Below are 57,671 nucleotides of genomic sequence, written 5' to 3'. Positions count from 1 at the left end.
AGGAGCTTCTTTTCTGTTTTGAACAATAGTATCTACAGCATTTGCTCCAACGCCTTTAACAGCGCCCATTCCGAAACGAACAGCATAATTTTCATTTACTGTAAACTTATAATACGATTCATTAACATCTGGACCCAAAACTTGTAACCCCATTCGTTTACATTCTTCCATAAAGAACGAAACTTGTTTGATATCGTTCATATTATTAGAAAGAACTGCTGCCATATATTCTGCAGGATAATGCGCTTTTAAATAAGCCGTTTGATAGGCAATCCATGCATAACAAGTAGAATGCGATTTATTAAAAGCATAACTTGCAAATGCTTCCCAGTCTTTCCAAATTTTCTCTAAAACTACTGGGTCATGACCTTTTTCTGCTGCTTGGTTAATAAATTGAGGTTTCATTTTGTTCAAAACTTCAATCTGTTTTTTACCCATTGCCTTACGCAAAACATCGGCATCACCTTTTGAAAAACCTGCTAGTTTTTGAGACAAAAGCATTACTTGCTCTTGATATACCGTAATTCCGTACGTTTCTCCAAGATATTCTTCACAAGCCTCTAAGTCGTATTTAATTTCTTCTTCTCCGTTTTTTCTTCGAACGAAAGAAGGAATATATTCCAATGGTCCTGGACGATATAATGCATTCATGGCAATTAAATCGGCAAAAACAGTTGGTTTTAAATCCTTCATGTATTTTTGCATTCCGGGCGACTCGTATTGAAAAACGCCTACCGTTTCACCTCTTTGGAACAATTCATATGTTTTTTCGTCATCAATTGGAAAATTATCAGGATCTAAATCAATTCCTAAACGATATTTTACCAATTTAACGGTATCTTTAATTAAGGTCAGCGTTTTTAACCCTAAGAAGTCCATCTTTAACAAACCTGCGCTTTCCGCTACCGAGTTGTCAAATTGCGTTACATACAAATCGGAATCTTTCGCCGTAGTGACTGGAACGAAATTGGTAATATCGCTTGGTGTGATAATTACACCACAAGCATGAATTCCGGTGTTTCGCATAGAACCTTCTAACACTTTTGCTTGCTGAATAGTTTCTCCTGCTAAATCTTCTGAGTTGGCGATTTCGATTAACTCTTTTACTTTATCAAATTCTTCCGAACGCAATGCTTTTTTAACTTCACTTTCGTCTTCGGCTAAAAATCGGGCTAAATTCCATTTTGAAGGCATCATGCCTGGAATCAATTTCGCAATTCTATCGGCTTCAAAAAGTGGTAAATCCAATACACGAGCAGTATCTCGGATAGCAGACTTCGTGGCCATTTTACCATAAGTAATAATTTGCGCCACCTGATTGGAACCATATTTATTAATTACATAATCCATAACACGACCTCGACCTTCATCATCAAAGTCGATGTCGATATCGGGCATGGAAACCCTATCTGGATTAAGGAAACGCTCAAAAAGCAAATCGTACTTAATAGGATCGATATTTGTAATTCCTAAACAATACGCAACCGCAGAACCCGCAGCAGATCCACGACCTGGCCCAACGGAAACATCCATTTTTCGTGCTTCGGCAATGAAATCTTGTACAATTAAGAAATAACCTGGATAACCTGAATTGGAAATTGTAAGTAATTCAAAATCCAAACGCTCTTTGATGTCATCTGTTAACTCAGGATAACGTTTTTCTGCTCCTAAATAGGTTAAATGTCTTAAATAATTATTTTCACCTCTAACTCCACCATCTTCTGCATCTTCAGGAACTTCAAATTCATCAGGAATTTTAAATTTTGGAAGTAATACATCTCTATATAAAGAATAAGCTTCCACTTTATCGATTATTTCCTGAATATTAATAATGGCTTCGGGTAAATCAGCAAAAAGTTGCTTCATTTCGTCGCCAGACTTAAAGTAATACTCCTGATTAGGTAATCCGTATCGATAACCGCGACCGCGACCAATTGGAGTTGCTTGTTTTTCACCATCTTTTACACACAATAAAATATCGTGCGCATTGGCATCTTCTTTATTAACGTAATAGGTATTATTGGTCGCAACCAACTTCACGTTGTGCTTTTTTGCAAAAGCTATTAATGTTTGATTGACGCGATTTTCGTCTTCTTGCTTGTGACGCATTAATTCCAGATAGAAATCAGAACCAAATTGCTCCTTCCACCAAATTAAAGCTTCTTCTGCTTGCGATTCTCCTACATTTAATATTTTACTCGGAATTTCACCATATAAATTCCCAGACAACACCATGATATCTTCCTTATACTGCTCAACAATTTTTCTATCGATACGAGGAACGTAATAAAAACCATCGGTATAAGCAATTGAAGACATTTTGGCTAAATTATGATAGCCTTTTTTATTTTTTGCTAATAAAACTACTTGATAACCGTTATCTTTTTTGGTTTTATCTTTATGATCGTCACAGATATTGAATTCGCAACCTACAATAGGTTTGATTTCGGTTTCTGTTGGTTCTTCTCCAGCTTCAATTGCGGCTTCAATTTTTGCTTTTGCGGCTTTATTATGATTCATTACAGCACTTACAAAATGAAAAGCGCCCATCATGTTTCCAGTATCAGTCATAGCAACTGCAGGCATTTTAAATTTTGCCGAAGCTTTTACTAAATCATTAATCGCAATTGTCGATTGTAAAACCGAAAACTGAGTATGATTGTGCAGATGTGCATAGGCAGCATCTTTTAAATCTGATTTTACTTCCTCTGAAATTGTGGTTTGAACTTCCTCTTGTTCGATTTTTTTCAAACGAGCTCTAATTTCTTCAGAGGCTTTTTTTAGATTGATATGTTTTAATCCGATTAATTGGATTTCGCCCAAATTTTTTTCTCGGAAACTTCTAAAATAGTCAGGTGTTACATCTAATTCTTCTTTGGTAAAAATTTCTCTTTTAATTAACTCTAAAAAACAACGCGTAGTTGCCTCTACATCGGCAGTTGCATTGTGTGCTTCTGCAAAAGGTTGATTAAATAAATATTGATGTAATTCAGTTAATGTTGGCAATTTGAATCTTCCGCCTCTACCGCCTGGTAATTTTAATAAATTAGCCGTAACTTCTGTACAGGTATCTAAAACCGGCATTTTAGATAAATCAGATCCAAAGTTTAATCGATGGAACTCGCATCCCATAATATTAACATCGAATCCTACATTTTGACCTACAATAAATTTCGTTTTAGAAAGTGCAATATTGAATTTTTCTAAAACTTCTGATAATAAAATTCCTTGCTCTAAAGCTAATTCTGTTGAAATACCATGAATTCTTTCTGCATCATACGGAATATTGAAACCTTCTGGCTTTACCAAATAATCTTGGTGCTCGATAAGATTCCCCATTTCATCGTGTAATTGCCATGCAATTTGTATACAACGAGGCCAGTTGTCGGTATCAGTTATTGGTGCCGACCAACTGCGAGGTAATCCTGTGGTTTCTGTATCGAAAATTAAGTACATTATATCTAGAAATTAGCAACTAAGCAACAGGCAATAGTCATAAAAACAAAAATACATTTTATGTTTTTGAATGCCAATTTTAGTTATCAACAAAACAAAAAAACCACCTGAATTACTCCAGATGGTTTGTTTAAAAAACTTTAAAAAATATTATCCGATAGGAATTTTATAAAACACACCTTCAGAGAAAGTAATTACCTCACCTTGCTCATTTACAGCATTAAATTTATATTTTCCCGTAAACAATCCGTTTTCAATTTCTTCAATTTCGATTTCTCCGTTACTTTGTTGAATATTTAATACTCTAAAAGTTGCATTGTTATTTCCTCCAACAATTGTAACAACATCACCAGGTCTGTATCCAATACCTCTTGCTACTACAGTAATTGCTGTAACAGTTCCGTTTGTTGTTTGAGTAGCAACTCTTAACCCAGAACCAGAACCTCCTGTTGTTTGAGCTCCTGATGCATTTGGCTGATATGCAGACCCTCTAGTAATCATTGAAGAAACTTTAAAAGCTGGTCCAGAATACAATCCGGTATCATAAAAATCTGAAAAACCATCAACATCATTAGAATACGTTGCAAAATTATTTTGATTAGTAGTTCCTAAAACATAAACTCCAGGATCAGTACTTGATGTTTCTAAAGTAAGTGTTTCATATTGATTGTAAGCCGAAATGGTCATTTTACCATCGGTATCGATTGAAACTCTAGCATCATTTGCTCTCCAAAAAACATCATTTTGTTTTGCTTGAAAAGCAGGTGTATTTGTTTGAATATCTTGTTGACAAGAAGTAAATAAAACGGTAACAGCTATTAAAGAAATTATTTTTTTCATTTGTATTTTTCCTAATAAATTAATGTAGGTAACAAAAATAAGTTTTTTATTGAAACAAACGTATTTTACAAGAAAAAATATTTTACATTAACTTATACATTTGTATTGCAAAGTTTTATATATTTGCACCCTTAAATAACCGAGGTCGAGAACCTCAAATTAATCACAAGATTATGTCAGTAAAAATTAGATTACAAAGACACGGAAAAAAAGGGAAACCTTTTTATTGGGTTGTTGCAGCAGATGCAAGATCAAAAAGAGATGGTAAATTCTTAGAAAAAATCGGAACTTACAATCCAAACACTAACCCAGCTACTATCGATTTAAACATCGAAAAAGCAGCAGAATGGTTATTCAATGGTGCTCAGCCAACTGACACTGCAAGAGCAATTTTATCTTACACAGGTGCTTTATTAAAACACCATTTAGATGGAGGAGTTCGTAAAGGTGCTTTAACTCAAGAACAAGCTGATGCTAAATTAGCTGCTTGGTTAGACGAAAAAGCTGGTAAAGTTGATGCAAAAAAATCTGGTTTATCTAAATCAGAAGCTGATGCAAAAGCAAAAGCATTTAAAGCTGAACAAGAAGCAAACGCAAAACGTATTGCTGCACAAGCTGAAGCTTTAAAAGCTGCTGAAGTAACTGAAGAAGTTGCTGAAGAGGCTACAGAAGAAGTAGTTGAAGCTGCTACAGAAGAAGCTCCAGCTGTTGAAGAAAACAACGAAGAAACTCAAGCATAATTTTATAGCGATTGTATGCGTAAAGAAGATTGTTTCTATTTAGGTAAAATCGCGAAAAAATTTAGTTTCAAAGGGGAAGTATTGGCGTATTTAGACACCGACGAACCCGAATTGTATCAAAATTTGGAATCAGTTTTTGTTGAAATCAACAAAAGTCTGGTTCCATTTTTTATTGAAAGTAGTTCGCTTCACAAAGAAAAATTCTTACGTGTTCGATTTGAAGACATTCAAACCGAAGAAGAAGCAGACGAAATCATGGGAAGCGAAATCTATCTTCCTCTTTCTATGTTACCCAAATTAGAAGGAACACAATTTTATTACCACGAAGTAATTGGATTTGATGTTATTGATCTAATGAGAGGAAACATCGGAAAAATTACTGCCATTAATGATAGTGGCGCTCAACCACTTTTTGAAATCGATAAAAACGGAACTGAAATTTTAATTCCGCTTATAGATGATTTTATTATTGCACTTGACAGAGCAAACAAAACCATTACTTTAGAAACTCCTGAAGGCTTGGTTGACCTTTATTTACAGTAGTTGACAGTCGCAGTCACAGTTTACAGTTTTTTTTAAATTGTTTAAATTCATTCCTTATTCATTTTGTTCAAATTCAAACAATTTTCCGTTAATCAAGATCGTTGTGCTATGAAAATTGGCACGGATGGTGTTTTACTTGGTGCTTGGACTCCGTTAATCAATAATCCGTACAACGTTTTAGATATTGGTGCTGGAACCGGGATTTTGTCTTTGATGTTAGCACAAAGAAGCAATGCCGAACAAATTGATGCCATTGAAATTGACGAAGATGCTTATGAACAATGTGTAGAAAATTTTGAATCTTCGCCTTGGGATGATAAATTATTTTGTTTTCATGCGGGTTTGGATGAATTTGTTGACGAACCTGAAGATGAGTACGATTTAATTATTTCCAATCCGCCTTTTTACACCGAAGATTATAAAACCGAAAATACTTCGAGAGATTTAGCACGTTTTGAAGACGCTTTACCTTTTGAAGAATTAATTGAAGCGGCTGACTTATTACTTTCGGATAACGGAATTTTCTCAGTAATTATTCCTTATAAAGAAGAAGAACGTTTTGTTGCTATGTGTAAAGAATTGGATTTATTTCCATTAAAAATTACTCGTGTAAAAGGCACGCCAACAGCTGAAATTAAAAGAAGTTTGTTAGCTTTTTGTAGAATGGAACAAAGTCCATTAATTGATGAATTAGTTATTGAAATTTCGAGACACAATTATACTCCTGAATATATTGAGTTAACGAAAGAGTTCTATTTGAAGATGTAAATTAATTATAAGGCCAATTTTTAGATAACCATATAGAAAAATGTCTTGTAAATGCTTCCAACTCCATTTTTCTTTTATTTGCTTCCTCACTGTTATAATTAGCAAGCTGATTAATCATTTGCTCATACATTTCTTTTAATTTAGAAGCTTTTTTCACATTCAGAATTGGGTTCCCCGGGTTATCAACTGATGTTATCCACTGTAATTCTTCCCAAACATTATCCATAGCTTTTAAGCAAACCTCCTCCCCTTTTTGACTATCACCAATTCTATAATACAATTTACCTAAAGCAAAGGCAAATTGCTTATAAGCTATCGTCTTACTCGGAAATGACAATAAACATTTATCCAAAACTAATTTTGCTTTATCATTCTCTCCGTCTTCAATTAATGCTTGGGCTAAAAAATAATAATTTCGCCTAACAATAGACTGTATATATTCTCTATTTTCAAAACGAATGAATTCTGTTTCATTATTAAATTTACCAAAAGGCATTGTTTCCATTAACAATGAATACACTCTTTTTGTATCTACTATTTTAGGATTCAATTCTTTATTTCTTCTTATCATTGGCGACAAAACTTCTACAAAACCTTCGTGAATCATAAAATCTTGTAAGCCTAAATAATGATCAAATTGTCCATTTACCGCAAAGCAAATTGGCTTCTCGTGAATGTTATTTTGAATTATATCCATCAACATTAATTCATTTAGCGCGTAAAAATCTTTACTATATTTCCATGCTATTGCACTAACATAATTTGCTTTTAATGCTTTCGAATCAAATAAATTATATTCAAATTTTGAAGAATCAATAGCTACTTTAAAAACATCTGCTGGGATATAATGTTGCTGCTTTCCGTTCCAATTTATTTTCGTTTTTTCATTATTTAAAAATTCTAAAACTAATTTTACATCTGCAGGTTGGCCCGTTTCTTTTTTTAGTGGAAATAATTTTGGATTTCCTTCTATATAATTTACTTTCGAAAAAGTGAAATTAATTGGTTCCGAGTCTAGACTTTTATATTTTAGTTTATCTATATAAGACTCTAAGTTAAGTTGATCAAAATTAATAACTCTCACATCTGTTCTGTAGCTTTCAACTTCTTGCAAATACCATAATGGAAACGTAAAATTATCTCCATTTGTAATCAAAATAGCATTTTTAGGACAGGAATCTAAATATGCTTTTCCTAAATCATAAGCAAAATTATCCTTCTTTCTTTGATGATTATCCCAATTTTTAGCTAATAACTGAAATGGCGCACAACTAAAAACAACTACTGAAACTATTCCAATTTTTACCTTTTCAGAAGTTATTTTACTTAACCAAGTGTAAATTATTATAATTGAAAGTCCTACCCAAAGTGAAAAAACTATAAATGAACCTAAAAAGATATAATCTCTTTCTCTGACTAAAACACTTTCCGGAACTGGATTTAAGTAAACAATTATTCCTAATCCAAAAGTTAAGAAAAAAATAAGCGTAGTAAAAAAATAAGCCTTATTTTTCCTTAAAGCAAATAAGCCTAATATTCCCAGAATAAAGGGTAAAAAGTAATATCCGTCATTACTTTTATCGTTTTGATACGTATCTGGAATTACTGATTTATCTCCTATTTTATATTTATCAAAAGCATTGACTCCACTAATCCAATTTCCGTTTAAAACATCACCAGTTCCTTTATTCTCATTTTGCCTTCCAATAAAATTCCAAAACAAATAGCGCGAATACATCCAATCTATTTGGTAATTTTTAAAAAAAGTTAAATTTTCGGTAAACGTTGGTTTTAATAAATCTGTTGCTTTTCCTTTAACAGGATATGTAATTTTTTCACCCTTAATATTTACCCAATTAGAATATCCTGTTGCACTAATTGGTTTTTGACTAAACATTCTTGGAAAAAACATATCAAATTCATTGGCATAATTTATTTTACTATACTTTCCGTCATCAGTAGTAACATATCTATTACTTTCTGCGTCATACGAGACAATTGGTTCAGAATTCAGAAATGGAAAATCTTTATCTAAAGGCGCATTAAAAATAGCACCTTTTAGTAACGGAATATTATCTACACCAAATTGTTTTGCCTGAATATATTTTAGCAAATCATTACTTGTTGCAATTTGATTGGAAAAAGGAGTAATAACAGCATTTTTCAAAAAAGGCATTATATAAGAACTTGTTCCTAATGCAAAAAAAAGAATCGCTAAAAGCACGTTAAAAGTTATTCTTTTTCTTTTCTTTTTAGCATTTTTTAAACCAAAAAAAAGTACAACAGAAAACATCCCTATTAAAACAAATAATCCTGAATTTACTGGCCAATTATAATTATTAACTAATTGTATATCTATAAAAGATGCTACTTTTAAGAAACCTTGTATTCCAATAGTATAAATTACTAAAAACAATATTATACTTGAAAACAATGTTATAATTACATTTTTCCAATCTAGACCCTTTTTTTTATGGAGGCACAAAATAGACAAAGGAATTATAATAGATAAGTTAATTAAATGTACCCCTATGGAAAGGCCAAGTAAGAAAGCAATTCCTAGTAATATTTTTCTTGACTTAATTACTTCTTCACTTGCATTCCACAATAACATTAAGTAAAACACCAGTAACAATAAAAAAGAAGACATGGTATATACTTCTGCTTCAGTAGAAACAGTCCAAAAAGTAGTTGAAAAAGATAAAGTTAGTGCACTTCCTAATCCAGCAAAAATAGCAATTACGCTATTGTTTTTGGACGGACTACCTTCAAGAATTTTATAGGCTATAAAACGTGTTATTTTATACAATAAAACAATTGTTAAAGCACCAAAGAAAACAGAAATGAGATTGCTTATTATAGCAGCCCAACTTGCTGGAAAAAACAATAAAATAAAATTTGAAAATAAAGTGTAGAACGGAGCTCCTGGCGGGTGTGATGCTTGTAGATTGTGGCTGCTTGTTATAAACTCAGCACTATCCCAAAAAGTAATAGTATTAGATACCGAAAAAGCATAAACCAAGAAAATAAAAATGAAGAGTGTAAGCTCTATTACTTTTTCCTTTTTTTTCATGATAGCAAAAATAAAAACGCAATATAATAGATTTAAGTATAAAACTAGGTTAAAAAGAGAATTTAAAATAAAAAAATAGGTGCTTTACTAAGAATTACTTATTTTAGCAAAAACTATTCAATCGTTATCATGAGAAAAAAACTACTTTTATTCTTAGGAATCAGCTTGTTTTTATCAACAAATACACAAGCACAAACTTTAAATGAAGTACAAGGAACAGGCTCTGGAGTATCTATTACTTCAGGAGACTACAACACCATGTATGGTGACAGCACTGGTTCCAATCTTACTTCAGGAAGCTATACCGTATTTCTTGGCTTTGCTGCAGGAAAAAATAATACATCCAGCGAAAATGTAGCTATTGGTTATAGGGCTGGCTACACAAACACTACGGGTTTCGACAATACTTTTGTAGGAATGGAATCTGGAAGATTAAATTTAACAGGTGGAGACAATACATTCTTTGGTACAGAATCAGGAGAAAATAACACTACTGGTTATGACAATACTTTTATAGGAGAAGAATCAGGCACATATGTTACAACAGGTTATGAAAATGCATTTTTAGGAGAAGATTCTGGAAGTTCTATTGTAACGGGATATAAAAATGTATTTATTGGAAATGAAGCAGGAGGATTTGGCTTAGCTGCAACAAACGGAACTGCTTATCGAAATGTTGGAGTAGGAAGTGAATCTTTGACTGACATAGATACTGGTCACCATAATACTGCACTTGGCGATTCTTCTGGAATAGATGTTGGAGATGGTATTTACAACACTTTTATAGGGGCGGCATCTGGAGTTGCAACCGAATATGCCGATTACAATACTTTCGTAGGAGCTATGTCTGGTTGGGACAACAACAGAACAAATAGTACAACAAATGCCAATCACAACACCTATTTAGGGTATTATTGTGGGTTTACCAATAGAGAAGGACAATACAATGTAGGAATGGGTTCATTAGCTAATTTTGATAATAACGTGCGTTCAAACGATATTTTTATTGGATATAATGCAACACCAAGTCAAAATGATGTGCTAATGATAGGTAACAGAGCCTTTGCAGATGGTCAATATTCAATTTCATTAGGTCACGATCATGATGTTAGAGGAAATAACTCTGTTATTCTAGGTAATGCCGCAAACACTACAGCTACAGCTGACCATGCCGTAGGTATTGGTAACAATGTAGACATTGATAATTTACAAGCTATAGCAATTGGTTCAAATTCTGTAGCGCAAGCAAATGGTACTATTGTATTAGGATATGGAGCAACTTCTACAGACCCGGGAGCATTACTTCCAACCAATAATATTGCTATAGGACATTCTGCAAATGTACAAGGAAATAATTCAGTAGCAATAGGAAATGCTGCAACAGCAGTAAATGATAATACAATGGTTCTTGGTGGTGTTACTAATCCATTAAGCGTAGGTATTGGAACAGATACTCCAAACCCTAATGCTTCTTTAGATTTGGCAGACACCAACAAAGGTTTACAAATAAATAGACTAACAAATGCATTAAGAACAACTTTAGAAGGAAGTTTAACAACAACTGACGAAGGCTTAATGGTTTATGACACAGAAGACAAAGTACTTTATGCTTGGGACGGAGCAGCTTGGTCAAGCGCCACTAATACAGATGCTCAGGAATTAGCAATTGACGGTAGTAATATTTTAAGTATTTCTGGCGGAACTAATACAATAGATTTAACAAACTATTTAGATAATACAGATGCACAAGATTTAACGTTATCAAGTAATACGTTAAGCTTAACTAACGACGGAACAACAGTAGATTTATCGGGCTATTTAGACAATACAGACGCACAAGAATTAGCACTATCAGGATCTACTTTAAGCATTTCTGGCGGAACAAACACTATTGATTTATCAACTTTTGCAGGAACAGACGCACAAGATTTGAGCTTATCAGGAAATACATTAAGCTTAACTAACGACGGTACAACAGTAGATTTATCTGCTTATGTAAACACAGATTCTCAGAATTTAACGTCGGCAACATTATCTGGAAACACCTTGACTATTGCAATTGAAAATGGTACTTCTGTAAATATTGATTTATCTCCAATATTATCTGCATTACAAACAGAAAATGCTAACCAACAAACACAAATAGATGCAATTTTAAGTAGATTAGACATAATTGAAGATTGTGCGTGTGGAGGAACTCTAGCAACACCTTCTCACAACCAAGGTCGAGAAAGAGGACCTATCCTGTATCAAAATATTCCAAATCCTTTTAATAATACTTCAACAATAAAATACTATTTACCTGTTGATAGCGCAAACGCAAAAATTATTTTTAGCGATATGAGTGGAAAAATTATTGATTCTGTTGATTTAAATGAAACAGGAGAAAAAGAACTAAATATAAGCACTAGAGGCCTTGCTTCTGGAATGTACAATTACACAATGTTTATTGGCGGAAAAATGTTTGACAGCAAAAAAATGATTATTAAATAATAATTGTTTTATTTATTTAAAAAAGCTTCGATTTATTCGAAGCTTTTTTATTTTTACAAAATGAACAATATAAAAATAGAACCTTTAAATACTTTTTTAATTATACTTTCTTTTGCATTAGCATATGTTTTTCCATTTGAACTTTTTGTGCTTTCTTATGCAATATTAGGCCCTTTACACTATTTAACAGAAATAAACTGGGTAAGAGACCAAGAATATTTTGTTGCCAACAAATTGTGGATTTATTTAGCTCTTGGCTTAGCATTCTTAATTTCTATTAGAATTACCCCAAAAATATCTTTTTTAAAACCTATTTTAGAGCATCCCATAACAAAAAACTTAACGCAATATATTATAAACTACTCCAATAATTTTTTTTTAATAGCACTCCTTTTTGCATTTGCTTTTTTGTTTTACAAATCAATAAAAAAACAAGTACTATTCCTTACAATTGGAATATTGTTAATGTTCTTTTTAAAAAAATTTTCTATCTATAATATATTGATCGGTGTGTTTTTACCAACACTAATTCATGTGTACATTTTTACTTTAATCTTTATGTGGTATGGAAATACTAAATCTAAATCTACAAATGGATATTTAAACATTTTACTATTAACAATAATCCCACTTATAGTAACATTTATTTCTATTGACAATTCATCCTATCATTTTTCCGATACCATTAAAAAAATAATTATAGATAACAACTTTTATATTCTAAACACATCAATATCAAAACTATTCAACATTAACGACGGCACTACATTTTTCTTTTATGAAATTATTGATTTAAAGATTCAAATATTTATTGCCTTTGCTTACACATATCATTATCTGAATTGGTTTTCAAAAACATCAATTATAGGTTGGCACAGAAAAATTTCAAAAAGAAAATCAATTGTTATTCTAACACTTTGGCTTCTTTCAATAAGCATCTATTTATATGACTACACGCTTGGTCTTTCTGTATTATTGTTTTTAAGTGTTTTACATGTGTTGGTCGAATTTCCCTTAAACATCATTACAATTTCTTCTTTAATTAAAAGCACACCCTTAAAATCGTAGCAAAATTATAACACTTGTTCATTGATTTGTTAAAAATCTTTACTTACTTTTGTGACTTTCAAATCAAAAACTATGAGACCAGACTTATTTCAATCTCCAGATTATTATTTATTAGACGAATTATTATCTGACGAACATAAAATGGTGCGTGATGCTGCACGTGCTTGGGTAAAAAAAGAAGTATCTCCTATTATTGAGGAATACGCTCAAAAAGCAGAATTTCCACATCAAATCGTAAAAGGTTTAGGAGAAATTGGCGGATTTGGTCCGTATATTCCAGTGGAATATGGTGGTGCCGGATTAGATCAAATTTCTTACGGATTAATCATGCAAGAAATTGAAAGAGGAGATTCGGGTGTACGTTCGACTTCATCTGTTCAGTCTTCATTAGTAATGTATCCTATTTGGAAATATGGAAACGAAGAACAAAGAATGAAATATTTACCAAAATTAGCCACTGGAGAATTCATTGGTTGTTTTGGTTTAACAGAGCCAGATTACGGTTCAAATCCAGGTGGAATGGTAACTAATTTTAAAGATATGGGCGATCATTATCTTTTAAATGGTGCTAAAATGTGGATTTCGAATGCGCCTTTTGCTGATATTGCAGTAGTTTGGGCAAAAAACGAAGAAGGAAGAATTCACGGTTTAATCGTGGAAAGAGGAATGGAAGGTTTCTCAACTCCTGAAACACACAACAAATGGTCGTTAAGAGCTTCAGCTACTGGAGAACTTATTTTTGACAACGTAAAAGTTCCAAAAGAAAACTTATTACCAAACAAATCTGGATTAGGAGCGCCACTTGGATGTTTAGATTCGGCACGTTATGGAATTGCTTGGGGAGCTATTGGAGCAGCAATGGATTGTTATGATACTGCTTTGAGATATTCAAAAGAACGTATTCAGTTTGACAAACCAATTGGAGCAACTCAACTACAACAAAAGAAATTAGCTGAAATGATTACCGAAATCACGAAAGCACAATTATTAACTTGGAGATTGGGTGTTTTAAGAAACGAAGGAAAAGCTACTACAGCTCAAATTTCGATGGCAAAAAGAAACAATGTTGATATGGCGTTAACGATTGCTCGTGATGCACGTCAAATGCTTGGCGGAATGGGAATTACAGGCGAATATTCTATCATGAGACACATGATGAATTTAGAATCTGTGGTAACTTACGAAGGAACTCACGACATTCACTTGTTAATTACAGGAATGGATGTTACAGGTTTCCCTGCTTTCAAGTAATTAAACAATAGATAAAATTGATACAAAATGCTTCTCTTTTCAGGGAAGCATTTTTACATTTGTACAACATGAAATAATAACCAAACGGGAATAAAATTTCGTATAGTAATAAAACAATTGTTATGAAAATTCAAACCATAAACCAATCGATCCAAAGTCAAAAAGAACAATTATTAAACCATTCGTTATACAACAAAGTAAAAACGATTGACGATTTACATTGTTTTTTAGAAAACCACATTTATGCGGTGTGGGATTTTATGTCGTTATTAAAAGCCTTGCAAAACAAATTGACTTGTACTACTACTCCGTGGTTACCCATTGGAAATCCGGAAATTCGTTATTTAATTAACGAGATAGTTGTAGCAGAAGAAACCGATTTAACATTGGACGGAACTCGTCAAAGTCATTTTGAGATGTATTTAGATGCAATGATGCAATGTGGCGCTTCTACAACTCAAATTAATGTATTTTTGAAGAATGTGGAAGAAACAAAAAACATTTTTGTATCCATAAAGCAAAGTGATTTACCTCCGAATGTGAAAGCGTTTTTAGATTTCACTTTCCGTGTAATTGAACAAGGAAAACCACACGAAATTGCGGCAGCATTTACTTTTGGAAGAGAAGATTTAATTCCGAATATGTTTACTGAAATCTTGAAAAACTTTCAGCAAAATTTTCCTGAAACTGATTTATCAAAACTAATTTATTATTTTGAAAGACATATTGAATTAGATGCTGACGAACACGGACCAATGGCGATGCAAATGATTGCTGAATTATGTGGTGATTCTGAACAAAAATGGAAAGAAGTTCAAGAAATTTCAGTTTTAGCCTTAGAAAAAAGAATTGGACTTTGGAATGCTATTGAAGAGCAAGTGGAATTGAAACATGAATTAGTATAAAAGCAAAAGCGAGAATTACTTCTCGCTTTTTTTATTGTTCTGGTGCTATTTCAATTTCTAAACCTTCTAAATCTTCGGTGATTGGAATTTGACAACCTAATCGTGAATTATCCTTTACGTGATAGGCTTCCCAAAGCATTGCTTCTTCATCTGGATTGCGCTCTAACGAGATTACATCGTTTAACACATAACATTGACAAGAAGCGCACATGGCCATTCCGCCACAAACACCAACGGTTCCCTCTTCGGCTAATTCATAAGAACGAATTAACTCCATGATGTTCATATTCATGTCGGTGGGCGCTAACACTTCGTGTTTAACTCCGTTTCTGTCGGTTATGAAAATGGTTACGTCTTGTGGCATTTTTAGTTTCAAGTTTCAGGTTTCAAGTTTAAGGTTTGCTTAACATGAAACCTGAAACTTAAAACAAAATTTTTATTTAATCAATCGATTTTACAACGGCTTTTTCAGCTTCTTTTCGTGTTCCGTCAAAACCATCTACTCCAGAAACGGTAGTATATTTTAACACATAACGTTTTCCTGGATTGATTCTATTGTACACACTTTGGCACATTAAAGTCGCTTCGTGAAAACCACATAAAATCAATTTCAATTTCCCTGGATAAATATTAACATCACCAATAGCGTAAATTCCATCGATATTGGTTTGATAATCTAACGCATTATTTACTTTGATAGCATTTTTTTCAATTTCTAATCCCCAGTTGGCTATTGCACCTAATTTTGGAGTTAAACCAAAAAGCGGAATGAAATAATCACATTCTACTTTCATTCTAGCTCCGTTAACTTCAATATCAACAGCGGTTATTCTTTCACTTCCATTAAATCCAACAACTTCTGCAGGAGTGACTAATTTAATTTTGCCAGCGTTTTTTAATTCTTGTACTTTTTCAACCGAATCTAAAGCACCTCTAAATTCGTTTCTTCTGTGAACTAAAGTCACGGAATTCGCAACATTCGACAAGAAAATACTCCAATCTAAAGCGGAGTCACCTCCACCTGCGATTACAATATTTTTTCCTCGGTATTTTTCTGGATCTTTTACGAAGTAATCTACTCCACGATCTTCTTTTTCGTAGAATTCGATATCTTTAAGGACAGGTTTTCTTGGTTCAAAAGTACCTAAACCACCTGCAATTGCAATAGCTTTTGCTTGGTGTTTTGTTCCTTCATTAGTGGTTACAATGAATGTTCCGTCTTCTAATTTTTCAATGGTCTCAGCAGTTTCTCCTAACGTAAATCCAGGTTGAAACTGTTTAATTTGCTCCATTAAATTAGTAACCAAATCTCCGGCTAGAATAGAAGGATAACCTGGAATATCAAAAATAGGTTTCTTTGGATATAACTCAGCTAACTGCCCGCCTGGCTGAGGCAAGGCATCAATAATATGGCATTTTAATTGTAATAATCCGGCTTCGAAAACGGTAAAAAGTCCCGTAGGACCTGCACCGATTATAAGAATATCTGTTTGAATCATTTTTTTAATTTTGAGTTAGCAAAGTAACAAACTAGTAAAAAGTATAAATATGATTTATATCATACTATCCATTTACTATGCAATATTTTCTACTGTTTCAATTTGAGGCGCATACTTTTTTATGGTAGTTTCAACACCTGCTTTCATAGTACTGATGCTTAAACTACAATTGGTACAAGCGCCCTCTAGACGTACTTTTACATGTTTATCATCTATAATTTCTACTAATGAAATATCTCCTCCATCAGAATTCAAAAACGGACGAATTTCTTCTAACGCTTTTTCAACGTTATTTTTTATTTCTATTGTAGTCATATTATTTTCCTTTAACAGCAGAACATCCTGCCATTGTTGTTATTTTAATAGCTTCTGTAGGAGGCAAAGTTTCATTACGATTTACCGTTTCTTGCACTAGGTTTCTTGTAATCGTTTCAAAAACACCTTCTAAAACTGAAGCCGTTTGTAACGCTGCTGGGCGACCGTAATCTCCAGCTTCACGAATACTTTGTACTAATGGTACTTCACCTAACAAAGGAACTTGTAAATCTTCTGCTAAATTTTTAGCCCCTTCTTTTCCAAAGATATAATATTTATTTTGTGGTAATTCTTCAGGAGTAAAATAAGCCATATTTTCTATAATTCCTAAAACCGGAACGTTTATAGATTCTGACATAAACATCGAAACTCCTTTTTTAGCATCGGCTAATGCAACAGCTTGAGGTGTACTTACCACAACTGCACCAGTTATTGGTAACGACTGCATAATTGATAAGTGAATATCGCCTGTTCCTGGAGGTAAATCGATAAGCATGAAATCTAACTCACCCCAATTGGCATCAAAAATCATTTGATTTAAAGCCTTCGCAGCCATAGGTCCTCTCCAAATAACAGCTTGATCTGGTTTTGTAAAAAATCCAATAGAAAGAATTTCTACACCATAACTAGAAACAGGTTGCATTTTAGATTTACCATCTACTTCAACTGAAATTGGTTTTGAGTTTTCAACATCAAACATTATTGGCATTGAAGGTCCGTAAATATCAGCGTCTAAAACTCCTACTTTGAATCCCATTTTCGCAAGGGAAACCGCTAAATTGGCAGTAATAGTAGATTTACCAACACCACCTTTTCCAGAAGCGACTGCAATTATATTTGAAATTCCAGGAATTTGTTTTCCTCTAATCAAATTAGGGTTTTCTGGTTTTTCTGGCGCTTCTACTTTAATATTTACTTTAACTTTTGCTTTCTCGTAAACTTTTTCGTGAATTACTTTTATAATATCTACTTCTGCACGCTTTTTTATATGTAAAGCAGGTGTTGATAAAAGTAAATCAACCACAACTTCGTCTCCGAAAGTAATTACATTTTGAACCGCACCGCTTTCTACCATGTTTTTTCCTTCTCCTGCAACCGAAATGGTTTCTAGAGCAGTTAAAATTTCTTTTCTATCTAGTTTCATTTGTTTGAATTTTATATCCGTCTTATAAAACAAATTTACATTTTTATTCAGACTGAATTTAGATTGCAAAGATAATAAGAAGTTTAGGAGTTTAAAAGTTTAGATGTTTAAAGTTTTTATAATTTGATAGTTAGAATCTATTGTATTAAAAAAAGCAACCTTTTAAATAAAGATTGCTTTTTAAACTAACCGAAAAAGGGATTATTAATATTGTAAAAATAAATTGAAAAAGATTTCAACATTGTCATTAACTACCACCATGCCTAATAATTTTTTAGGAGATTTTAATTTAAAATCTTTGATATTCAATTTCAAAAGTCCTTTTACATTCCCTTTGCTTTGATTGTATGTTGCTGGAACTATGTATTCTTTTTCTGTTCCGGCAATTTTTACATGTAATTTAGTTGTAATATTCTCTTTTGCAGTGTTTATTTCTATCACATTTATTTCAATATGAGGATAATCATCTGCTTTAAGTATAGATTTAAAATCTTTTGTAATCATTTTATGAGCACAATCGAAACCGGTACTTTTTATTTCAAGTTTAGCACCTTCTAATACAATTTTAGAATTGTTTCTTGTAATTGAAACATGTAAATCTTTTTCAATAAATTCTGAATTATACTTACATTCAAAACTATTTACATTTGATTTTCCTTTAATGATAACCTCACTTTTATTCGTGATTTTAACTTTTGTTTGATTTTTAGAAAAACCAAAACTTAAAAGAATACAAACTACTATTACATGAATTGCTCTCATAACTTTAAAATAAAAGCGAAAAGCAGAATAGCTTTTCGCTTTTGAATTTATTAATTTTTATTAGAAAGTGATTACTGCTTCAAACATTAATCCGTTGAATTTACCACCGTATAAATCATTTAAACTATTTCCACTAAATTGAGAATAATCATTATATGATTGAGAAGTGTAAGCTAATTTTGCTAAAATGTTTTTAGTCATAAACCATCCTACTGTAGATTCAAATCTATTAACACTTACTTTATCTGTAGCATTAGATAATTTTCCAGAAACTACATTATATCTTGCTCCTACATAGAATTTTTCGTTTGTACCAAATCTGTATACAACATCTCCTGCGTATTGATTTACTTTACGAGCTTCATCTACACCTTTTTTATCACCACCTTGAGCTAATTCGATAGTTCCAAAGAATTCAAATCCTTTAAATTTAACAAATGGATTGAACATTACAGTTGTAAACCAGTTACCAAATCCAGGATTAAATCTACCAGTTGTTGGATTAGCAGCTAAATCTGTTGTAGCATTATTTGTAACACTTGTTGCATTGTAATTATAAGCAGCATGAGACATTACATAGTAATAACGGCTACCTGCTCTATCTGAACTCCATGGATTACCACTCATGTTTGAGTTGTGAGATAATGACCCTGTTAATCTTACTCTTAAATCTGTATTAATTTGTTTATCAAATCCTAATTTAGCTAAAATTGTTGGACTAACTGTTGTGTTTTGATCTGGTGTTGCAACAGTTGTTGCACCAGGAACAAACTCTGTAACATTCTGATTTAATTTACCATTTGTCATACCAAACATTGAAACAAACCCGTTTCTGTTGTAGTATACCTCTGCACCCATTTCAGTTGTAAATGAATCCATAATATTACTTTCGATAAACGGATTTACTAAAGCACTACCGTTATCTGATCTTCTAAAATGGGCATCACCGTAGTTGTTTTCCATTTGTCCAATTTTAATAGTAGCATATTTCATAAATCCAGCTAAGAAATCTTTTTTAATGAAATCTAATTTGTCGATTTGTAAATATCCACCTTTAACCCAAGTTTCGTTATGGTGTCTTGCTGCTAAATATAAATCTAAATTTACACGAACACCGTCATATAACTGAGCCCCAATTGTCATGTTTGCAGTTGGCAAATTAAATTGATTTTCTAAATTATTTAATCTGTAATTTGTAATTGTTGCTCCATTTGAAGCCGTATAAGTCCCGTTTGGTTGATCATTAAAAGAATTCATTGCTTGAAATTGCAATGCAAAAGCACCACCTAAATCAATGCTAATCCCTTTAAATTCAACAGTGTCTTTTTTAACATCAAATTGATTAATTGCTCTTTGATCTCTTGGGATCATATTTTGCATTTGCCCAAAAGTAGGGGCTTGAGCCTGTGTTGTACCTGTAAAACTTAAGGCTGCTATCAGTACTGATAATTTAATTAATGTTTTCATGATTTGAAATTTTTATTATTTGTTTTAGTTATAAGTTCGTTTTGAATTAATTGTATGTTACTTTAAAATCGATGGTTACGTCTTTACCGGTTTTAATCGTTCCCATAAGTGCTGTTGGAGGCTTAACTCCGTAAAGCGTCATGTCGATTTTTGTTTTTCCAGAAAAAACTGCTTTTTTACCTAAAACCTTAACAGAGAAAGTTTGATTAATTCTTTTAGTAACACCAGCAATTGATAAATCGCCTTGAGTTTCTACTGTGAAATTACCATCTGTTGTTTTTGTGATTTTTGAAACACTTACTAATTTGAAGTTTATGGTTTTGTAAGTTTTACTATTTAAAGCTTTGAATGTATTGTTATCCATTCCGTTTTTACCACTTTTTAGTTGCTCAACCTCTACTGAAAAGTCTAAACTTTTAATTGCTTTTAAATCGGCTTCTTCAATAGACATTGTTGATTTTCCACTCATTGCTTTAGCTTGAATTTCCCAATCATGTAAATTTGAAGTTCCAAACACTTCTAATTTACTTTCTGCTAAAACCACTTTAGATTCTTGTGCAACAATAGTGTTAAAACTACACATTACTATTAATACTGTAAGTAATGTTTTAAACTGTGTTTTTAATTTGCTCATAATACCTAAATTTTATCGAATTATTATTTGTTCTAATTTTATAGTACAAATTTCAGTCGAAAAAAAAAGGTAGAACATGACAATTGTCACATTTGTTAAAAAAAGTTACAATTATTTTAAGAATTGTTTAACAAGACTTTAATATATAAATAATTAATAAGGTATTTTTACTTATTTGGATTAGGTTCCCAAAAATGTTTTTCGAAATCCAATATTTGGTTCTCGTTAATTTTTATACCTTCATTTTCAAGAAGTTGTTGCATAAGATTAGTCCCTTCAAAATGATGTTTACCAGAAAGTAATCCAAATCTATTTACTACTCTATGAGCCGGTACATCTTCTATATTATGAGAAGCATTCATTGCCCAACCTACCATTCTGGCAGAACGAGCCGTTCCTAAAGCTTTTGCAATGGCACCATAAGAAGTAACCTTACCTTCTGGAATTTGGCGAACGATTTCATAAACTCGTTCAAAAAAGTTGTCGTTATTTGAAGTTGACTTCGACAAATATTAAAAATACATTTTATATAGAGAGGAAATGGCAACAAAACCCGTTAATGCTGCAATTAAAAAATTAATATTTTTTACAATAAAAGTAAGTTTGTGTTCTATTAATTTGAAAAAACGAGCATACAAGTAAAAAACAAAATAAGTTCCAACTGCTGCTGCTAATGAAAATAAAACAATAGAAATCATATCATATTGGAACAAATCTTTTGAAGCCATCATTAAACTAGTAATAGCATACCAAGGAATAGCAAACATATTAAAAGAGGATAATGCCATACCATAAAAGAAACGATTCCTTTTAGCTTCAATTTTAACTTCGATTTCTTTTTGCTTCTTAGCTTTTATTCCCATAATAACAAAAGCTATTGTTAAAGCAATAAAAATAAAAGTTCCTACTTTTTTTAATCCATCACTAAAAACAGGATTAGCATCTAAAAACTTTGCGAAATAAGTACCTAAAAAACTTTGAACAAAAACGATAACAACAGCACCTAATGCAAAATTTATTGCTTGTTTTTGATTTTCATTGACACTTATTTTGGCAATGGTCATGTTTAACATACCCGGAATAATTATTCCAACAATAGAAATAATTAATCCTAAAAAAATAGCTAATACAAAAGTCATAAATAGATTTTTATCAAAAGTATAAAAGTTTAAACTGAAAAAAGTAACATTTATTACTTAATTTTAAACTGTATATAAGTAATAGGTTTGTTCACTTCTAAATATTGACTTTCGTAAAAAGTTTGAATACCCGTAACTTCAGACGGCGCTCCTTCATTTTTATATATATTATGATTGGCGTAAATTACCTCATGTCCTTCACCATGTAATAATCCTAATGTATAGCCATGCATAAATTCTGAATCTGTTTTTAAATGCATTAAACCACTAGGTTTCAATATTTTTTTATAATTATTTAAAAACTCAGAATTTGTCATTCTGTGTTTTGTTCTTTTGTATTTAATTTGAGGATCTGGAAATGTTATCCAAATTTCAGAAACTTCATTTTCTGTAAAAATATGATTAATTAATTCTATTTGGGTTCTAACAAAAGCAACATTGTTCATGCCAGAATCAACAGCTGTTTTAGCGCCACGCCAAAATCTTGCTCCTTTAATATCAATTCCAATGAAGTTCTTCTCAGGGAATCTTTCTGCTAAACCAACTGAATATTCTCCTTTTCCACAACCTAATTCTAACACAATAGGATTGTCGTTCTTAAAGAACTCTTTATTCCACTTTCCTTTTAATGGAAATTGATCCCCTACAACTTCTTCTCTCGTTGGCTGAAAAACATTTTCAAACGTTTCGTTTTCGCTAAATCTTTTTAATTTATTTTTACTTCCCACAACTTCTTTTATTTATTCGACAAAATTAAGGAAATAATTAGCACTACAAATAAACTTTTAATAATGTTTCAATAACCTTAACATTAGATTAAATATCGTTTTTTGCATAAAACTTTTATTTTGAAGAAGCGTAAAGTTGAAGTGGCAGTTATTTCGGATGTTCACCTTGGAACGTATGGTTGTCATGCTAAAGAATTACTAGAGTATTTATCTTCTATAAAACCAAAAACACTAATTTTAAATGGCGATATTATAGATATATGGCAATTTAGAAAGTCGTATTTCCCGTCTCAACACCTAGAAGTAATTAAGAAAATTATTTCGCTAAGTACAAAAGGGACAAAAATCTATTACATTACAGGAAATCATGATGAGTTTTTAAGAAAATTTACAGATTTACACATGGGAAATATTAGTTTAATAGATAAATTAGTGTTAGAGTTAGATGATAAAAAAGCTTGGATTTTTCATGGAGACGTTTTTGACACATCAATTACTCATGCAAAATGGCTAGCAAAATTAGGTGGTTGGGGTTATGATATTTTAATTCTTATAAATCGTTTTGTAAATTGGGTTTTATCAAAATTCAACAAAGAACCTTATTCGCTTTCGAAAAAAATAAAAAACAATGTAAAATCTGCTGTTAAATTTATTACTAACTTTGAAAATGTTTGTGTTGATATAGCAATTGAAAATAAATTTGATTATGTAATTTGTGGACATATTCATGAGCCAAAAATTGAATTTATGGAAAATGAAAAAGGCGATACAATGTATTTAAATTCAGGCGATTGGATTGAAAATTTAACAGCTTTAGAATACAACAATAAAAAATGGAAACTTTATAAGCACGACCGTAATTTACGTATAACGGAAAATGAGTATAATTTTGAAGATGAGAACAAGTTAGCCGAGCAATTTATTGCCATTTTAAAAAAATAATGAAAAAAAAGATACTCATAGCACCTTTAAATTGGGGTTTAGGTCACGCTACAAGATGTATTCCTATAATAAAAGCTCTAGAAGAAAATGGTTTTGAACCTATTATTGCTTCAGACGGAGCAGCATTACACTTACTCAAAAAAGAATTTCCAAAATTAATTAGTATTGAATTACCTGCATATAACATTAAATATGCAGAAAAAGGAAAAAATTTTAAATGGAAATTACTGTTTCAAATGCCAAAAATGTTGGCAGCTGTTAAAAAAGAAAAGAGAAAAATAAATAGAATTGTTGAAAATTATGAAATTGACGGCATTATAAGTGATAATCGTTTGGGAGCTTTTTCCAGTAAAGTGCCATCTGTTTTTATTACCCATCAATTAAATGTACTTTCAGGAAAAACTTCTTGGATAACTACAAAACTTCATTTTCGATATGTAAAACGATTTACAGCTTGTTGGGTTCCTGATGTTGCCGGAGTAGAAAATTTATCTGGAAAACTTGGTCATACTAAAAAGTATGAAAATAAAATAACTTATATAGGACCCTTAAGTAGAATTGAAAAAAAAGCATTACCTATTAAGTACGATATAATGGTTTTATTATCGGGCCCGGAACCTCAAAGAACGATGCTTGAAAATAAATTAAATAAGGAATTAAAAAAGACCGATAAAGAAATATTGTTTGTAAAAGGCGTTATTGAGCCATCACAACAAGTTGAAAAAGTAAATACAATTACGTATTATAACTTTATGAATTCTGAAGAATTGGCTACCGCTTTTAACGAAAGTGACGTTATTTTATGTCGTTCAGGCTATACAACAATAATGGATTTAGCTAAATTAGAGAAAAAAGCCTTTTTTATACCCACTCCTGGTCAATATGAACAAGAATATTTAGCTCAAAAATTAAAGTCGGAAATCATAGCGCCTAGTTGTAAACAAGAAAAATTTAAAGTCTCTAAACTAGAAAAAATTCCTTTTTACAAAGGATTTAAAGATGTATCTGTAGCGCAAAACTGGAACGAATTATTTAAATTATTTAATAGTTAGATTAGGTTAAACAACGATTCTAAATCTATGTTTTCTGGAAGTTTTCCTACACTTTGTAACTTTAAAGACGCCAATTTTTGAGCAATAGATATACTGTTTTTAATATTTTTATTTTTTATTTGAGCATATAAAAAACCTGTCCAAAAAGCATCTCCTGCACCAGTTGTATCTTTAACTTCTTGAATAAATTCGGCTTCTTGAAAAAACAAACCTTCATGAATATCTGAAACCACAACACCATTTTTCCCTTTTGTTAAACAAATAGTTGTAACTCCTAAATTATGAAAATAATCAAAAATGAAATCCTCTGATTTTACTTCTTCAAAAAAACGAAAACAATCATCTTCGCTAATTTTTAGCAATGGATCATTTTTTAAATAATCTTTAATCACTTTTTTGGCCTCTTCTCTATTTGGCCATATTCGTTCTGAATAATTCAGATCTATACTTAATTTTAATCCGAAATCTTTTGCTCTTTTTGCTCTATTTAAAATTGTATTCCTTGCAGGATCTTTGCTTAAAGCAAAACACGTAGTGTGAAAAATTTTAGCATTTTGTATCATTTCGTCAGGTAACTGATCGATAGTAATATCACAATCGGCTTGTCTATACGGAATAAAATCTGGAGTTTCTGTTGACTTAGAAACTAAAATAATTGAAGTTGGTAAATTACTTATTCTTTTTATGTAAGAAACATCTAAATTGTTAGATTTAAGTTTTCTTACTATATAATCTCCTAAACCATCTTGGCCACATGAAGCAACCAATATTGGTTTTAATCCAATTCGGGAAGCATTAACCGCCACATTTGTAGGTGAACCACCCAAAAAACGATGGTAATCTTTTGTTTTATTGATTGAAGTATTGATTTCATGACCAATAAAATCGATTACAACTTCTCCAACACATATTATATCTATAGTTTTCACTTTAAAGTACTATTTTAAAATTATTATTTATTGCTTGATGAAGTAAAACTGCTGCAGCTGCACTCCAAGCGCAATTCGAAACACCATTTGGCGCCATAGTATCTGTATTGAAATTTTCATAAAACGAATACTCATTTATAGCATTTGCATTATTAATATTTTCGAGAATAATACTAGATTTTTCATGTTCAGAATGGTTTAATAATCCTAAAGCAAAAAAACCATTCACCATTGACCAACTCCCTCCATTATGAAATTCATAAGGAAAATTTCTAAACTCATATTTACAATTATCTTTTAGCAAATCCCAATGTATATCTGATTCTAAAATAGGAGGCCAAAATGCAGGAACTAATCCTAATTTTGTGCTTTGGGCTAAAGTAAAAGAAAAATTTATTATTTCTTTTTGCACAAAATCTGAGCCAATATTTAACATTAAAACTAAAGAATTAGCAAATGCATCAAATTGATTTTTATAACCTGATGGTGAAAAGGAACAAGGCAAATAAGCATTAAATTTTATTTCATTATAAGCTCTTTCATGAAATTTATCTTTATTTGAATTTGGCAAAAAATTAGTTTCAACTTGATTTACTATAAGCTCAATTTTATTTGCTAATTTTTTACTTTTCTTAAAATAATTATAGTTTTTTAAAGCCCAAATTCGCAACAATTGATCGTATAAAACATAACCATCTGTAATGTATTCGTCTGCCCAATTTCCAGACAATGGAACATAAATTAAATGCTTATTGTTAAACTCCCAAGCTTCTAATAAAAATAAAGCTTTTTCAATTTCAACTTCATATTTAACAATTAATGAATTATCATTTGTATGGAATGCATATTGACAAATTCCAATAATAAACCAAGTTACCGCATCTACTCTTCCTGCCAAACCACCATAACTTACTTCGGTAGTTTTTTCATTAATCATCACATTGGAAGGAATTGTTCCTATTTCGTGTTGGTTATTTGCTAATGTTTCTAGGGTAATTCGGAACGTTTCAATCAGTTTCTTATCTCCAGATGCTAAAGCCGCTAGACCACAAATTACTCCATCTCGAGCCCAAACTCTGTTATAATTGGACGTGTTCTCTGCACTTGCTACAAATCCATTAGTAGAAGACACATTGTATAACAATTCTATACTTTTATTATAAGAAATAGTACTCATTTTATACGTCTGACTTTATTATATTTTTTGTTTTAATATTTAAGGTAAAAAGTGCAGCAAAAATTAATAATGTTCCTGCAAAAGTGATTGCGTTTCTTGGATCATTATTTAAAAAATGCTTTAAAACATAACCAAATGAAAGGTTTTGAATAATCATTGGAATAACAATCATCATATTTATAATTCCCATATATACACCATAACGTTCTTTAGGAATATCGGCAACAACCATTAAATATGGAATTCCCATCATACTTGCCCAACCAATACCAAAACCAGTTATAGCAAAAAATAGTAAGTTTTTATTTTCTATTTGAGGAAAAACTAAAAACCCAATCGCAGCAAGTAATAAGCATACTGCGTGCACATATTTTGCTGAATATTTTTTAGCAAAACCAACTAATGCAAAAGCAATTAAAAAAGTCACAATATTATACCAACCGTTTACTAAACCTGTCCAACTAACAGCTTTCTCATACGCTTCTGGATTTGATTTTGGAGTAGCATTCCAAACAGATAAAGCAATACTTTTTGAGGAGTTTTGCCAATAACAAAACAGTGCATACCATTGAAACATGTAAACTAAAGCAAGTTGCCACATTACTTTTGGCATATCTTTAATAGCTGAAAATATCTCTAATAAAGGCGCTACAAAACCTCCTTTTTTGCTTTTTATTCTAGCTAATTCTTCTTCTGATGGTGGAATTTCATTTGTAGTTTTCATACTCCACCAAATAGACCCAATTGAACAAATAGCCCCTAAGAAAAATGATGCGTAAACCCAAGTTGGCAAAGAACCTGTTTTTCCAATTATAATTAACGGAAATATAAACAGAGAAAGATTGGCTAAAGTTTGTCCAAAACCAGTAAAAAAACTTTGCATCTGAAAACCTATAGGTTGTTGCTCTTCTATTAATTTATCTGCAACAAAAGCACGATATGGCTCCATTGCCATATTATTACCAGCATCTAAAATCCATAATAATCCAGCGGCCATCCACAAAGAACTACTAAATGGAAAGGCTAATAAGGCCAAACTACAAAGTATTGCTCCCAATAAGAAATAAGGCTTACGTCGTCCAAATTTTGGATGCCATGTTTTATCGCTTAATGCTCCAATAATAGGCTGAACTAACAAACCTGTTACTGGACCAGCAAGATTTAATAATGGGATTTCATCTGGAGCTGCTCCTAAAAAATCATAAATTGGATTGATAGCACTTTGTTGCAATCCGAAACTGTATTGAATTCCGAAAAAACCAACATTCATATTTAAAATTTGCCAAAAACTGAGCTTAATTTTTCTCATAATTTATTTAGTTTGTCTAAAAAATCCTGAAAATTAGCTGTATTTGTAAAAACGACTCCGTTATTATCTATTACAGGTATTTCAATATTTGAAAGACTAATATTAGCCTTCTTTAATTTATCTAACATTTCTTTTAATGCTTCAATATCTTTATCGATATCTAAAAATTTATATTCTACCTTTTTTTTATCTAAAAACTCTTTTGTTGCAATACAATGAGGACAGCTATCGCTACCATATACTATTAAAGATTTTTCTGATTTAGCTGTGTTATTTTTTTCTTGAGCTAAAACCAAACTAAAACTAGTTAAGAATAAAACAATTAAAAATAATATTGATTTTTTTGACATTGTAAATGATTTAAAAACAATTCCTATACCATAAAGATAATGATATAGGAATTGATAACTAAACATGATTTTTTTTTATTAGAACTTATAAACCAATGTTAATGAAGTTGTTCTTCCATTAATTGAACGAGCTCTTACAATATTGTTTGTATTTTCAGTAATACTTCCTTCTTCTACTTCGGTAATTCCAATTGAATTAAAAATATTATTTGCATTTAATGAAGCCGATAATCCTTTTGTTAACTGAAATTTAATAAACGGATTTACATAAGCATAACCAGGCATAACCAAATCATTATTATCTTGTGCATAAGATTTAGTTGTTCCAATTACGCTGAATCCAAATAAATGTTTATTTTCTTTACCAAATTTATATGAAGCATTTGCATTAAAAATAAAATCTGCTTGACGTCTTGGTGTATTTCCTTCATATTGAGGATTAAAGAAATCTTCTTTTATTCTAGCATGAGTCCAAGTAACACTTCCTCCAAAATCAAACTTTTTAATGTTATAGTATGATTCTAATTCAATACCATAAGCTTCGTATTTACGTTGAATTTCTCTTGGAGATCCACCAGCAAAATCCCAGTTTTGTTCAGAAGTTTGCGCAAGGAATCCAGTAACAAATAAAGACAATTTATCTTTTCTATGTTTAAAACCTAATTCTGTTTGAGTAACATTATCTGCACTTAACCCAGACAATGCTTGTCCAGAAGGTAAAACTGCCGAACCAAATAAAAGTCTATCCGCATTTGCTCTACCACCTTTACTATGACGACCAAAAACCGATTGAAAATCATTTAACAAGTAATTTGCTCCAAACGAATAAGAAACATAGCTAAAATCATAATTTATTGGCAATCTATTTGCATTATCTACAACTGAAACACTAGCTTCATTAGGCTCAATTATTCCATTATTATTTACATCTAAACCAGTTGCTTGAGTTGCACCTGCATAAGTACCTCTAGCAGTACCTGAATCAAAACGTAAACTTAAATCAACATTAAATTTTTCATTAATTTTATATTCTGCACCTACATATGGCGCTTGTATATCATAAATAGCATCGTAGTTTCTTGTACAACAATTTCCCCATGAAGGAACTCCATATGCATACAATCCATTAGTTGAAGCAGAACCAGCATTAAGAAGTGATGCATTATTTCCATTAACTTCCATTAAGTATGAATTCCACAACCATGACATTGAAATATTCTGAATTGCTCTATAATAACCAGCTGAAAAATTTAAATCTCCAATTTTTTTAGAAATTTTAAAATCATTTGTAAAATTATTAAAGTTATTAATTTCTACATCAAACAAATGAATTCGCATTGCCAAAGCATTGTTGTCAAAATTTTGACCTACTCTAGGACCATTTGCATATGTTAAATTTGCAACTCCAAATTCTGTTGCATAAGCACTTGCATTTTGAACATCAGCAGGAAAAGGGGAAACAAAACGACCATTATGGAAATTTTGTCTAAAACGATTTTCAATTTTCCAATCTTCTCCTAAATCAAAAGAAAACTCTCCTCCAAAAGAAGTTGCAACCGGGCGCATACCATCTCCAATATTGCTTCTTCTAGGCTGACCATCAGCACCTACTGACAAATTATCTAAGAAATAAGCACTGTGTTGTGTATCGTGTAAAATATCAAAATTTGGTAATGAAGACCAATTTGGATTTGCATTTGTTCCAGAAACCTGAACTGGCATTGGTAAATATCCAATTGCCTTATCATTCAAATATTTAAAATACAATCTTGCATAACCTTTTTCAAATTTTTTAGTAAGATTTGCTTTAAACTGCCCTCCAATATTTGCAGTATAACCAGCATTTCTAGGTCCTTCACCTTGTCTGTAAAAACCACCAACATGTACACTTACAGATTCATTTAATGGTGTTCCATATTCAAAATCTGTTCTTGTATTATTAAAATCAACTCCCATAGATTGTGTTACAGAACCTCCTTCAACACTTCCATTTTTACTGATAAAATTGATAATTCCAGCAGGAGAATTACTTGCTAAAGTAGATGCAGAACCTCCTCTAATTGCTTCAACTCTAGATACAGTTTGGTCATATCTTAAAAATATGTCAGCATTTCCAAAAGCAACATCACCAAATTGCATTACTGGCAAACCATCTTCTTGCATTTGCAAGAATTTACCACCACCAGAAGCAACAGGAATACCACGAACTGTTACATTTGCGTTACCTTCACCACCAGTAGATTCAGATTTTATTCCAGGAATAGAACGAAAAACTTCTGCAGTTACCCTTGGAGCTGCTTCTTCTATTTGTTTTGAATTAACAGAACTTACAGAAACACTAGATTCTAGTTTAGATTTAGGATTCAAAACCCCAGTAACAATAACATCTTGAAGTTGTGTAGAATCTTCTTCTAATACTATTTCTAATTTTGTATTTCCATTTACTACGACTTCAATTTTTTGTGTTTTAAAGCCAAGATATGATGCAACAACTACTACTTTTCCAGAAGGAATATCTGAAATTGTATAGACACCATCAAAATCTGAAGAAGTCCCAATTTTGCTTCCTTCAATGGATAAATTAGCTCCACCAATTGGAACTCCCATGTTATCTTTAATTGTTCCTGATAAGCTTCCTTTTTGCGCAAACGAAAAAAAGCTTGAAAAAATCAAAAACAAAAAGGCAAATTTGAAAATTGTAAAGTTTACTTTCATTGTGTAATAATTTTAATTAATTGTTAGATTTTTGTGTTTAATATTTCGAAATTATTATTTTTAAATATAAAAAATATAAAATTAGTATCGAAAACGTTTTCGAAAAACCGAAAACGTTTTCGATTTTTTTAAATAGAAAAAAAATTGTACTTTAGAACTATGAAATCAAAAGAACCAACCTTAAAATATATTGCCGAAGAACTTAATATTTCAACTACAACTGTATCTAAAGCTTTAAAAGGTTATAAAGATGTAAATGCAAAAACTAGAGAAAAGGTTATTGAATTAGCCAAATCATTAAATTATACTCCAAATTCATTTGCGGTAAACTTCAGAACAAATGAATCTAAGATTATAGGATTAATTATACCTGAAGTTGTTCATTATTTTTTTTCAAGTGTTATTAATGGTATAATTGCCGAAGCTGAAAAGCAAGACTATTTAGTTATCATTCTTCAGTCTAATGAATCTAAAGAAATGGAGAAAAAACAAGTAGAATTACTAATGAGTAAAAGGGTTGACGGAATTATTATCTCACTGTCTAATGAATCAAATAATGACGAACATTTAGAAACAATATTGCAAAAAGACATTCCATTTGTTTTAATTGACAAAATTTCAAAATTAATTAATTGTTCAAAGGTAATTATTGATGATAGAAAAGCAGGATTTGATGCTGTTAATCATTTAATTTCAGTAGGATGTAAAAAAATTGCACACATAAGAGGTCCTGAAAACCCTCAAAATGCAATTGATCGGTTTATGGGTTATAAAACAGCTTTAGAAAAAAACAATATAGCTTTTGATAAATCATTAGTTTATACATGTGAAAATGTAACATTTAAAGAAGGATATGATTTTGCAAAAAAAATCGTTGAAGATCATCCAGATGTTGATGGTATATTTGCAATTACTGATCTAGTAGCTTTTGGTATTTTAACTTATTTGAATGAAAAAAATATAAAAATTCCCGAGCAGATTGCTGTTATTGGTTTTAGCAATTGGTTTATGTCTGAAGTTATTTCGCCAAAACTTAGTACTATTGAACAACCTGGTTTTAAAATGGGTGCAGAATCATTTTTATTGTTAAAAGAAGAAATTGAATCTATGAAAAAAGAAAATAAACGTTTATCTAAAATTGTAACATTAGATACAAAATTGATTATTAGAGAGTCTACGCAGAAATAATTATTTAGCCTTTTCTAAAGTAAATGAAAATTCTGAACCAATTCCTAATTGACTTTCAACGTAGATTTTTTCATTATGTCCTTCTATAATGTGCTTTACGATAGCTAAACCTAATCCTGAGCCACCTTCACTTCTAGCACCACTTTTATCTACTCTATAAAAACGTTCAAAAAGACGAGGAATGTTTTGTTTTTCAATTCCTTCCCCGTTATCTGTTATACGAACAATAACTTTATTGTTAATTAAATCTTCGATACTAACTTCGGTTGTGCCGCCTTTTTTTCCGTATTTTATTGAATTTACAACTAAATTGGTTACTATTTGCTGAATTTTCTCTTGATCAGCCAATACCCAAATAGGTTTAGAATACCTTGTGTCAAAAGTTAACGTAATGTTTTTATTAGAAGCTTTCATTTCAAATAAATCAAATACATTCTGAACTACCTCTACAATATTAAAATTAGTAACATCTAAATTAAGTTCACCTACCTCTAATTTGGTAATCATATCTAAATCTTTAACGATATAAATTAATCGTTCTACCCCTTTTTCGGCACGTTCTAAATATTTTTTTCGAATGTTTTTATCGTCCATTGCGCCATCTAACAATGTTAGTAAGTAGCCTTGAATGGTAAAAAGAGGCGTTTTTAATTCGTGAGAAACATTTCCAAGAAATTCTTTTCGGTATTCTTCTCTAATTTTTAATGTTTCAATTTCTAGTTTTTTATCTCGGGCAAACTTTTTAACTTCTTTAGTTAAAGTTGCCATATCTGTAGTAACTGGCTGATTAATATAAGAAGTTGTTTCTAAGAGCGAAACATCGTCATATATTTTTTTTACTCTTTTGTAAATAAAATGCTCTACTCTAAATTGAATTAAAAAAAAAGTAGCACAATAAAAAACAAAAGAAAAAGCCAAAACGATTAATAAATCTAATGACTGAACAAAATAATGATACAATAAAATAGTTGCTAAAAAAAACAACGTTACATAAACGGATGACTTTAAAGCAAACTTATAAGATTTTTTAAATTTTAATTGCATTAAAATTCAATTTTATATCCCACACCTTTAATAGTTTTAAAAAAATCGTCTCCAATTTTTTCTCTAAGCTTTCTAATGTGAACATCTATTGTTCTTCCGCCTACAACCACTTCATTACCCCAAACTTTATCTAATATTTCTTCTCTAGTAAAAACCTTTCCTGGTTTAGTCGCTAACAAATAAAACAATTCAAATTCTTTACGAGGCAAAATAATTTCTACACCTTCTTTAACAATTTTATATTCTTCTCTATTAATTTCTATGTTACCAACATTTAATGTAGTACTCGATGAAGATCCTTCGGAGTCTTTAAATCTTCTTAATAAAGCTTGAACTTTACTAACTAAAACTTTAGGCTTAATAGGTTTAGCAATATAATCGTCTGCACCTGCATCAAAACCAGCTACTTGTGAATAATCTTCAGAACGAGCGGTTAAAAAAGTAATAACCGTATCTTGAAGTTCTGGAGTTTTTCTTATAATTTCACAAGCTTCCATTCCGTCCATTTCTGGCATCATAACATCCATAATAATTAACTGTGGAAGTTCTTTTTTTGCCATTGCCACTGCTTCTTTACCATTTGAAGCGGTTATAATTTGATAGCCTTCTTGAGAGAGATTATATCCTACTATTTCTAATATATCTTGCTCATCATCAACCAATAAGATCTTAATGTCTTTTTTTTTCATTACAACAAATGTTATGTTTTGCTTTGTAAAGGTAAATATAAAATAAAATGTTCAAAGCGGTTTACAATTTTTTAATCTATTAACATTAAGATAACATATTAACAACTAAATAATAACAAATGAATAACTTTTCAGTAACACAATAACAGTTCCTTTGCACCAAATTTAAAAACACAACATGAAACTACGTTTTTTATTATTGTCATTATTCTTTGCAACAGCTATGTTTGCACAAAATGGAACTGTAACTGGAACTATTTTAGATAAAGAATTTAACAACGAACCTTTAGCTTTTGCTAATATAGTAATTAAAGGAACAAAACAAGGAACTTCTACAGATGAGAATGGAAAATATTCTATTTCTCTAAAACCAGGAAATTACACAATAGTAATTGGTTACTTAGGATATGAAACTAAAGAAATTGCTTTTACAATTAAAGCAAATGAAAAAAAAGTAATTAATCATACCCTTGTTGCAAGTGGTGTTCAATTACAAGATATCGAAATTGTGCATATTGTTTCTAAGGAAAAAGAAAGTGCTTTATTACAAGAACAACAAAAAGCAGTTGAAATTAAACAATCAATTGGTGCTGAAGAAATTTCTAAAAAAGGAATTGGAGATGTTGCTGCTGCAGTAGCAAAAACTTCTGGGATTTCTAAACAAGAAGGTTCAAGTGATATTTACGTTAGAGGTCTTGGAGATAGATATAACTCAACAACTATGAATGGATTACCGTTACCTTCTAACAATCCTTCAACAAAAAATATGTCTTTAGATGTGTTTTCTACTGACATAGTTGAATATATTGGTATTGACAAAACATTTAACTACAAAAACTACGGAGATTTTGCTGGAGCAAACGTTGATATTGTTTCTAAAACATATAGAGGAAGTGGAATGGTTGAAGTAGGAACTGGAACAGGATTTAATTCAAATGCAATTTCTCAAAATAAATTTTATTTACAAGACGGACCTAATTTTCATGGTTTTAGTAACCAAGCAATACCAAGCAATCCTTTAGCAGGATATAATTTTACAACTAGCTGGGACAAACAAGCTGTTACACCAGTAAATGGGTCGTTCTATTTAAGAGGTGGAGATTCTTACGGAATTGGAAATAATGGTAAGTTAAGTTTCTTTGTAAATGCTTCTTTTGATAATGGTTACACATACAAAGAAGGCGCAAGAAGAGGAAGTGTTAACACTCAAGCAATTGCAGGAAAAGATTTTTTTAGACAATCATACGAATATAGTACTGGTTCAAATGCCATGGCTAATATCAACTACAAAATAAATAGCAATCATAATATCAAATTCAATTCAATGTATATTAATTCTACATCGCAAAAGCATGAAGAATTTACTGGGATTATAGATATTTTTGATGCAGCACCTAATGGTGGTGGATTTGTTCGCCGTTCTACTTTTGAAAGAACCTCTTTATTAATTAATCAATTATTAGGAAATCACACATTAGGCAATCGTACAAACTTTGATTGGGGAGTTTCTTACAACATGATGTCAAATGTGATTCCTGATCGTATGCAAAATACATTTGTTCCTTTAGATAATGATAATCCAAATGTATCACCTTTAATTGTATCTAATTTAAATAAATCTGATAACCACAGATATTTTCAAGATATGACAGATGATGAATTAGCAGGAAATTTCACATTGACATATAAATTTGGTAAAAGAGAAGACGATACATTTAAAGGAAAATTGATCGCTGGATATAGTGGACGCTACAAAGAAATTAATTTTGATGCTACACAATTTAACTTTAAAATTAACTCTCAAGAAATAATAGATATAAACAATATTGATGGTTATTTTAACCAAAATAGTTTTAATTTAGGATATTTTGATATTCAAACATTTAGAGGTGGTTTAAGTGTTCCAAATGCATTAAGCCCTCAAAATTATAATGGTCAACAAATTATTTCTGCTGGGTTTGGAGCAATTGAATATCAGTTTACACCAAAATTATTTGTAATTGCAGGTTTCCGTTCTGAATACATCATTCAAGATATCTTTTATAGTACTTCATTAAAAACAGGTAAAAAACTAACTGACACTGTAGAGTATTTACCTTCATTAACTGCTAAATATGAAGTAAGCGAAAAACAAAATATAAAATTTGCAGCTAGTAAAACATATACTTTACCTCAGTTTAAAGAAAGAGCACCCTTCTTATTTGAAGAAGTTGGACAAAGTTATTTTGGTAACGAGAACTTATACAACTCAACAGATTACAATTTTGATTTAAAATGGGAAATGTTCCCTAAAAATGGTGAAGTTTTATCGTTTACAGGATTTGGAAAATACATACAAAACCCAATCAATCAAGTTACTGTAGCATCTGCAACAAATGATATTTCATGGGTTAATTCAGGTGAAAAAGCAATTGGATTAGGAATTGAAGGAGAATGGAGAAAAAGTATAATTTCAAAAGAAAACATTACTACTGGAGAAAAAACAAATTTAGGTTTTGGACTTAATGTTTCTTATTTATATACAAATCAAGATTTAGATACTCAAAAAGTTATTGTAGAAAACCCAGGAATAAGTGTAGCGTTTACAAATCAAGAGTCAAGATTATCAGGGGCTTCAGATTTATTAATAAACTCTGACCTTAGTTTTAACAAAGAATTTAAAAATGATAAATCATTAACTGCAACTTTAGCAGGTGGTTATTTTTCTGATAGAATTTACGCTTTAGGAGTTACAGGAAAAGGAGATTTAGTAGATAGTGAAGTTATTACAGTAGATTTCATATTAAAATTCAATCTTAGTAAAAATATTGGAATTGGATTTAGTGCTAAAAACTTAACAGATCCAACTATTGAAAGAAAACAAGACATTCAAGATATTGTAGTTGACTCTTATAAAAAAGGTAGAAACTTCAGTTTATCAATGAAGTATTCATTCTAAAACAATTAGTTAACATTAAATAAATATTAGGCGGATTTTTTTAAAATCCGCCTAACTATTTTTAATATATTCATAACATTTAGATAATCACTAAATAATCAAATCGTTATAGATTTGCTACAACAAATTAAATAACACACAAAATGAAAAATTTATTATTATCAGCTTTATCTATAGCTGTTTTAACTTTTACATCTTGCTCAAGAGATGAGAATTCAAATGACACCAATGCTGTTACTATCAATCCAGCAGATTTTAGAGGTGAATTATTATCAGGACAATCTGCAACACTAAACGCAAACCAAGTATATAATTTAACTGGTTCTTTTATTGTAAGAGGTGGAGCTACATTAACTATTCCTGCTGGAACAAGAATTGAAGCTACTGGTGGAACTGCTTCTTATATTGCAATTGCACAAGACGGATTATTATATGTTAATGGAACTTCAACTAATCCAGTTATTATGACAAGTGGAAATGTAGTAAAAGCTACTGGAGACTGGGGTGGATTAGTAATTTGCGGAAGAGCAAACACTAACAAAGGAGGTTCTACAGGACAAACTGCAACTTCTGAAGTAGGAGATTTAACTTATGGTGGTACTGAAAACACAGATAGTTCTGGAGTTATTCGTTACTTAAGAGTAGAATATACTGGAGCTGCATTTAATGCAACTAAAGAATTTAATGGAGTATCTTTATTTGGAGTAGGTAGTGGAACAGTTTTCGAATATGTACAAGCTTACAAAAGTGGAGATGACGGAATTGAATTTTTTGGTGGATCAGTTAATCCAAAATATTTAGTAGCATTTCATAGTGAAGATGATGCAATTGATTTTGCAGATGGATTTTCTGGAACAATTGAAAATGTATTTATTAAAGATGTAGCAAAAGCTGGTGTTGAAGGATCTAACAACGGAGACAATGGAGCAGCTACACCAACAACAAATGCAACATTAAAAAACTTTACAATTATTAAAGGTGCTTTAGCAGGTTCAGAACACGGAATGTTCTTGAAAGAAGGTACTGGAAGATGGAATTGTCAAAATATTTATATTGATGGTTTTACAAAAGGTTTAAAAATTAATTCTTCTACTGTAGACCCAAATTCTAATTCAAATGTAGATAGCGGATTTGTTACTTTTAACCCTATTTATTTTGGAACTTCAATTACAACTCAATCAGAATATGCAGGAACAAACACAACTTATCTTACTGTAGGTGCTAATACGGGTGCAGGTAACAGTGGAAACACTCCAACTTGGACTGCTGGTTGGACAACTGGATTGTAATATTTACAATAAAAAAATAAAAAAATTCCCTCCTAGTGAGGGAATTTTTATTTTAGTGGTAATTATTTTTATGATGTCAATAATTTAAAAAGAAATTTTTATCTTTGAATTAAATCAAATTAAACTTTATCTCTATGCCAATTAATAAACAAATAGTAAACGTCATTAAAAAATCGCTTTCTAAAATTGATTTTAGCAAACTTGAAGAAAAATGCACTAATGAAGCTCAAACTAGACAATATCTTATTGAGCCAATTATTGAAATTTTAGGGTACAGTAGAATGGATGACATGCTGACAGAAATAAATGCAGGTTGGGGACAAAAAAATGATAAAGCTGATATTGGATTATTAATAAGAGGTAAAAATCCAGAAATAATTGTCGAATGTAAAAAATACGGTAAATCATTAACAGACAAAGAAGCATGGCAATTAAATGGCTATTTTATAAATACTTCAAGTTGTAAAATTGGTATATTAACTAATGGAACAGAATGGAGAATTTATAGTGCAGATGAAGCAAATAAAGAAACAAGTTTAAACGTCATTCCGTTTTTAGTTTTAGATTTTAACAATATAAACGATAATTTGATCGAAAATTTATCCAAATTACACAAAAACAATATTGACATTAAAGAATTGCTGGAAGAAGCAACTGATTTTTATTTTCTTCAAGGCTTTTCAAATGCTTTTGCAACTGAATTATATGAACCATCTGATGATTTTATAAAAGCAATCTTTAACAGAATGAATGGTAAAAGAATGACTGACCAAATAAAGTTAAAGATCAGAGAACAAATTAATTCAAATACCATTCAAAACGCGCTTAATAAGGTAATTGAAGAAGAATCAAAAAATGGAAGTTTAATTATAACAACAGCAGAAGAATTAAAAATATATCACACAATTAAAACAATTCTCATTCACAAAAAGGAGATTGATGCGGATAGAATAACGTACAGAGATCAAAAAAATAGCTTTAATATTTTAGTTGACGATAATAACAAAAAAATCATTTGTAAAATATTAAATTCTCGAAACAATTATACAATTGAAATTAATGGAATGAAATATGAAGTTAAAGGTATAGAAAGTGTAGTTGCAATGAAAAAAATAATTTTAGATGCGGCTATGGTATATTTTCAAAAATAAAAAAAATTCCCTCCTAGTGAGGGAATTTTTATTTGGCATTGTATTTGTAATTAAAAAAATAGTTATCTTTACACTCAATACTAGTTGTACATGAAAAAAAATTACATTTATATTTTTCTTCTTTTATCATTTTTGTTTTCTTTTAGCCTTCAGGCACAAGAGAACAAATCTTCTATTGCAACAAAAACACAAGAGCCTACAATTGAAGGCCTTACTATTTATCCAAACCCTGTAAACTCTGGAAAAATTTTTATTACTACAAAGTCATCTTTAGACAAAAAAGTAGAAATTTTTAATGTACTTGGTAAAAAAGTACTAGAGACTGTTATTACTTCAAAAGAAGTAAATATTGGACAATTAGAGGCTGGTATCTACATCATTAAAATTAAAGAAGGAGACGCTTCTGCAACTAGAAAACTAATTGTCAACTAGTTAATTAATTTTATCTCTTAAATTTAATTTTAAGTTAACAACTAAATAGTAGTCTAAAACTTAAAAACTTTTTATCTTTGTACTTTAATTAAAAATTCATAAAAATGAAAAAACTTTACACTTTATTATTAATAGCAGTTAGTACCTTGTCTTTTGGACAGATATTATCTGATGATTTTAATTATCCAGATGCAGATTTACTTACTGCAAATGGATGGACAGCACATAGTGCTGCTGGTACCCAAGCAATTGATGTAGGAGCATCCAATGGTTTAACTTACGCAGACTATTCTGGAATTACAGGATTTACAGGTGCAATTGAAGGTAATGCTGCTATGCTAGATAATACTGGTGAAGATGTAAATAAATCATTTGCAGCTGATGTTACAACAGGTTCATTGTACTTCACTTTTTTATTAAATGTGAGTAGCGCAACAGCAGGTTATTTTACCCATTTAGGAAAAGGAACAAATTATGCAGCGAGAGTTTATGTTAGACCATCTGTAGCTGGTAAATTTAATATTGGTATATCAAATTCTAGTACAGCATCATTTGCTATCACACCTACAGATTTCGATTTAAATACTACTTACTTAGTAATAGTTAGATACGATGTATCTACATCTGGAAACGCAAGTATTTGGGTTGTGTCTTCAGGCATACCTGCAACTGAAATTGCAGCTGGAACACCTGAACACACTACAAGTGGAAGTGGTCAAGCTACAATTGGTGGTGTATATTTAAGACAATATAACGCAACTCAAAATATGACTGTAGATGGAGTTAGAGTTTATTCAACTTGGTTTGGAGCTACGCCTTGTGATTTAACACTAGCTGCAGAAACTACAACGTGTGATGCTACAACTTTTAGTTTAGACGGATACACCGCAACAATTCCATTTACTGGTGGAAATACTGCTGCTTATACTTTAAATGCTTCTAGTGGTACAATTTCTGGAGATGACCCATCAACTACAGCCTCAGGTAACATTATTATTACTGGTGCTTCTGAAGGGACTAATATTACTTTAACAATTACTGGCGGATGTACATTATCTAGAACTATAACTGCTCCAGAATGTAAACCAGTAAATACTTTACCCGTTTCTGAGCCTTTTAATTATACTGCAGGAACAACGTTGAACACATCTCAAATGTGGACAAACACATCTACAGCTGCTGATGAAATAACGGCAGTATCTGGAAACTTATCTTATACAGGAATTACACCAACTGGAAATTCAGTTTCATTTGCAGGTACTGGAAGTGATACTAGATTACCATTTACAGAAACAACTTCAGGTGAATTATATACATCATTTTTAGTTAGTGTAACTGACTTAACTGGCATCTCAACTACAGGTCAAACTTATTTTGCAACTCTTTCAGATTTAAGCAATACTTTTACTGTAGCAAGAATTTATATAAAAACAGACGGTACTGAATACCAATTTGGTATTAGTCCAACAACAAGTACAGCTGATATTGTATGGTCTGCAAACACATACGCTGTTGGATCTACTCAATATTTAGTTTTAAAATATGACTTTACTACCAATGAATTAGTATTAGTTGAAAATCCTACTATTGGAGGAACTGGAACTGCGGCAGCAACTGTTACTCCAACAACAGCTTTAACAAGTTTAGCTAATTTTATTTTACGTCAAGATTCTGCAACAACTACACCTGCAATGACTATTGATGAATTAACAATAGATACAACAACAAACTTTACTTTATCTTCATCTTCATTCAATGCAATTGATGGTTTAACCATGTATCCAAATCCACTAACGGGCGGTACATTAAACTTAACTTCTACAGCTAATGCAGCTATGACAGTTCAAATATTTGATTTATTAGGTAAAGAAGTATTAAAATCAGATGTAATCAACAATGCAGTAAACGTTTCAAAATTAAATTCTGGCGTTTATGTAGTTAAAATTACTGAAGAAGGAAAAACAGCTACAAGAAAATTAGTTGTTAAGTAATTTTTAGATACTGAAACTATCCGATACTTCGGAATAGCATAACAAATATTAGGAAAGCATCAACGAAAGTTGGTGCTTTCCTTGTTAAAACCAAAAAATTAAATCAATATTTAAAAAATAGTCTTTAAATTTACATTACGAAATATTTTTTTTTTTACAAATGAAGAAACTTTACGCCTTAATAACTTGTCTAATATTTTCTTTAAATTACGGACAAACCTTTTATTCAGAGAACATTGGAACACCTTCCGCTAATACATCTGTAGCTATATACGCAGGCTGGCAAAACGCAAGTCCTATTTCATATACAGGTACTGGTAGTGCAAGAACATCTACTCCTTCAACAGGATACTCAGGAGCATCAGGAAGTGGGAATGTTTTTTTAACTGGGACTGCAGGAACAAACTTAATTATATCAGGTTTAAACTCTTCTAGTTATAGTGCATCTGACATTCAGTTGTCATTTGGCTATTTAACAAATAACATAAGCACACAACTAGTAGTTGAATACAGCACAAATGGAACCGATTGGACTCCTATCACATTTGCTCAAAACACGACAAATAACGTATGGAATTTAGTAACTATTCCTGGAGGACAAGTTCCATCTTCTGCAACTTTATCATTAAAATTTACTCAGCCAGCTACGGCTCAAATGAGAATTGATGACATTAAACTTGCAAGTGTGTCTGCCTCTTGTACCTTAGCATTAGGAACACCTGTAGCTTCTTGCGACAACTCAACACTAGCCTTAGACACCTATTCTGTATCAATTCCGTTTACCGGAGGAGCTAATGCAACCTATGTAATAACAACTGCTGGAACAATTAGCGGAGATGACCCAACAACTACTGCCTCAGGTAATATAGTAGTTACCTATACTGAAAATACAAATTATTATGTAACAGTAATAGGCGGAACCTGTAATTTGAATGTAAATGGGAATTCTCCTGAATGTAAACCAATAAACACATTACCATTTAACGAATCATTTCCATACACTGTAGGAAACTCTTTAAATAGCGAGCAAAAATGGACAATAGCAAATAGTGGAGATAATATATCCATTGAAAGCGGAAATTTAAATTATACTGGAATTACTTCTTCTGGAAATTCAATAACTTTTTCAGGTGCAGGAGCAGAATCTAGAACACCATTTACAAATGTAACTAGCGGATCTATATATGCTTCTTTTTTAATTACTGCATCTGATTTATCAAACATTACTACAGATTTAACAAACACCTATTTTGCACTTTTTACTAACAATACAGGAGCTTCAACTAATGCAAGAATTTGGATTAGAAAAAATGGAACTCAGTATCAATTTGGATTAGGAATTGCTTCTGTTGCGTCAGATTGGGATCCATCGCTGTACAATGCTAACGATATACAATATTTAGTTTTAGGCTATGAATTTGCAACAAACAAATTATCTTTATACGTAAATCCAGAGATTGGAGGTTCAAATATTGACCCTACAGTTTTTGTTTATTCAGCTTCACCGTTAACTAGTGTTGGAGGATTTATGCTAAGACAAGATGATGTTAACATTACTCCTACTCTAATTATAGATGAATTAACAGTTGATTTTGCACCTAATTTTACTTTATCAACTTCTGCATTTAATAGTATTGATGGTTTAACCATGTATCCAAATCCAGTATCTGGCGGTACATTAAACTTAATATCTACTGCTAATGCTATGTCAGTTCAAATATTTGATTTATTAGGTAAAGAAGTTTTAAATTCTAACGTAATAAATAACTCGGCAGACGTAACTAAATTAACAGCTGGTGTTTATGTAGTTAAAATTACTGAAGAAGGAAAAACAGCTACAAGAAAATTAGTTGTTAAGTAATTTATAGATGCTGAACTAAATTCAGCATGACAAATAAGAGGAAAGCAACAACGAAAGTTGGTGCTTTTTTTTATAAAAATTATTAACTAAATAAAACCTATTTATTTTAATTAATTCTACAATTTCAGACTGATTTCAGTATAAAACAAAAATCTGCGAATCTGCGGTTAAAAAGAACATTTCTTTCTATTTTTGCAACATGATTTCACAAGAAGACATTTTCCAAATTAATTCAAAAAAAGAATTTGAAAAAATTACTTTAAAAGTATTTCGTCATCAGTACGATAATAATTTGGTGTACCAACAATTTTGTAACTTCTTGAAGAAAGACAAAACCAACGTGAAATCGTTAACCGAAATTCCTTTTTTACCCATTCAGTTTTTTAAAAGTCATAACGTTTTGAGTTCAACAGAACCAATTCAGCAAACGTTTACGAGTAGTGGCACCACAAGCCCCCTAACCTCCGAAGGGGGAACTTCAAACGAGCCTATAAGAAGTAAACATTTAGTAACTGATGTCAGTTGGTATGAAATGAGCTATCGCTTAGGTTTTTCAGAATTTTATGGAAACATTGAAGATTATTGTGTTTTAGCCTTACTTCCATCCTATTTAGAACGCGATGGTTCTTCGTTGATATATATGGTGGAAGATTTAATTGAAAGAAGTAATCATTCAGATTCAGGATTTTATTTGAATAATCATAGTGAACTTTTGCAAAAAATCGAAAAACTAAATAAAGAAGGTCAAAATACAATTCTTATTGGAGTAACCTATGCTTTATTAGACCTAATCGAATATGCAGAATCTACTTCATTACCTCTTCAGAGATTTGGCAGCAACCTCATCATCATGGAAACTGGTGGCATGAAAGGCAAACGCAAAGAAATGATTCGAGAAGAATTACACACTATTTTATGTAACGGATTTGGCGTTTCTAAAATTCATTCCGAATATGGCATGACGGAGTTACTTTCGCAAGCGTATTCTCTTGGCGATGGCGTTTTTGAATGTGTGCCTTGGATGCAAATTCTTATTCGTGATACAGAAGATGCTTTAACATACGTTTCCGAAGGAAAAACGGGCGGAATTAATGTGATTGATTTAGCTAATATCAATTCGTGTTCATTTATTGCTACACAAGATTTGGGCAAAAAAAATCCCAACCATTCTTTCGAAGTGTTGGGACGTTTTGATAATTCTGATATTCGTGGTTGTAATCTAATGATTGTTTAAGTCTTATTATCAAGCTGAATTCATTTCAGCTTCTAAAATCAGATACTGAAACAAGTTCAGTATGACAAAACTATTTAACCTTAATTACATAATAATTTTTCTTTCCTTTTTGCAATAATAAGAATTGATTGTTGATTAAATCTTCTTTCGTGATGATTTTATCTTCTCCTACTTTTTCTTTATTCAAAGAAATCGAGTTTTGTTTCAATTCTCTACGTGCATCACTATTAGAAGCTAAGAAATTTGTTTTAGCTGCTAATGCTGCAATCATATCTAAACCTGCGTTCAAATCTTCCATCGAAATTTCTGCTTGAGGAACACCATCAAACACTTCTAAAAACGTTTTCTCATCTAATTTTTTCAACTCATCCATCGTTGGACTAAAGAACGCATTTGAAGCTGAGATTGCATTTTCTAAATCTGATGCAGAATGTACCATAACTGTAATTTCTTCTGCTAAACGTTTTTGTAAGACTCTTAAATGAGGCGCTTCATTGTGCTCAGTAATTAATTTTTCAATTGTTTCTTTATCTAAGAATGTGAAAATCTTAATGTATTTTTCAGCATCAACATCGGTAGCATTTAACCAAAATTGGTAAAATTTGTAAACTGAAGTTTTATCAGCATCTAACCAAACGTTTCCACCTTCCGATTTACCAAATTTAGAACCGTCAGCTTTTGTAATTAATGGGGTTGTTAACGCGAATGCTTTTGATTTCTCCTCGTTACCGACGTTCATTCTTCTTACCAATTCTGTACCCGTAGTAATGTTACCCCATTGATCACTTCCACCCATTTGAAGTAAACAATTATGGTGTTTATTCAAATGATAAAAATCGTAGCCCTGAATTAATTGATAGGTAAATTCGGTAAAACTCATTCCTTCAGCCCCTTCTTCTCCGCTTAAACGTTTTTTTACAGAATCTTTAGACATCATGTAGTTCACGGTGATACGTTTTCCAATATCACGAGCAAAATCAATGAATGAAAAATCTTTCATCCAATCGTAATTATTTACTAAAATTGGAGCATTTTCATCTTTTGCATCAAAATCTAAAAAGCGAGACAAAACACTTTTAATTCCTTCTACATTATGATTCAAAGTAGCTTCATCTAATAAATTTCTTTCATTAGATTTTCCAGAAGGATCACCAATCATTCCAGTTGCTCCACCCACAAGTGCGATGGCTTTATGACCTGATTTTCTCAAGTGCATTAATAGAATAATTTGTACTAAACTTCCAATATGTAAAGAGTCTGCCGTTGGATCAAAACCAATATAAGCTGTGGTAGCTTCTTTTAGTAATTGCTCTTCTGTTCCAGGCATCATGTCATGAAACAAACCTCTCCAACGTAATTCTTCTACTAAATTCTTCATTTTGCGATTTAATTTTGGCAAAGATAACTTTTAGTTTAAAAGTTTAAAAGTTTGAAGGTTTAAAAGTTAGTCCGTTTTTAAAAGATTTGCTATTTTTACATCATGATTTTAGTCACAGGAGCAACAGGCTTAGTAGGTTCGCATTTATTAGTGCAACTTCTTCAAGAAAATGAGGAAGTAAAAGCACTATTTCGTTCTGAAAAACAAATTGAAAAAGTAAAGAATGTTTTTGCTTTTCATAATCAAACAGCCCTTTTTGATAAAATCAATTGGGTAAAAGGAGATATTACCGATGTTCCAACTTTGGAAATTGCTTTTGAAAAAGTAACTCACGTGTATCATTGTGCTGCTTTAATTTCGTTTGATCCAAGCGATGAAGAAGAACTTAGAAAAATTAATATAGAGGGAACTGCCAACGTTGTAAATTGTTGCATTGATTTTGGTGTAAAAAAACTATGTCATGTAAGTTCGATTGCGGCTTTAGGAACACCTAAAGAGCAAGAAACAACTATCACCGAAGAAACGGATTGGAATCCTGAAGAACTGCATAGCGATTATGCCATTACAAAATATGGTGCCGAAATGGAAGTTTGGCGAGGCCAACAAGAAGGTTTAGAAGTCGTAATTGTGAATCCAGGTGTAATTTTTGGTTATGGATTTCCAAAAAGAGGTAGCGATGTAATTATACAATCGGTAAAAAAAGGGATGCCATTTTACACAAAAGGAAGCATAGGAATTGTATTCGTTGAAGATGTAACCCATTGCATGATTCAACTCATGAAAAGTTCTATTAATGGCGAACGATTTATTCTTGTAGGAGAAAATATTGAAACTAAAAAACTGTTAACATTTATTGCTAATATACTTAATGTGAAAAGTCCGACAATAAAAGCTACAAAAACAATGACCTCTATAGCTTGGCGCCTTGATTGGTTGCTGGCTAAATTATTAAATAGAAAAAGGAAATTAACTCAAAATACGGCAGCAGCTTCTCATTCAACTAGTGTATACGATGCTTCTAAAGTTAAATTAGAAATGGAATTTATATTTCAAAAAAAGGAAGAATATTTAACAACTAATCTACTGGACCAAAGTCTTTTTTAATATCTGTAGTGTCGTTATCTTTTTTAGATGCTTTATTAATTTTTTCTTGTTCTTGCTCTATTCGCTCAACTACTTTTCTGTAAATTTTTTTATATTTTTTAGGATCCGAAGCGTAATAACGTTGGTTTTGACTATACGTTGTACTATCAATTTTATACTTTTCAAAAATATACTTATCCATTTCAATATCAGCCTCTGCTAACTTATATGTAAAGGAACCATCTGCTGCCTGAAGAATTGAAATATCAAAAATAATATTTACCATTACTTCCTCATCTAACAATTTATCTGGTTTAGGAGTTGGATTCTTTGAACAAGAAACCACGAATAAGCTAATAAATAAAAAAAGCAACTGTTTCATTATAAATTTCTTTCAAATAATAATCGTTGACCTACTTTCATTTCTTTTACTTTACCATTATGATAAACTAATTTTCCATTTACAAAAGTATGTGTTATTCTTGATTTAAAGTTATATCCTTCAAATGGAGACCAACCACATTTTGCAATTATATTTTCTTTTTTTACATTCCAAGGCAAGTATGCATTAACAATAGCAATATCAGCATAATATCCTTCACGGATAAACCCTCTTTTTTCGATTTTGAAAATTTTTGCCGGATTATGACACATTTTCTCAACAATTTTTTCAACCGATATTTTTCCTTGATGATGCGCTTCAAACATAGCTACTACAGCATGTTGAACTAACGGCCCACCTGAAGGGCAAGTAGTATATAAATTCATTTTCTCTTCTAAAGTATGAGGAGCATGATCTGTAGCAACAACATCAATTCTATCGTCTAATAATGCTTTCCAAAGTCCATCTTTATCTGCTTGAGTTTTAACGGCTGGATTCCATTTTATTAAAGATCCTTTTGTTTCATAATCCGCATCTGTAAACCATAAATGATGAATACACACTTCTGCTGTAATTTGTTTTTCTTCTAAAGGAATTTTATTTGTAAATAAATCTAATTCTTTTGCTGTAGAAATGTGAAAAACGTGCAAACGAGCTCCAGTTTTTTTAGCTAAAGCAATTACTCTTTCTGTAGATTTGTAACATGCTTCTTCGCTTCTAATTTCGGGATGTTTACTTACCGGAATATCATCTCCGTATATTTCTTTATATTTTTCTAAATTATTTTTTACAATAGTTTCATCTTCACTATGAACAGCTATTAATAATTTAGTAGATGAAAATATTTTTTCTAAAGAAGCCGTACTATCAACTAACATATCACCTGTTGATGATCCTAGAAAAAGTTTTAAACCCGCAACATTTCTTGGATTCGTTTTTAAAATTTCTTCTAAATTATCATTTGTTCCGCCCATCATAAACGAATAATTTGCATATGATGTTTTAGCTGCAATTTGATATTTATCTTCTAATAATTCTTGAGTAACAGCATTTGGAACCGTATTTGGCTGTTCTATAAAAGACGTAATTCCTCCTGCAACAGCAGCTTTACTTTCTGATTCTATTGTTCCTTTGTGAGTAAGCCCTGGCTCTCTGAAATGTACTTGATCGTCAATTGCTCCAGGTATAACATAACTTCCTTCTGCGTCAATAATAACGCAGTCTGATGTTTTTACACTTATTTTTTCAGCAATTTCTTTAATAAATTCATTTTCAATTAAGATATCTCCTTCAAAAACTACACCTTCATTTACAATTTTGGCATTTCTAATTAAATATGTATTGGCACTCATTATAATTTATTAAATATTTTACGTATTCTCAACATTATTACTCCTACAACAGCTTCTCTGATAATTCCACTGCTCATTTTAGATTGTCCTTTTGTTCTATCGGTAAAAATAATTGGGACTTCAACGATATTAAATTTATTCACAAAAGCACGGTATTTCATTTCTATTTGAAACGCATAACCTACAAATTTTATTTTATCTAAATTAATTGTTTCTAATACAATTCTTTTATAACATTTAAAACCTGCTGTTGCATCTGCAATTTTCATTCCAGTAATCATTCTTACATAAACCGATGCAAAATACGACAATAAAACTCGACTTAAAGGCCAATTTACAACATTTACCCCATTAGAATATCGAGATCCGATAGCCACATCAGCTCCGTTTTCACAAGCTGCTAATAATTTTTCTAAATCATTAGGATTGTGAGAAAAATCGGCATCCATTTCAAAAATATACTCATACCCGTGAGAAATTGCCCATTTAAATCCAGCAACATAAGCCGTTCCTAATCCAGATTTTTTCATACGAACTTTTAAATGTAACTGAGTAGGAAATTCTTGTTGAATCTCTTTCACTTTATCGGCAGTTCCATCAGGCGAGTTATCATCAACTATTAAAACATCAAACGGAGTTTTCAAAGCAAAAACAGCCTTAATTATTGCTTCAATATTTTCAATTTCGTTAAATGTAGGAATTATAACAACACCCTTTGTCATATAAAATCTTGTATTTTGATTGCAAAAATAAACTATTTCTTGTAGACAATTCTTAATAATTTTATAATAATGAAAATGACACTATTTTTTGTAATTTTGTGCGCATATGTTAGCAATTCAATTACACGACCGAATTTTAGAAAGCAAAGACTGGGCAGTCATTTTGTTTATTGTTTGCTTAACTATAATTGCAGTAAACAAAACTATTTCTTCTGTTCGTTTTAATGAATTTACTCGTTTAGCATACTCTGATAAATATACCAAAATTTATAAAGACAGTAGTAACTTAATGAGTGGCTTTACAATTTCAATGTTTGTATTGCAATTGATTTCATTTTCCTTTTTTACTTTATTAATGTTGAATCAATTCAACAAAGCAGTAAAAACAGACCTAATCATTTATATCCAAATCTTCACTTTTCTTAGTGTTTTTATTCTTTCCAAATTTTTGATTGAGAAAATTATTGCTACTGCATTTAAAATTGAAGAATTTAACGAACAATTTAATTTACTAAAAGTAAATTACAGAGCCTATTTTGGATTTATTTTGCTACCTATAAACATTATCTTATTCTACAATACAATAAATTCCGACTGGTTCTTTAAGATTTTATTAATTACATTAATCACTATAAACATCACTACTTACTTGGTTGCACTAAAATTATATCAAAATTTATTATTACGTAAAATATTTTATTTTATTTTATATCTTTGCACCCTTGAAATAGCACCTTACTATTTTATTTATAATTGGTTTACAAAAAATTAGAGAGAAATATGTCAAATTTGAAAGTGAAAACAATATTAGTTTCACAACCAGAGCCTAAAGTAGAAAATTCTCCTTATTTTGAGCTTCAAAATAAACTAAAGGTAAAAGTTGATTTTAGACCCTTCATTCATGTTGAAGGTGTTCCTGCTAAAGAGATAAGAGCTCAAAAAATCGATTTAAATAATTTCACAGCTATTATTTTAACTAGTCGTAACTCTGTAGATCACTTTTTTAGAGTAGCAGAAGAAATGCGCTATAAAATACCTGAAGATTTAAAATATTTTTGTCAATCTGAAGCTGTCGCTTTCTATTTGCAACGTTATGTAGTTTATAGAAAAAGAAAAATATATGTAGGTCAAAAAGATTTTGTTGATATGTCTCCTTTAATTAAGAAATATAAAGACGAGAAATTCTTACTACCTTCTTCTGATCAATTAAATGCCGATATTCCACAAACTCTTGATGGATTAAAAGTAAATTGGGTTCCAGGAACTTTTTACAAAACGGTAATGAGTGATTTAACAGATTTAAAAGATGTGTATTACGATGTTTTAGCGTTTTTTAGTCCTACTGGTATTAAATCATTATTTAAAAATTTCCCTGATTTTAAACAAAACGATACTCGTATAGCTGTTTTTGGTACTACAACTCATAAAGAAGCTTTAGACAGAGGTTTACGTGTAGATATTATGGCGCCAAGCCCTGGAACTCCATCGATGACTGGAGCTTTAGAAAAATATGTTGCTGAAGTAAATAAAGGAAAATAAAAATTCTATAAAAGAAAGAGGCTGTTTAAAACAGCCTCTTTCTTTTATAGAATTCCTAACAATAAATATTTTTAATATTTATTCATTAATTCCCAAGTACCTCTACTAATTTTATCGACAAAGGCGCTGCTGAAGCAGGACTTTGTCCCGTCATAAGTACTCCATCTACAACAACATTAGGTTCCCAATTTGCAACACTTTTATAATTAGCACCTCTCCCTTTTAATTCTTGCTCTAAAGAAAATAATAAATGTTTGTCTAATTCTATTTCAGCATCTTCTTCATCTTTAAATCCAGTAAGATTCAATCCTTTTACTAAATATTCCCCATTAGATAGTTTAACATCTCTAAGGATAGCTGGCGCATGACACACCATAGCAATTGGTCTGTTAGTTTCATAGAAATCCTTAATTAATTTTACTACAAATTGATCAGATGCTAAATCTGTTAATAGACCGTACCCGCCTGGAAAAAAAACAGCATCAAAAGTATTGTAATCAATATTGCGCAACTTTCTTGTGTGTTTTGCCGCAAACAATGCTACGGGGTCGTTAAAAAATTTATCTGTATACTCTGTAGTAAACGGCACTTTCATGCTTAATAAATCAATAGGAGCTTCACCTCCATCTGGAGAAGCAAATACTACTTCATAACCAGCATCTGTAAGAATGTAATAAGGCGCAGCTAGTTCTGTAAACCAAGTTCCTGTTTGTTTTCCACTTATTCCCATATCATCATAAGATGACATAATAAGCAATACTCTTTTTTGAATGTTTCCTGTTTTCATGATTAAATTATTTTGTAATTAAAAATTATGTCTCTAAGACTAGCATTTCAGAAAAAGATGCAAAAAAAGATTAATTATTTTTCAAAAATAATTTTAGACACCCTATTTGCAGAGCATACAGCACCGTCTAAATACCCCGGATGTATAGAAGATGTTTCTGTTCCTGCAAAAAATAGTTTGTCATTCATGTAAGAAAACTGCAATATTTGATGCCCATTATTTTGATGAGCATGTAAAAAATTTGATTTAGTTGATAAAATATATTGATTATTCCATACTTTTTCATGGTAAGAAATATATCTAGGTGTAATTGATCCAAAAAGGGTTTCAATTTGTTTTATAACCTGTTGCTCCCTTTGTTCAATACTATAATTAATAGCGGATCCACTTAAAAACCCTACTAATGAGAATTTATTGGCTTCATAATTGCAATGGTCATAAACCTCAACCGCAATACTTGATTGGCTATATATTGTTCCAGAAAAACCATTTTCTAGCCAAAAAGGGGATTCATATTCTACCGCAAACTTAATTGAACCACTCATCCAAGTTTGGACCTTTGGCATCAAATTAGATAATTGCAATGGCAACGAAGGTTTAAACTGGATATTTTCAATAAGTATTTGAGGTGGAACAGTTGAAATTACTACTTCAGACATATAAGAGTTTCTCAAAGAATCAACTAGCACCACATGGTCTCCTTTATCAATAATTTCATTAACTGCTATGCCTGTATAAATATTTTCCTTTCCAACAATTGAAATAAGTTTTTCAATTATTGCAAAAGTGCCGTCTTTTATTCGATAAGAAGGTTGCTCCGAATTTGGAACATAAAAAATTTGAGGCGGTTGAAATGAATGCGTTTGAAAAATTGTCTTTCCTTCTATATGTTGAGGAAAATATTTAATTTCTAATTCTTCCAAAAGCTGAATTAAATGAGTATGAGAATTATTAAACCATGTTGCTCCCATTTCCATAGGAGAATTCAACACACCTTTTATTGTATTAATTCTACCTCCTAAATTACCTTGCGCTTCTAGAATTAGAAAAGGTACATTTTGTTTTTTTAAATTATAAGCAATTGTTAAACCGCTTAAACCACCTCCAATAATTATTACTTTCTTCATTTTATGAGTTAAGACTAAAAAAAATAAAAAAGATGCAAAATAACTTAAATTTTATTTAAACGCTCTTTTTCATCTTGAAGCAAAGTACATTCAGGCTTAATGTCAAAACTTATCATTTCTCCATTTGTATCAAAAACCACTATACAACATTCTAAAAATCGTTCTTTTAATTTAACACGGCCTCTTTGAATACGCGACTTAGTATTTGGTAAAGTTAGATTTAGCTTCTCTGCAATTGTTTTTTGGTCTATATTTTCTAAATCATACATGTATAATGGTTTTGCATACTCTTCTGGCAAAAGTTTTAATAGCACCTTAATGTATTCTGAGGCCTCACCAATAGAAGAATTTTCATTATCTTCTTCTCTTACATCAAATTCTAATGGTATATTTTTATTGTCTTTTTTATAATAATCAATAATTGCGTTTTGAGTTATTTTATAAAGCCATGATTTTAGATTTAGAACCGTTTTCCCTTTTGAACAAAACTGATAACTTTTTAACAAAACTTCTTGTAAAATATCTTTTGAGTCGTCTCTATCGTCCACTCTCTTTTGAATATAACCAAGCAATGAAGACTTATAATCTTCCCATATTTCAAATATATTACAATCTTCCATTATTGAATAGTTGTTTAATTATATCTTTTTAAATAAACGTCCAAAATACCTGCAAATTTCTAAAAAAAATAAAAATTACTAATCTATATAGAAATAAAAATTAGCATTATATAAGAAGAACTTTCTGTTTACTAATTTTATAGTATTTGTTTCTTCAACAAAAAAGTCCCGAAAATTTCGGGACTTTTTTACTATATAAATTTCTTAGCTTACAACTGAGGTCCAGCCGCTACTAATGATTTTCCTTCTTCGTTATCTGTATATTGAACAAAGTTTTTAATAAATCTTGACGCTAAATCTTCTGCTTTTGTATTCCACTCAGCTGCATTTTCATACGTGTCTCTTGGATCTAAAATTGCTGGATTTACATCGTGTAATGCAGTAGGAACAACAAAGTTAAATACTGGAATTACTTTCGTGTCTGCATTTTCAATAGAACCATCTAAAATGGCATCAATAATTGCACGTGTATCTTTAATAGAAATACGCTTTCCTGTACCATTCCAACCTGTGTTAACCATATAAGCAGTAGCATTGTGTTGCTCCATTTTCTTAACCAATTCTTCACCATATTTTGTTGGATGTAAAGATAAGAATGCTTTTCCGAAACAAGCTGAGAATGTTGGTTCTGGTTGTGTTACCCCTCTTTCAGTTCCTGCTAATTTAGCTGTAAATCCTGATAAGAAGTAATATTTAGTTTGCTCAGGAGTTAATTTAGAAACTGGAGGCATTACTCCAAATGCATCAGCGGTTAAGAAAATAACTTTTGTAGCATGACCTGCTTTAGAAACGGGTCTTACAATATTTTCAATATGATCAATAGGGTAAGAAACACGTGTGTTTTGGGTAACCGATCCATCTTTAAAATCAATTTCTCCATTAGCATCAACTGTTACATTTTCTAATAATGCATCTCTTTTAATTGCACCATAAATATCTGGTTCATTTGCTGCGCTTAAATCGATAGTTTTTGCATAACATCCACCTTCAAAGTTAAAAACACCATCATTATCCCAACCATGTTCGTCGTCTCCAATTAATTCACGTTTTGGATCTGTAGATAAAGTAGTTTTTCCTGTTCCTGATAATCCGAAGAAAACAGCTACATCACCATCTTTCCCTTTATTTGCTGAACAGTGCATTGAAGCAATCCCTTGTAATGGTAAGTAATAGTTCATCATAGAGAACAATCCTTTTTTCATTTCTCCACCATACCAAGTTCCACCAATTAATTGGATTTTCTCTGTCAAGTTAAATGCTACATACACTTCAGAATTTAATCCGTGATTTGCGTAATCTTTAAAACTTGTTTTTGAACCGTTCATTACAATAAAATCTGGCTCACCAAAATTTTCTAATTCTTCTTCCGTAGGACGGATAAACATATTTTTTACAAAGTGAGCTTGCCATGCCACTTCCATAATAAAACGAACTTTTAATCTTGTATTTTCATTAGCACCACAAAAAGCATCTACAACAAACAATCTTTTACCCGAAAGTTGATTAACTGTAGTTTCCTTTAATGCATTCCATGTGTTTTGAGAAATTGGTTTATTGTCGTTAGCCGCTTTATCAGAATTCCACCAAATAGTGTTTTCTGTAACACTATCTTTAACAATGTACTTGTCTTTAGGAGAACGACCTGTAAATTCACCTGTCATTACATTAATCGCTCCTAGTTCTGTTAATTGACCTCTTTCGAAGCCTTCTAAAGCTGGATTTAATTCTTCATTATATAAAAATTCATAAGAAGGATTGTAGATTATTTCTGATACATTAACGATTCCGTATTTTTCTAACGAAATCGATTTCGTAATTTGATTATTTGTATCCATAAAATATTTGTTATGTTGTGTTTAAATAAAGTGCAAAATTATAAATTTAATTTCAGATAGCGTTTTAAATTATTGTTTTTTACTTAAAATAGAGTAAAATAAATAGCTCCAGGCCGAAATTAACAACAACCCACCTATTGGTGTAATTGGTCCTAAAAATTTAGTTTTTAAGTTTGTAATGCCATTTGTAGCTAATAGATAAATAGATCCTGAAAAAAACAATACCCCAGAAATTGTTAACCAAAAAATGATTAAACGCTCTTTTTCATTTAAAAAAGCAAAAGTTCCAATAAAAAATAAAAACAAAGCATGATACATTTGATAACGCACCCCTACCTCAAAAGATTGCAATTGTTCAATAGAAAGTACTTTTTTTAAAGCATGTGCGCCAAAAGCTCCTAGAATAATAGCTGAAAATCCTAAAAAGGCAGCTACTAAAAGAATTTTTTTATCCATTTTTTTTAAATTTGAGACCAAAGATAGCAAAAGTTTTTATGTTAAATTATGACATAAATCAAGAATTAATTTTTATAAATATAACATTTCACTATCTTCGTGTGATATTTTACAACACATCAAAAGATGAGACATATTTTAGTTATTGGAGCCGGTAGATCTGCTTCATCACTTATAAAATACCTTTTAGAAAATTCCGAAAAGGAAAACCTTCATATCACAATTAGTGATTTATCTGAAGAATTAGCTAAACAAAAAACAAATAATCACAAAAATGCGACTGCAATAGGACTTGATATTTTTAACGAAAGTCAAAGAAAAGCCGAAATTCAAAAAGCAGATATTGTGGTATCAATGCTTCCTGCTCATTTGCACGTAGAAATTGCAAAAGATTGTATTTTATTCAAAAAACACATGGTTACCGCTTCTTATATTAGTGCAGCAATGCAAGAACTAGATGCCGCAGCTAAAGAAAACAACTTAATTTTTATGAACGAAATTGGTCTTGACCCAGGAATTGACCATATGAGTGCCATGAAAGTTTTAGATGAAATTAGAGAAAAAGGAGGCGATGTCATTTTATTTGAATCGTTTTGTGGTGGTTTAGTAGCTCCTGAAAGCGATACCAATTTATGGAATTATAAATTTACTTGGAATCCTAGAAATGTAGTTTTAGCAGGACAAGGTGGTGCAGCAAAATTTATTCAGGAAGGAAATTATAAATACATTCCGTATTCGAAACTTTTTAGAAGAACTGAATTTTTAGAAGTTGAAAATTATGGTAGATTTGAAGCCTACGCCAATAGAGATTCTTTAAAATACAGAAGTGTTTATGGTTTAGATGACGCACTTACATGCTATCGAGGAACTATAAGACGTGTTGGATATTCAAGAGCTTGGGATATTTTGGTACAACTTGGAATGACAGATGACTCGTATATAATTGACAATTCTGAGGAAATGAGTTATAGAGAATTTACGAATTCTTTTTTACCTTATCATCCAACGGATACTATTGAAATAAAATTACGTGCTTTACAAAAAATTGATCAAGATGATATTATTTGGGATAAATTAGTTGAACTAGATTTGTTTAATCCTGATAAAAAAGTAGAATTAGTAAAAGCAACTCCAGCTCAAATATTAGAAAAAATTCTTGCCGAAAAATGGGCTTTACAACCAAATGATAAAGATATGATTGTAATGTATCACAAATTTGGCTATGAACTAAATGGAGAAAAAAAACAAATTGATTCTACCATGGTTTGTATTGG

The 57,671-nt window shown here is 31.0% G+C and carries 50 protein-coding genes (2 of these 50 running past the window's edge); 21 read left to right on the top strand and 29 right to left on the bottom strand.

Annotation, left to right across the window (positions count from 1 at the left end; genetic code table 11):
• Together dnaE and GFJ99_RS02325 are read right to left on the bottom strand one after the other, a co-directional pair.
• Positions 1-3,456: the 5' portion of a DNA polymerase III subunit alpha gene (gene dnaE, locus GFJ99_RS02330; protein ID WP_153207371.1), read on the bottom strand. 1,083 nt of this gene lie to the left of the window's left edge; 3,456 of the gene's 4,539 nt are visible here — the first part of the coding sequence; its start codon is at positions 3,454-3,456; its stop codon lies beyond the left edge, outside the window.
• A 150-nt stretch (positions 3,457-3,606) separates the two neighbouring features.
• Positions 3,607-4,296: a DUF6252 family protein gene (locus GFJ99_RS02325; RefSeq protein WP_008255940.1), complete on the bottom strand. Its 690-nt coding sequence runs from the start codon at positions 4,294-4,296 to the stop codon at positions 3,607-3,609.
• A gap of 173 nt (positions 4,297-4,469) precedes the next feature.
• Here GFJ99_RS02325 and GFJ99_RS02320 point away from each other — a divergent pair, with 173 nt between their 5' ends.
• From GFJ99_RS02320 to GFJ99_RS02310, 3 genes are all read left to right on the top strand, one after another.
• On the top strand, positions 4,470-5,036 hold the full coding sequence (locus GFJ99_RS02320; protein WP_153207370.1) for a 30S ribosomal protein S16: 567 nt from the start codon (positions 4,470-4,472) through the stop codon (positions 5,034-5,036).
• A 15-nt stretch (positions 5,037-5,051) separates the two neighbouring features.
• Positions 5,052-5,579: a ribosome maturation factor RimM gene (gene rimM / locus GFJ99_RS02315; RefSeq protein ID WP_008255936.1), complete on the top strand. Its 528-nt coding sequence runs from the start codon at positions 5,052-5,054 to the stop codon at positions 5,577-5,579.
• A 63-nt stretch (positions 5,580-5,642) separates the two neighbouring features.
• The gene (locus tag GFJ99_RS02310) at positions 5,643-6,347 is read left to right on the top strand and encodes a tRNA1(Val) (adenine(37)-N6)-methyltransferase (protein ID WP_153207369.1); all 705 of its coding nucleotides are present in this window, start codon (positions 5,643-5,645) and stop codon (positions 6,345-6,347) included.
• 1 nt (position 6,348) lies between these two features.
• On the opposite strand, the gene GFJ99_RS02305 is transcribed toward GFJ99_RS02310, so the two are convergent.
• The gene (locus GFJ99_RS02305) at positions 6,349-9,420 is read right to left on the bottom strand and encodes a DUF2723 domain-containing protein (RefSeq protein ID WP_153207368.1); all 3,072 of its coding nucleotides are present in this window, start codon (positions 9,418-9,420) and stop codon (positions 6,349-6,351) included.
• Positions 9,421-9,549: 129 nt separating this feature from the next.
• Between GFJ99_RS02305 and GFJ99_RS02300 the strand changes: the two genes are divergently transcribed.
• From GFJ99_RS02300 to GFJ99_RS02285, 4 genes are all read left to right on the top strand, one after another.
• Positions 9,550-11,913, top strand: a complete 2,364-nt coding sequence (locus tag GFJ99_RS02300) for a T9SS type A sorting domain-containing protein (RefSeq protein ID WP_153207367.1) — start codon at positions 9,550-9,552, stop codon at positions 11,911-11,913.
• A 60-nt stretch (positions 11,914-11,973) separates the two neighbouring features.
• Entirely contained in the window at positions 11,974-12,981 is a 1,008-nt protein-coding gene (locus GFJ99_RS02295; RefSeq protein WP_153207366.1) for a hypothetical protein, read from the top strand.
• A gap of 72 nt (positions 12,982-13,053) precedes the next feature.
• Positions 13,054-14,232, top strand: a complete 1,179-nt coding sequence (locus tag GFJ99_RS02290; RefSeq protein ID WP_153207365.1) for an acyl-CoA dehydrogenase family protein — start codon at positions 13,054-13,056, stop codon at positions 14,230-14,232.
• 122 nt (positions 14,233-14,354) lie between these two features.
• Positions 14,355-15,137, top strand: coding sequence for a DUF3050 domain-containing protein (locus GFJ99_RS02285; protein WP_153207364.1), 783 nt, complete (start codon positions 14,355-14,357; stop codon positions 15,135-15,137).
• Between the two features lie 31 nt (positions 15,138-15,168).
• Here the strand turns inward: GFJ99_RS02285 and GFJ99_RS02280 are convergent, their stop codons facing one another.
• From GFJ99_RS02280 to trmB, 10 genes are all read right to left on the bottom strand, one after another.
• Positions 15,169-15,501: a 2Fe-2S iron-sulfur cluster-binding protein gene (locus GFJ99_RS02280; protein ID WP_153207363.1), complete on the bottom strand. Its 333-nt coding sequence runs from the start codon at positions 15,499-15,501 to the stop codon at positions 15,169-15,171.
• Positions 15,502-15,577: 76 nt separating this feature from the next.
• Positions 15,578-16,636 (bottom strand): NAD(P)/FAD-dependent oxidoreductase, encoded by a 1,059-nt coding sequence (locus GFJ99_RS02275; RefSeq protein WP_153207362.1) that lies wholly within the window; start codon positions 16,634-16,636, stop codon positions 15,578-15,580.
• Between the two features lie 75 nt (positions 16,637-16,711).
• Positions 16,712-16,951 carry a NifU family protein gene (locus GFJ99_RS02270; RefSeq protein ID WP_153207361.1) on the bottom strand — a complete coding sequence of 80 codons (240 nt, stop codon included), beginning with the start codon at positions 16,949-16,951 and terminating at the stop codon, positions 16,712-16,714.
• Between the two features lies 1 nt (position 16,952).
• Positions 16,953-18,095: an Mrp/NBP35 family ATP-binding protein gene (locus tag GFJ99_RS02265; RefSeq protein ID WP_153207360.1), complete on the bottom strand. Its 1,143-nt coding sequence runs from the start codon at positions 18,093-18,095 to the stop codon at positions 16,953-16,955.
• A 204-nt stretch (positions 18,096-18,299) separates the two neighbouring features.
• Positions 18,300-18,857 (bottom strand): YceI family protein, encoded by a 558-nt coding sequence (locus GFJ99_RS02260; protein WP_153207359.1) that lies wholly within the window; start codon positions 18,855-18,857, stop codon positions 18,300-18,302.
• Between the two features lie 60 nt (positions 18,858-18,917).
• Positions 18,918-20,324: a hypothetical protein gene (locus GFJ99_RS02255; protein WP_153207358.1), complete on the bottom strand. Its 1,407-nt coding sequence runs from the start codon at positions 20,322-20,324 to the stop codon at positions 18,918-18,920.
• Between the two features lie 46 nt (positions 20,325-20,370).
• Positions 20,371-20,958 (bottom strand): YceI family protein, encoded by a 588-nt coding sequence (locus GFJ99_RS02250; RefSeq protein WP_153207357.1) that lies wholly within the window; start codon positions 20,956-20,958, stop codon positions 20,371-20,373.
• 167 nt (positions 20,959-21,125) lie between these two features.
• Positions 21,126-21,467: an MGMT family protein gene (locus tag GFJ99_RS02245; protein WP_153207356.1), complete on the bottom strand. Its 342-nt coding sequence runs from the start codon at positions 21,465-21,467 to the stop codon at positions 21,126-21,128.
• A 3-nt stretch (positions 21,468-21,470) separates the two neighbouring features.
• Positions 21,471-22,151, bottom strand: coding sequence for a LysE family transporter (locus GFJ99_RS02240; RefSeq protein WP_370454286.1), 681 nt, complete (start codon positions 22,149-22,151; stop codon positions 21,471-21,473).
• Entirely contained in the window at positions 22,151-22,825 is a 675-nt protein-coding gene (trmB, locus tag GFJ99_RS02235; protein WP_162523892.1) for a tRNA (guanosine(46)-N7)-methyltransferase TrmB, read from the bottom strand. The genes GFJ99_RS02240 and trmB overlap by 1 nt, the downstream gene beginning before the upstream one ends.
• Positions 22,826-22,945: 120 nt before the next feature.
• Between trmB and GFJ99_RS02230 the strand changes: the two genes are divergently transcribed.
• Both GFJ99_RS02230 and GFJ99_RS02225 read left to right on the top strand, forming a co-directional pair.
• The gene (locus GFJ99_RS02230; protein ID WP_153207354.1) at positions 22,946-23,767 is read left to right on the top strand and encodes a UDP-2,3-diacylglucosamine diphosphatase; all 822 of its coding nucleotides are present in this window, start codon (positions 22,946-22,948) and stop codon (positions 23,765-23,767) included.
• A complete protein-coding gene (locus tag GFJ99_RS02225; RefSeq protein ID WP_153207353.1) occupies positions 23,767-24,819 on the top strand; it encodes a glycosyltransferase in 1,053 nt (350 codons plus the stop codon). Before GFJ99_RS02230 ends, GFJ99_RS02225 begins: the two co-directional genes overlap by 1 nt.
• Here GFJ99_RS02225 and GFJ99_RS02220 read toward each other — a convergent pair.
• From GFJ99_RS02220 to GFJ99_RS02200, 5 genes are all read right to left on the bottom strand, one after another.
• Positions 24,816-25,748 (bottom strand): carbohydrate kinase family protein, encoded by a 933-nt coding sequence (locus tag GFJ99_RS02220; protein WP_162523893.1) that lies wholly within the window; start codon positions 25,746-25,748, stop codon positions 24,816-24,818. The two genes, GFJ99_RS02225 and GFJ99_RS02220, sit on opposite strands and share 4 nt — an antisense overlap.
• Before the next feature lies 1 nt (position 25,749).
• Positions 25,750-26,925: a fructofuranosidase/invertase gene (locus GFJ99_RS02215; protein WP_153207352.1), complete on the bottom strand. Its 1,176-nt coding sequence runs from the start codon at positions 26,923-26,925 to the stop codon at positions 25,750-25,752.
• Between the two features lies 1 nt (position 26,926).
• Positions 26,927-28,234 (bottom strand): MFS transporter, encoded by a 1,308-nt coding sequence (locus GFJ99_RS02210; RefSeq protein WP_153207351.1) that lies wholly within the window; start codon positions 28,232-28,234, stop codon positions 26,927-26,929.
• Positions 28,231-28,584, bottom strand: a complete 354-nt coding sequence (locus GFJ99_RS02205; RefSeq protein WP_162523894.1) for a glutaredoxin family protein — start codon at positions 28,582-28,584, stop codon at positions 28,231-28,233. The genes GFJ99_RS02210 and GFJ99_RS02205 overlap by 4 nt, the downstream gene beginning before the upstream one ends.
• 78 nt (positions 28,585-28,662) lie before the next feature.
• Positions 28,663-31,299: a TonB-dependent receptor gene (locus GFJ99_RS02200; protein ID WP_153207349.1), complete on the bottom strand. Its 2,637-nt coding sequence runs from the start codon at positions 31,297-31,299 to the stop codon at positions 28,663-28,665.
• Between the two features lie 159 nt (positions 31,300-31,458).
• Here GFJ99_RS02200 and GFJ99_RS02195 point away from each other — a divergent pair, with 159 nt between their 5' ends.
• Entirely contained in the window at positions 31,459-32,487 is a 1,029-nt protein-coding gene (locus tag GFJ99_RS02195; RefSeq protein ID WP_153207348.1) for a LacI family DNA-binding transcriptional regulator, read from the top strand.
• On the opposite strand, the gene GFJ99_RS02190 is transcribed toward GFJ99_RS02195, so the two are convergent.
• Both GFJ99_RS02190 and GFJ99_RS02185 read right to left on the bottom strand, forming a co-directional pair.
• On the bottom strand, positions 32,488-33,531 hold the full coding sequence (locus tag GFJ99_RS02190) for a cell wall metabolism sensor histidine kinase WalK (protein WP_153207347.1): 1,044 nt from the start codon (positions 33,529-33,531) through the stop codon (positions 32,488-32,490).
• Positions 33,531-34,220, bottom strand: coding sequence for a response regulator transcription factor (locus GFJ99_RS02185; RefSeq protein ID WP_153207346.1), 690 nt, complete (start codon positions 34,218-34,220; stop codon positions 33,531-33,533). The genes GFJ99_RS02190 and GFJ99_RS02185 overlap by 1 nt, the downstream gene beginning before the upstream one ends.
• A 178-nt stretch (positions 34,221-34,398) precedes the next feature.
• On the opposite strand from GFJ99_RS02185, the gene GFJ99_RS02180 reads away from it, so the two are divergent.
• The 7 genes from GFJ99_RS02180 to GFJ99_RS02150 all read left to right on the top strand — a co-directional run bounded on the left by GFJ99_RS02180 (position 34,399) and on the right by GFJ99_RS02150 (position 45,116).
• On the top strand, positions 34,399-37,158 hold the full coding sequence (locus GFJ99_RS02180; protein ID WP_153207345.1) for a TonB-dependent receptor: 2,760 nt from the start codon (positions 34,399-34,401) through the stop codon (positions 37,156-37,158).
• Positions 37,159-37,301: 143 nt separating this feature from the next.
• Positions 37,302-38,447: a hypothetical protein gene (locus GFJ99_RS02175; RefSeq protein ID WP_008255887.1), complete on the top strand. Its 1,146-nt coding sequence runs from the start codon at positions 37,302-37,304 to the stop codon at positions 38,445-38,447.
• 134 nt (positions 38,448-38,581) lie between these two features.
• A complete protein-coding gene (locus tag GFJ99_RS02170) occupies positions 38,582-39,598 on the top strand; it encodes a type I restriction enzyme HsdR N-terminal domain-containing protein (RefSeq protein WP_153207344.1) in 1,017 nt (338 codons plus the stop codon).
• A gap of 90 nt (positions 39,599-39,688) precedes the next feature.
• Positions 39,689-40,030, top strand: a complete 342-nt coding sequence (locus tag GFJ99_RS02165; protein WP_008255884.1) for a T9SS type A sorting domain-containing protein — start codon at positions 39,689-39,691, stop codon at positions 40,028-40,030.
• A 104-nt stretch (positions 40,031-40,134) separates the two neighbouring features.
• Positions 40,135-42,021, top strand: a complete 1,887-nt coding sequence (locus tag GFJ99_RS02160) for a T9SS type A sorting domain-containing protein (protein WP_153207343.1) — start codon at positions 40,135-40,137, stop codon at positions 42,019-42,021.
• Between the two features lie 160 nt (positions 42,022-42,181).
• A complete protein-coding gene (locus tag GFJ99_RS02155) occupies positions 42,182-43,882 on the top strand; it encodes a T9SS type A sorting domain-containing protein (protein ID WP_153207342.1) in 1,701 nt (566 codons plus the stop codon).
• A gap of 199 nt (positions 43,883-44,081) precedes the next feature.
• Positions 44,082-45,116 (top strand): acyl transferase, encoded by a 1,035-nt coding sequence (locus tag GFJ99_RS02150; RefSeq protein WP_153207341.1) that lies wholly within the window; start codon positions 44,082-44,084, stop codon positions 45,114-45,116.
• 70 nt (positions 45,117-45,186) lie between these two features.
• Here GFJ99_RS02150 and tyrS read toward each other — a convergent pair whose 3' ends face one another.
• Entirely contained in the window at positions 45,187-46,494 is a 1,308-nt protein-coding gene (gene tyrS, locus GFJ99_RS02145; RefSeq protein ID WP_153207340.1) for a tyrosine--tRNA ligase, read from the bottom strand.
• 102 nt (positions 46,495-46,596) lie between these two features.
• Here tyrS and GFJ99_RS02140 point away from each other — a divergent pair, with 102 nt between their 5' ends.
• A complete protein-coding gene (locus tag GFJ99_RS02140; RefSeq protein WP_153207339.1) occupies positions 46,597-47,598 on the top strand; it encodes an NAD-dependent epimerase/dehydratase family protein in 1,002 nt (333 codons plus the stop codon).
• Here GFJ99_RS02140 and GFJ99_RS02135 read toward each other — a convergent pair.
• From GFJ99_RS02135 to GFJ99_RS02125, 3 genes are read right to left on the bottom strand one after another with little or no spacing between them, the layout of a single operon-like run.
• The gene (locus tag GFJ99_RS02135) at positions 47,570-47,959 is read right to left on the bottom strand and encodes a DUF4296 domain-containing protein (protein WP_153207338.1); all 390 of its coding nucleotides are present in this window, start codon (positions 47,957-47,959) and stop codon (positions 47,570-47,572) included. The genes GFJ99_RS02140 and GFJ99_RS02135 overlap by 29 nt on opposite strands.
• A complete protein-coding gene (locus tag GFJ99_RS02130; protein ID WP_153207337.1) occupies positions 47,959-49,311 on the bottom strand; it encodes a dihydroorotase in 1,353 nt (450 codons plus the stop codon). The genes GFJ99_RS02135 and GFJ99_RS02130 overlap by 1 nt, the downstream gene beginning before the upstream one ends.
• Positions 49,311-50,033 (bottom strand): polyprenol monophosphomannose synthase, encoded by a 723-nt coding sequence (locus GFJ99_RS02125; protein WP_153207336.1) that lies wholly within the window; start codon positions 50,031-50,033, stop codon positions 49,311-49,313. Before GFJ99_RS02125 ends, GFJ99_RS02130 begins: the two co-directional genes overlap by 1 nt.
• A 106-nt stretch (positions 50,034-50,139) precedes the next feature.
• Here GFJ99_RS02125 and GFJ99_RS02120 point away from each other — a divergent pair, with 106 nt between their 5' ends.
• Both GFJ99_RS02120 and GFJ99_RS02115 read left to right on the top strand, forming a co-directional pair.
• Positions 50,140-50,805: a DUF4271 domain-containing protein gene (locus GFJ99_RS02120; protein ID WP_153207335.1), complete on the top strand. Its 666-nt coding sequence runs from the start codon at positions 50,140-50,142 to the stop codon at positions 50,803-50,805.
• Between the two features lie 17 nt (positions 50,806-50,822).
• Positions 50,823-51,572, top strand: coding sequence for a uroporphyrinogen-III synthase (locus GFJ99_RS02115; RefSeq protein ID WP_153207414.1), 750 nt, complete (start codon positions 50,823-50,825; stop codon positions 51,570-51,572).
• A gap of 85 nt (positions 51,573-51,657) precedes the next feature.
• On the opposite strand, the gene GFJ99_RS02110 is transcribed toward GFJ99_RS02115, so the two are convergent.
• The 5 genes from GFJ99_RS02110 to GFJ99_RS02090 all read right to left on the bottom strand — a co-directional run bounded on the left by GFJ99_RS02110 (position 51,658) and on the right by GFJ99_RS02090 (position 56,397).
• A complete protein-coding gene (locus GFJ99_RS02110; RefSeq protein WP_153207334.1) occupies positions 51,658-52,359 on the bottom strand; it encodes a type 1 glutamine amidotransferase domain-containing protein in 702 nt (233 codons plus the stop codon).
• A gap of 74 nt (positions 52,360-52,433) precedes the next feature.
• Positions 52,434-53,486 carry an FAD-dependent oxidoreductase gene (locus GFJ99_RS02105; RefSeq protein WP_153207333.1) on the bottom strand — a complete coding sequence of 351 codons (1,053 nt, stop codon included), beginning with the start codon at positions 53,484-53,486 and terminating at the stop codon, positions 52,434-52,436.
• A gap of 44 nt (positions 53,487-53,530) precedes the next feature.
• Complete coding sequence (locus GFJ99_RS02100) at positions 53,531-54,106, bottom strand: sigma-70 family RNA polymerase sigma factor (protein ID WP_153207332.1); 576 nt, start codon at positions 54,104-54,106, stop codon at positions 53,531-53,533.
• 209 nt (positions 54,107-54,315) lie between these two features.
• A complete protein-coding gene (gene pckA, locus GFJ99_RS02095; RefSeq protein WP_153207331.1) occupies positions 54,316-55,941 on the bottom strand; it encodes a phosphoenolpyruvate carboxykinase (ATP) in 1,626 nt (541 codons plus the stop codon).
• A gap of 69 nt (positions 55,942-56,010) precedes the next feature.
• Entirely contained in the window at positions 56,011-56,397 is a 387-nt protein-coding gene (locus tag GFJ99_RS02090; protein WP_153207330.1) for a DUF423 domain-containing protein, read from the bottom strand.
• Positions 56,398-56,523: 126 nt separating this feature from the next.
• On the opposite strand from GFJ99_RS02090, the gene GFJ99_RS02085 reads away from it, so the two are divergent.
• On the top strand, positions 56,524-57,671 hold the 5' portion of the coding sequence (locus GFJ99_RS02085; protein ID WP_153207329.1) for a saccharopine dehydrogenase family protein. The gene runs 223 nt beyond the window's last position; the window shows 1,148 of its 1,371 coding nt (coding positions 1-1,148); the start codon lies at positions 56,524-56,526; its stop codon lies beyond the right edge, outside the window.

Source organism: Flavobacterium sp. LMO6, assembly GCF_009495795.1.
In the GTDB taxonomy this organism is placed as follows: domain Bacteria; phylum Bacteroidota; class Bacteroidia; order Flavobacteriales; family Flavobacteriaceae; genus Flavobacterium.
Note: the sequence above shows the minus strand (reverse complement) of the source record. Positions and strands in the feature narration are given on the sequence as shown.

Coding starts and splice junctions, on each gene's coding strand:
- GFJ99_RS02290 (WP_153207365.1), top strand. CDS start 13,054: ATGAGACCAGACTTATTTCAATCTCCAGATTATTATTTATTAGACGAA.
- GFJ99_RS02200 (WP_153207349.1), bottom strand. CDS start 31,299: ATGAAAGTAAACTTTACAATTTTCAAATTTGCCTTTTTGTTTTTGATT.
- GFJ99_RS02195 (WP_153207348.1), top strand. CDS start 31,459: ATGAAATCAAAAGAACCAACCTTAAAATATATTGCCGAAGAACTTAAT.
- GFJ99_RS02210 (WP_153207351.1), bottom strand. CDS start 28,234: ATGAGAAAAATTAAGCTCAGTTTTTGGCAAATTTTAAATATGAATGTT.
- GFJ99_RS02285 (WP_153207364.1), top strand. CDS start 14,355: ATGAAAATTCAAACCATAAACCAATCGATCCAAAGTCAAAAAGAACAA.
- GFJ99_RS02160 (WP_153207343.1), top strand. CDS start 40,135: ATGAAAAAACTTTACACTTTATTATTAATAGCAGTTAGTACCTTGTCT.
- GFJ99_RS02225 (WP_153207353.1), top strand. CDS start 23,767: ATGAAAAAAAAGATACTCATAGCACCTTTAAATTGGGGTTTAGGTCAC.
- GFJ99_RS02295 (WP_153207366.1), top strand. CDS start 11,974: ATGAACAATATAAAAATAGAACCTTTAAATACTTTTTTAATTATACTT.
- GFJ99_RS02180 (WP_153207345.1), top strand. CDS start 34,399: ATGAAACTACGTTTTTTATTATTGTCATTATTCTTTGCAACAGCTATG.
- GFJ99_RS02125 (WP_153207336.1), bottom strand. CDS start 50,033: ATGACAAAGGGTGTTGTTATAATTCCTACATTTAACGAAATTGAAAAT.
- GFJ99_RS02250 (WP_153207357.1), bottom strand. CDS start 20,958: ATGAGCAAATTAAAAACACAGTTTAAAACATTACTTACAGTATTAATA.
- GFJ99_RS02150 (WP_153207341.1), top strand. CDS start 44,082: ATGATTTCACAAGAAGACATTTTCCAAATTAATTCAAAAAAAGAATTT.
- GFJ99_RS02300 (WP_153207367.1), top strand. CDS start 9,550: ATGAGAAAAAAACTACTTTTATTCTTAGGAATCAGCTTGTTTTTATCA.
- GFJ99_RS02140 (WP_153207339.1), top strand. CDS start 46,597: ATGATTTTAGTCACAGGAGCAACAGGCTTAGTAGGTTCGCATTTATTA.
- GFJ99_RS02170 (WP_153207344.1), top strand. CDS start 38,582: ATGCCAATTAATAAACAAATAGTAAACGTCATTAAAAAATCGCTTTCT.
- GFJ99_RS02270 (WP_153207361.1), bottom strand. CDS start 16,951: ATGACTACAATAGAAATAAAAAATAACGTTGAAAAAGCGTTAGAAGAA.
- GFJ99_RS02305 (WP_153207368.1), bottom strand. CDS start 9,420: ATGAAAAAAAAGGAAAAAGTAATAGAGCTTACACTCTTCATTTTTATT.
- GFJ99_RS02105 (WP_153207333.1), bottom strand. CDS start 53,486: ATGAAGAAAGTAATAATTATTGGAGGTGGTTTAAGCGGTTTAACAATT.
- GFJ99_RS02100 (WP_153207332.1), bottom strand. CDS start 54,106: ATGGAAGATTGTAATATATTTGAAATATGGGAAGATTATAAGTCTTCA.
- GFJ99_RS02280 (WP_153207363.1), bottom strand. CDS start 15,501: ATGCCACAAGACGTAACCATTTTCATAACCGACAGAAACGGAGTTAAA.
- GFJ99_RS02120 (WP_153207335.1), top strand. CDS start 50,140: ATGTTAGCAATTCAATTACACGACCGAATTTTAGAAAGCAAAGACTGG.
- GFJ99_RS02215 (WP_153207352.1), bottom strand. CDS start 26,925: ATGAGTACTATTTCTTATAATAAAAGTATAGAATTGTTATACAATGTG.
- GFJ99_RS02260 (WP_153207359.1), bottom strand. CDS start 18,857: ATGAGAGCAATTCATGTAATAGTAGTTTGTATTCTTTTAAGTTTTGGT.
- GFJ99_RS02190 (WP_153207347.1), bottom strand. CDS start 33,531: ATGCAATTAAAATTTAAAAAATCTTATAAGTTTGCTTTAAAGTCATCC.
- GFJ99_RS02185 (WP_153207346.1), bottom strand. CDS start 34,220: ATGAAAAAAAAAGACATTAAGATCTTATTGGTTGATGATGAGCAAGAT.
- GFJ99_RS02155 (WP_153207342.1), top strand. CDS start 42,182: ATGAAGAAACTTTACGCCTTAATAACTTGTCTAATATTTTCTTTAAAT.
- GFJ99_RS02175 (WP_008255887.1), top strand. CDS start 37,302: ATGAAAAATTTATTATTATCAGCTTTATCTATAGCTGTTTTAACTTTT.
- GFJ99_RS02325 (WP_008255940.1), bottom strand. CDS start 4,296: ATGAAAAAAATAATTTCTTTAATAGCTGTTACCGTTTTATTTACTTCT.
- GFJ99_RS02275 (WP_153207362.1), bottom strand. CDS start 16,636: ATGATTCAAACAGATATTCTTATAATCGGTGCAGGTCCTACGGGACTT.
- GFJ99_RS02110 (WP_153207334.1), bottom strand. CDS start 52,359: ATGAAAACAGGAAACATTCAAAAAAGAGTATTGCTTATTATGTCATCT.
- GFJ99_RS02135 (WP_153207338.1), bottom strand. CDS start 47,959: ATGAAACAGTTGCTTTTTTTATTTATTAGCTTATTCGTGGTTTCTTGT.
- pckA (WP_153207331.1), bottom strand. CDS start 55,941: ATGGATACAAATAATCAAATTACGAAATCGATTTCGTTAGAAAAATAC.
- rimM (WP_008255936.1), top strand. CDS start 5,052: ATGCGTAAAGAAGATTGTTTCTATTTAGGTAAAATCGCGAAAAAATTT.
- GFJ99_RS02265 (WP_153207360.1), bottom strand. CDS start 18,095: ATGAAACTAGATAGAAAAGAAATTTTAACTGCTCTAGAAACCATTTCG.
- GFJ99_RS02205 (WP_162523894.1), bottom strand. CDS start 28,584: ATGTCAAAAAAATCAATATTATTTTTAATTGTTTTATTCTTAACTAGT.
- GFJ99_RS02165 (WP_008255884.1), top strand. CDS start 39,689: ATGAAAAAAAATTACATTTATATTTTTCTTCTTTTATCATTTTTGTTT.
- tyrS (WP_153207340.1), bottom strand. CDS start 46,494: ATGAAGAATTTAGTAGAAGAATTACGTTGGAGAGGTTTGTTTCATGAC.
- GFJ99_RS02090 (WP_153207330.1), bottom strand. CDS start 56,397: ATGGATAAAAAAATTCTTTTAGTAGCTGCCTTTTTAGGATTTTCAGCT.
- GFJ99_RS02320 (WP_153207370.1), top strand. CDS start 4,470: ATGTCAGTAAAAATTAGATTACAAAGACACGGAAAAAAAGGGAAACCT.
- GFJ99_RS02130 (WP_153207337.1), bottom strand. CDS start 49,311: ATGAGTGCCAATACATATTTAATTAGAAATGCCAAAATTGTAAATGAA.
- GFJ99_RS02255 (WP_153207358.1), bottom strand. CDS start 20,324: ATGAAAACATTAATTAAATTATCAGTACTGATAGCAGCCTTAAGTTTT.